This is a genomic window from Pedobacter heparinus, assembly GCF_032678725.1.
Lineage (GTDB): Bacteria > Bacteroidota > Bacteroidia > Sphingobacteriales > Sphingobacteriaceae > Pedobacter > Pedobacter heparinus_A.
Genome location: NZ_JAVTSC010000008.1, coordinates 57,672 through 115,342 on the forward strand (window position 1 = coordinate 57,672; position 57,671 = coordinate 115,342).

Annotated in this window: 58 protein-coding genes (2 of these 58 cut by a window edge); 39 read left to right on the top strand and 19 right to left on the bottom strand. The window is 41.4% G+C overall.

Annotation, left to right across the window (positions count from 1 at the left end):
• Together R2Q85_RS13380 and R2Q85_RS13385 are read left to right on the top strand one after the other, a co-directional pair.
• Positions 1 to 518 carry the final stretch of a glycoside hydrolase family 105 protein gene (locus R2Q85_RS13380; RefSeq protein ID WP_316812298.1) on the top strand. It extends 589 nt beyond the left edge of the window, so the window shows 518 of its 1,107 coding nt (coding positions 590–1,107); the start codon falls outside the window, past its left edge; it ends in the stop codon at positions 516 to 518.
• A gap of 131 nt (positions 519 to 649) precedes the next feature.
• Complete coding sequence (locus R2Q85_RS13385) at positions 650 to 1,504, top strand: SGNH/GDSL hydrolase family protein (RefSeq protein ID WP_316812299.1); 855 nt, start codon at positions 650 to 652, stop codon at positions 1,502 to 1,504.
• Between the two features lie 59 nt (positions 1,505 to 1,563).
• On the opposite strand, the gene R2Q85_RS13390 is transcribed toward R2Q85_RS13385, so the two are convergent.
• Positions 1,564 to 2,259, bottom strand: a complete 696-nt coding sequence (locus R2Q85_RS13390) for a DUF421 domain-containing protein (RefSeq protein ID WP_316812300.1) — start codon at positions 2,257 to 2,259, stop codon at positions 1,564 to 1,566.
• Positions 2,260 to 2,458: 199 nt separating this feature from the next.
• On the opposite strand from R2Q85_RS13390, the gene R2Q85_RS13395 reads away from it, so the two are divergent.
• The 13 genes from R2Q85_RS13395 to R2Q85_RS13455 all read left to right on the top strand — a co-directional run bounded on the left by R2Q85_RS13395 (position 2,459) and on the right by R2Q85_RS13455 (position 25,054).
• Positions 2,459 to 4,165 (top strand): PAS domain S-box protein, encoded by a 1,707-nt coding sequence (locus tag R2Q85_RS13395; RefSeq protein WP_316812301.1) that lies wholly within the window; start codon positions 2,459 to 2,461, stop codon positions 4,163 to 4,165.
• Positions 4,166 to 4,358: 193 nt separating this feature from the next.
• On the top strand, positions 4,359 to 5,342 hold the full coding sequence (locus R2Q85_RS13400) for a serine hydrolase domain-containing protein (RefSeq protein ID WP_316812302.1): 984 nt from the start codon (positions 4,359 to 4,361) through the stop codon (positions 5,340 to 5,342).
• Between the two features lie 196 nt (positions 5,343 to 5,538).
• Positions 5,539 to 6,129 (top strand): RNA polymerase sigma-70 factor, encoded by a 591-nt coding sequence (locus R2Q85_RS13405; RefSeq protein ID WP_316812303.1) that lies wholly within the window; start codon positions 5,539 to 5,541, stop codon positions 6,127 to 6,129.
• A gap of 123 nt (positions 6,130 to 6,252) precedes the next feature.
• Complete coding sequence (locus R2Q85_RS13410) at positions 6,253 to 7,419, top strand: FecR family protein (RefSeq protein ID WP_316812304.1); 1,167 nt, start codon at positions 6,253 to 6,255, stop codon at positions 7,417 to 7,419.
• Positions 7,420 to 7,620: 201 nt separating this feature from the next.
• A complete protein-coding gene (locus tag R2Q85_RS13415; RefSeq protein WP_316812305.1) occupies positions 7,621 to 11,139 on the top strand; it encodes a TonB-dependent receptor in 3,519 nt (1,172 codons plus the stop codon).
• 17 nt (positions 11,140 to 11,156) lie between these two features.
• Entirely contained in the window at positions 11,157 to 13,199 is a 2,043-nt protein-coding gene (locus R2Q85_RS13420; protein WP_316812306.1) for a RagB/SusD family nutrient uptake outer membrane protein, read from the top strand.
• 342 nt (positions 13,200 to 13,541) lie between these two features.
• Entirely contained in the window at positions 13,542 to 14,708 is a 1,167-nt protein-coding gene (locus R2Q85_RS13425) for a glycoside hydrolase family 88 protein (protein WP_316812307.1), read from the top strand.
• Between the two features lie 36 nt (positions 14,709 to 14,744).
• Positions 14,745 to 16,022 (top strand): polysaccharide pyruvyl transferase family protein, encoded by a 1,278-nt coding sequence (locus tag R2Q85_RS13430; RefSeq protein ID WP_316812308.1) that lies wholly within the window; start codon positions 14,745 to 14,747, stop codon positions 16,020 to 16,022.
• An 11-nt stretch (positions 16,023 to 16,033) separates the two neighbouring features.
• Positions 16,034 to 17,983 (top strand): heparinase II/III family protein, encoded by a 1,950-nt coding sequence (locus R2Q85_RS13435; protein WP_316812309.1) that lies wholly within the window; start codon positions 16,034 to 16,036, stop codon positions 17,981 to 17,983.
• A 114-nt stretch (positions 17,984 to 18,097) separates the two neighbouring features.
• A complete protein-coding gene (locus R2Q85_RS13440) occupies positions 18,098 to 19,939 on the top strand; it encodes a carbon starvation protein A (protein ID WP_316812310.1) in 1,842 nt (613 codons plus the stop codon).
• Between the two features lie 48 nt (positions 19,940 to 19,987).
• A complete protein-coding gene (locus R2Q85_RS13445) occupies positions 19,988 to 23,209 on the top strand; it encodes a gliding motility-associated C-terminal domain-containing protein (protein ID WP_316812311.1) in 3,222 nt (1,073 codons plus the stop codon).
• A gap of 7 nt (positions 23,210 to 23,216) precedes the next feature.
• Positions 23,217 to 24,113: a type IX secretion system membrane protein PorP/SprF gene (locus R2Q85_RS13450; protein WP_316812312.1), complete on the top strand. Its 897-nt coding sequence runs from the start codon at positions 23,217 to 23,219 to the stop codon at positions 24,111 to 24,113.
• Between the two features lie 365 nt (positions 24,114 to 24,478).
• Complete coding sequence (locus R2Q85_RS13455) at positions 24,479 to 25,054, top strand: hypothetical protein (protein WP_316812313.1); 576 nt, start codon at positions 24,479 to 24,481, stop codon at positions 25,052 to 25,054.
• Between the two features lie 156 nt (positions 25,055 to 25,210).
• On the opposite strand, the gene R2Q85_RS13460 is transcribed toward R2Q85_RS13455, so the two are convergent.
• Positions 25,211 to 25,627, bottom strand: a complete 417-nt coding sequence (locus tag R2Q85_RS13460) for a hypothetical protein (protein ID WP_316812314.1) — start codon at positions 25,625 to 25,627, stop codon at positions 25,211 to 25,213.
• Positions 25,628 to 26,216: 589 nt separating this feature from the next.
• On the opposite strand from R2Q85_RS13460, the gene R2Q85_RS13465 reads away from it, so the two are divergent.
• The 7 genes from R2Q85_RS13465 to R2Q85_RS13495 all read left to right on the top strand — a co-directional run bounded on the left by R2Q85_RS13465 (position 26,217) and on the right by R2Q85_RS13495 (position 31,999).
• Entirely contained in the window at positions 26,217 to 26,552 is a 336-nt protein-coding gene (locus tag R2Q85_RS13465) for a helix-turn-helix domain-containing protein (protein WP_316812315.1), read from the top strand.
• A 70-nt stretch (positions 26,553 to 26,622) separates the two neighbouring features.
• Positions 26,623 to 27,495, top strand: a complete 873-nt coding sequence (locus R2Q85_RS13470; protein ID WP_316812316.1) for an NAD(P)-dependent oxidoreductase — start codon at positions 26,623 to 26,625, stop codon at positions 27,493 to 27,495.
• Positions 27,496 to 27,766: 271 nt separating this feature from the next.
• A complete protein-coding gene (locus R2Q85_RS13475; protein ID WP_316812317.1) occupies positions 27,767 to 28,576 on the top strand; it encodes a Fic family protein in 810 nt (269 codons plus the stop codon).
• 89 nt (positions 28,577 to 28,665) lie between these two features.
• Entirely contained in the window at positions 28,666 to 30,636 is a 1,971-nt protein-coding gene (locus R2Q85_RS13480) for a sensor histidine kinase (RefSeq protein WP_316812318.1), read from the top strand.
• A gap of 78 nt (positions 30,637 to 30,714) precedes the next feature.
• On the top strand, positions 30,715 to 30,870 hold the full coding sequence (locus R2Q85_RS13485; protein ID WP_316812319.1) for a hypothetical protein: 156 nt from the start codon (positions 30,715 to 30,717) through the stop codon (positions 30,868 to 30,870).
• A 5-nt stretch (positions 30,871 to 30,875) separates the two neighbouring features.
• Positions 30,876 to 31,160: a hypothetical protein gene (locus tag R2Q85_RS13490; RefSeq protein ID WP_316812320.1), complete on the top strand. Its 285-nt coding sequence runs from the start codon at positions 30,876 to 30,878 to the stop codon at positions 31,158 to 31,160.
• Complete coding sequence (locus R2Q85_RS13495) at positions 31,157 to 31,999, top strand: hypothetical protein (protein ID WP_316812321.1); 843 nt, start codon at positions 31,157 to 31,159, stop codon at positions 31,997 to 31,999. The genes R2Q85_RS13490 and R2Q85_RS13495 overlap by 4 nt, the downstream gene beginning before the upstream one ends.
• Positions 32,000 to 32,379: 380 nt before the next feature.
• Here the strand turns inward: R2Q85_RS13495 and R2Q85_RS13500 are convergent, their stop codons facing one another.
• A complete protein-coding gene (locus R2Q85_RS13500; protein WP_316812322.1) occupies positions 32,380 to 32,589 on the bottom strand; it encodes a hypothetical protein in 210 nt (69 codons plus the stop codon).
• 581 nt (positions 32,590 to 33,170) lie between these two features.
• Here R2Q85_RS13500 and R2Q85_RS13505 point away from each other — a divergent pair.
• The 6 genes from R2Q85_RS13505 to R2Q85_RS13530 all read left to right on the top strand — a co-directional run bounded on the left by R2Q85_RS13505 (position 33,171) and on the right by R2Q85_RS13530 (position 37,618).
• A complete protein-coding gene (locus R2Q85_RS13505) occupies positions 33,171 to 33,950 on the top strand; it encodes an Fpg/Nei family DNA glycosylase (protein WP_316812323.1) in 780 nt (259 codons plus the stop codon).
• A gap of 16 nt (positions 33,951 to 33,966) precedes the next feature.
• Positions 33,967 to 34,224, top strand: a complete 258-nt coding sequence (locus tag R2Q85_RS13510) for a hypothetical protein (RefSeq protein ID WP_316812324.1) — start codon at positions 33,967 to 33,969, stop codon at positions 34,222 to 34,224.
• 328 nt (positions 34,225 to 34,552) lie between these two features.
• Entirely contained in the window at positions 34,553 to 34,885 is a 333-nt protein-coding gene (locus tag R2Q85_RS13515) for a hypothetical protein (RefSeq protein ID WP_316812325.1), read from the top strand.
• A gap of 39 nt (positions 34,886 to 34,924) precedes the next feature.
• Positions 34,925 to 35,098, top strand: coding sequence for a hypothetical protein (locus R2Q85_RS13520; RefSeq protein ID WP_316812326.1), 174 nt, complete (start codon positions 34,925 to 34,927; stop codon positions 35,096 to 35,098).
• 171 nt (positions 35,099 to 35,269) lie between these two features.
• The gene (locus R2Q85_RS13525) at positions 35,270 to 36,811 is read left to right on the top strand and encodes an FAD-dependent oxidoreductase (RefSeq protein ID WP_316812327.1); all 1,542 of its coding nucleotides are present in this window, start codon (positions 35,270 to 35,272) and stop codon (positions 36,809 to 36,811) included.
• A gap of 39 nt (positions 36,812 to 36,850) precedes the next feature.
• A complete protein-coding gene (locus R2Q85_RS13530) occupies positions 36,851 to 37,618 on the top strand; it encodes a DUF72 domain-containing protein (RefSeq protein ID WP_316812328.1) in 768 nt (255 codons plus the stop codon).
• A gap of 22 nt (positions 37,619 to 37,640) precedes the next feature.
• Here R2Q85_RS13530 and R2Q85_RS13535 read toward each other — a convergent pair whose 3' ends face one another.
• The 4 genes from R2Q85_RS13535 to R2Q85_RS13550 all read right to left on the bottom strand — a co-directional run bounded on the left by R2Q85_RS13535 (position 37,641) and on the right by R2Q85_RS13550 (position 39,253).
• Positions 37,641 to 38,141 (bottom strand): nicotinamide-nucleotide amidohydrolase family protein, encoded by a 501-nt coding sequence (locus tag R2Q85_RS13535; protein WP_316812329.1) that lies wholly within the window; start codon positions 38,139 to 38,141, stop codon positions 37,641 to 37,643.
• A 31-nt stretch (positions 38,142 to 38,172) separates the two neighbouring features.
• A complete protein-coding gene (locus R2Q85_RS13540) occupies positions 38,173 to 38,349 on the bottom strand; it encodes a DUF6766 family protein (protein WP_316812330.1) in 177 nt (58 codons plus the stop codon).
• A 38-nt stretch (positions 38,350 to 38,387) separates the two neighbouring features.
• The gene (locus tag R2Q85_RS13545) at positions 38,388 to 38,594 is read right to left on the bottom strand and encodes a SemiSWEET family sugar transporter (protein WP_316812331.1); all 207 of its coding nucleotides are present in this window, start codon (positions 38,592 to 38,594) and stop codon (positions 38,388 to 38,390) included.
• A 92-nt stretch (positions 38,595 to 38,686) separates the two neighbouring features.
• The gene (locus tag R2Q85_RS13550; protein ID WP_316812332.1) at positions 38,687 to 39,253 is read right to left on the bottom strand and encodes a ferritin-like domain-containing protein; all 567 of its coding nucleotides are present in this window, start codon (positions 39,251 to 39,253) and stop codon (positions 38,687 to 38,689) included.
• A gap of 290 nt (positions 39,254 to 39,543) precedes the next feature.
• Between R2Q85_RS13550 and R2Q85_RS13555 the strand changes: the two genes are divergently transcribed.
• The 5 genes from R2Q85_RS13555 to R2Q85_RS13575 all read left to right on the top strand — a co-directional run bounded on the left by R2Q85_RS13555 (position 39,544) and on the right by R2Q85_RS13575 (position 42,830).
• Entirely contained in the window at positions 39,544 to 40,152 is a 609-nt protein-coding gene (locus R2Q85_RS13555; RefSeq protein ID WP_316812333.1) for a DUF4142 domain-containing protein, read from the top strand.
• A gap of 1 nt (position 40,153) precedes the next feature.
• Positions 40,154 to 40,954, top strand: a complete 801-nt coding sequence (locus R2Q85_RS13560) for an inorganic diphosphatase (protein ID WP_316812334.1) — start codon at positions 40,154 to 40,156, stop codon at positions 40,952 to 40,954.
• Between the two features lie 136 nt (positions 40,955 to 41,090).
• A complete protein-coding gene (locus R2Q85_RS13565) occupies positions 41,091 to 42,248 on the top strand; it encodes a zinc-dependent alcohol dehydrogenase (protein ID WP_316812335.1) in 1,158 nt (385 codons plus the stop codon).
• A gap of 127 nt (positions 42,249 to 42,375) precedes the next feature.
• Entirely contained in the window at positions 42,376 to 42,570 is a 195-nt protein-coding gene (locus tag R2Q85_RS13570; RefSeq protein ID WP_316812336.1) for a hypothetical protein, read from the top strand.
• A gap of 2 nt (positions 42,571 to 42,572) precedes the next feature.
• Positions 42,573 to 42,830: a hypothetical protein gene (locus tag R2Q85_RS13575; protein WP_316812337.1), complete on the top strand. Its 258-nt coding sequence runs from the start codon at positions 42,573 to 42,575 to the stop codon at positions 42,828 to 42,830.
• Between the two features lie 183 nt (positions 42,831 to 43,013).
• Here R2Q85_RS13575 and R2Q85_RS13580 read toward each other — a convergent pair whose 3' ends face one another.
• The gene (locus R2Q85_RS13580; protein WP_316812338.1) at positions 43,014 to 43,373 is read right to left on the bottom strand and encodes a response regulator transcription factor; all 360 of its coding nucleotides are present in this window, start codon (positions 43,371 to 43,373) and stop codon (positions 43,014 to 43,016) included.
• A 178-nt stretch (positions 43,374 to 43,551) separates the two neighbouring features.
• On the opposite strand from R2Q85_RS13580, the gene R2Q85_RS13585 reads away from it, so the two are divergent.
• Entirely contained in the window at positions 43,552 to 44,133 is a 582-nt protein-coding gene (locus R2Q85_RS13585) for a pentapeptide repeat-containing protein (RefSeq protein WP_316812339.1), read from the top strand.
• Between the two features lie 112 nt (positions 44,134 to 44,245).
• Here R2Q85_RS13585 and R2Q85_RS13590 read toward each other — a convergent pair whose 3' ends face one another.
• Positions 44,246 to 44,479: a hypothetical protein gene (locus tag R2Q85_RS13590; protein WP_316812340.1), complete on the bottom strand. Its 234-nt coding sequence runs from the start codon at positions 44,477 to 44,479 to the stop codon at positions 44,246 to 44,248.
• Between the two features lie 509 nt (positions 44,480 to 44,988).
• Here R2Q85_RS13590 and R2Q85_RS13595 point away from each other — a divergent pair.
• On the top strand, positions 44,989 to 45,237 hold the full coding sequence (locus R2Q85_RS13595; protein ID WP_316812341.1) for a response regulator transcription factor: 249 nt from the start codon (positions 44,989 to 44,991) through the stop codon (positions 45,235 to 45,237).
• Between the two features lie 30 nt (positions 45,238 to 45,267).
• On the opposite strand, the gene R2Q85_RS13600 is transcribed toward R2Q85_RS13595, so the two are convergent.
• Together R2Q85_RS13600 and R2Q85_RS13605 are read right to left on the bottom strand one after the other, a co-directional pair.
• Complete coding sequence (locus R2Q85_RS13600; RefSeq protein ID WP_316812342.1) at positions 45,268 to 45,474, bottom strand: helix-turn-helix transcriptional regulator; 207 nt, start codon at positions 45,472 to 45,474, stop codon at positions 45,268 to 45,270.
• Between the two features lie 6 nt (positions 45,475 to 45,480).
• A complete protein-coding gene (locus R2Q85_RS13605; RefSeq protein WP_316812343.1) occupies positions 45,481 to 45,831 on the bottom strand; it encodes a hypothetical protein in 351 nt (116 codons plus the stop codon).
• Between the two features lie 110 nt (positions 45,832 to 45,941).
• Between R2Q85_RS13605 and R2Q85_RS13610 the strand changes: the two genes are divergently transcribed.
• Positions 45,942 to 46,064, top strand: a complete 123-nt coding sequence (locus tag R2Q85_RS13610; protein ID WP_316812344.1) for a hypothetical protein — start codon at positions 45,942 to 45,944, stop codon at positions 46,062 to 46,064.
• A 108-nt stretch (positions 46,065 to 46,172) separates the two neighbouring features.
• On the opposite strand, the gene R2Q85_RS13615 is transcribed toward R2Q85_RS13610, so the two are convergent.
• Both R2Q85_RS13615 and R2Q85_RS13620 read right to left on the bottom strand, forming a co-directional pair.
• Positions 46,173 to 47,300 (bottom strand): PAS domain-containing sensor histidine kinase, encoded by a 1,128-nt coding sequence (locus R2Q85_RS13615; protein ID WP_316812345.1) that lies wholly within the window; start codon positions 47,298 to 47,300, stop codon positions 46,173 to 46,175.
• On the bottom strand, positions 47,293 to 48,090 hold the full coding sequence (locus R2Q85_RS13620; RefSeq protein WP_316812346.1) for an alpha/beta hydrolase: 798 nt from the start codon (positions 48,088 to 48,090) through the stop codon (positions 47,293 to 47,295). The genes R2Q85_RS13615 and R2Q85_RS13620 overlap by 8 nt, the downstream gene beginning before the upstream one ends.
• A gap of 331 nt (positions 48,091 to 48,421) precedes the next feature.
• On the opposite strand from R2Q85_RS13620, the gene R2Q85_RS13625 reads away from it, so the two are divergent.
• The gene (locus R2Q85_RS13625; RefSeq protein ID WP_316812347.1) at positions 48,422 to 48,955 is read left to right on the top strand and encodes an RNA polymerase sigma factor; all 534 of its coding nucleotides are present in this window, start codon (positions 48,422 to 48,424) and stop codon (positions 48,953 to 48,955) included.
• A 374-nt stretch (positions 48,956 to 49,329) separates the two neighbouring features.
• A complete protein-coding gene (locus R2Q85_RS13630; RefSeq protein ID WP_316812348.1) occupies positions 49,330 to 49,788 on the top strand; it encodes a low affinity iron permease family protein in 459 nt (152 codons plus the stop codon).
• Positions 49,789 to 50,103: 315 nt separating this feature from the next.
• On the opposite strand, the gene R2Q85_RS13635 is transcribed toward R2Q85_RS13630, so the two are convergent.
• Positions 50,104 to 51,888 (bottom strand): S41 family peptidase, encoded by a 1,785-nt coding sequence (locus tag R2Q85_RS13635; protein ID WP_316812349.1) that lies wholly within the window; start codon positions 51,886 to 51,888, stop codon positions 50,104 to 50,106.
• Between the two features lie 152 nt (positions 51,889 to 52,040).
• On the opposite strand from R2Q85_RS13635, the gene R2Q85_RS13640 reads away from it, so the two are divergent.
• Positions 52,041 to 52,496, top strand: a complete 456-nt coding sequence (locus R2Q85_RS13640; protein WP_316812350.1) for a PA2169 family four-helix-bundle protein — start codon at positions 52,041 to 52,043, stop codon at positions 52,494 to 52,496.
• A gap of 354 nt (positions 52,497 to 52,850) precedes the next feature.
• Here the strand turns inward: R2Q85_RS13640 and R2Q85_RS13645 are convergent, their stop codons facing one another.
• The 5 genes from R2Q85_RS13645 to R2Q85_RS13665 all read right to left on the bottom strand — a co-directional run.
• On the bottom strand, positions 52,851 to 53,129 hold the full coding sequence (locus R2Q85_RS13645) for a hypothetical protein (protein WP_316812351.1): 279 nt from the start codon (positions 53,127 to 53,129) through the stop codon (positions 52,851 to 52,853).
• Between the two features lie 64 nt (positions 53,130 to 53,193).
• On the bottom strand, positions 53,194 to 53,802 hold the full coding sequence (locus tag R2Q85_RS13650) for an FMN-binding negative transcriptional regulator (protein ID WP_316812352.1): 609 nt from the start codon (positions 53,800 to 53,802) through the stop codon (positions 53,194 to 53,196).
• 153 nt (positions 53,803 to 53,955) lie between these two features.
• Positions 53,956 to 54,255 carry a JAB domain-containing protein gene (locus tag R2Q85_RS13655; protein ID WP_316812353.1) on the bottom strand — a complete coding sequence of 100 codons (300 nt, stop codon included), beginning with the start codon at positions 54,253 to 54,255 and terminating at the stop codon, positions 53,956 to 53,958.
• Positions 54,256 to 54,570: 315 nt separating this feature from the next.
• Entirely contained in the window at positions 54,571 to 55,062 is a 492-nt protein-coding gene (locus R2Q85_RS13660; RefSeq protein WP_316812354.1) for a putative immunity protein, read from the bottom strand.
• A 147-nt stretch (positions 55,063 to 55,209) separates the two neighbouring features.
• Positions 55,210 to 57,671: the 3' portion of an error-prone DNA polymerase gene (locus R2Q85_RS13665; protein WP_316812355.1), read on the bottom strand. 769 nt of this gene lie beyond the right edge of the window; the window shows 2,462 of its 3,231 coding nt (coding positions 770–3,231); its start codon lies beyond the right edge, outside the window; the stop codon is at positions 55,210 to 55,212.

Genomic DNA, 57,671 nt, shown 5'->3' on the forward strand with positions numbered 1-57,671 from the left:
TTTACCTGGATGAACTGCAACGCCCGAATGGTCTTTTCTACCATGCTCCGGATGTCCCCTATTATTGGGGAAGAGGAGATGGCTGGATGGCTGTGGGTATGCCCGACCTGTTGCGCCTGATGCCTAAAGACCACAAAGACCGTCCGCGGATTATGGAAGGATACCTGAAAATGATGAAGAGCCTGAAAGACTACCAAAGACCAGGTGGCATGTGGAACCAGCTCATTGACCAGCCTGATTTCTGGGCTGAAACATCAGGTACGGCGATGTTCAACTATGGGTTCATCGTGGGTGTAAAGGAAGGGTGGCTGGATGCCGCGACCTATACACCAGCAGTTAAAAAGGCCTGGTTAGCGATGGTTCCGTACATCGACTCGCGCAACAACGTAACAGAAGTGTGTATCGGTACAGGCAAAAAGAACGATAAGCAGCATTACCATGACCGTCCCCGCAATGCAGGAGACCTTCATGGCCAGGCACCTTATCTCTGGTGTGCGGCCGCGCTTTTAGGAAAATAATCGGATAGTTTTTATACCGCCTTTGGTGTCATCAGACGCTTCGCAGAGTCATGACACCAAAGGCTTAGCTTGACGACCTATCAACACAAGTAAAGACCTCATATAAAATTTCATTTTTTAAATAAATCGATATGAAAACGATATCCACGGTACTGTTTTTTTTATTTTTCCTGTTTTCAGCATGCTCAAATGTCCGGGGCGCAGATGAAGAGCAGAATAAAGAGGAAGTACCCCCTAAATCGGTATTTGAAGGCAAGAACCTGGCTACTTTTGGGAACAGTATAACAGCGGCAGAAAATAGCTGGGCTTATCAGCTTTCTGCAGCATTAAAATTCGGTAATTTATATAACGGCGCCGTAGGTGGCGCTATCTGGAGCAAGCGGGAAAGAACCACAGGAAGTGGTAAAAAAATAAGCACACAGAATTATAACGATGCTGATTTTGCTGGCATAAGCAACAGCAATGCAGCAAATCCGGATGACTTAGCATATCAAAAACGCATAAACAATTGTGCGATAGTGCACATACAGAAATATTTAGACCAGAAAGCAGTCCTTACCCCAGATTATATAATTCTTTCGTACGGAACGAACGACCTTAGCAGTGCAGCAGTATTGGGAGATGCTGAAGGAGCATTACAGGAAGGGAATCTGGATAATCTTGACCTGAATACCATAGCTGGGGCTGTGAAATGGTGTATTAAGGCACTTAAAACTAAGTTCCCTAATGCAAAATTATATCTCTCTCTTCCCTTACAAGCTGAAAGCGAGAATAGAAATAAGGACAATTTGAAAAAGATAGACACCATAAAGAAAATATGCGATGGAATGTCGGTGCCCTATTTTGATTGTTATGCAGAAAGTGGCATTACACAGGAGAATAGTAAACAATATTTACGTGACGGATTACATCCGAACGAGGACGGAAAAAAGATACATGGAGATTATATCATAAAGAAACTAAAAGAAGCAAATGACGAACATTGAGTACCTTATCTGTTCTTATCCACAGTAAAAGCATTACACTTTATAGTGGCAACAATGCCTCATTTGATTCTTAGTGTATTGATGGCTTTTACCCATTGCTCATGTCCGCATTTTTTGCACTGATACTGAAGGGCAGGCTGTAGCTGCTGTATGTTTCCGCAATAAGCGCAGGCATATTTTCCAGGCAGAACGATCTCTTTTATGCAATTGTCGAAAAGATCGGGCAATATGGGTAGGCCGTATTTAACTTCCTTATCCGGGTAGTAATAAACGCTGAGGTTACCGGAGGTTTCCAGTATGGCCGCCTCCACTTGCCCCAAATGAGAGATGCTCTGCTGGCGTAACTCTGAGAAAAATTCATCGTAGGCAAGGCCTTCTTTGCTGAAATCTTCTGTAGAGAATTCTCCCTGTTTGATCAAATAGGTACACGTACCTTCTACCAGATCATCAAATTTTTTGCTTTTGGCCATTAAATATGTGGTAAGGCGGTAGGCGGCAACGATGATGGCAAAAATAACAATGGGTACCATCAGGCCGATTTCTTTGTAGAACATGGGATCTCCTGCAGCCGAACCCAGACTGATAATGACAACCAGTTCGAATACCGACAATTGTTTGACGCCACGTTTGCCCAGCAGACGCAGACCGAGCAGGATGATGAAATACATGATTATGGTCCGCAGAGAAATTTCGGCCAGGAATTCCCAGTCTTCTTCTCCAACCAGGAACCTGGTCCAGTCAATTGATAACAGCATATACATCAGGTTTAATTGAATGGAGAACATCGGCGGAAGAGAAAAAGTTTTGTATTCGGCAATCGAAGCGGATGGAAAATCGGAAAGTGTTTATACGGGCTGGTTATTTTAATAAATTAATCAACATATAACGATATGAAATGTTAAATTAGTCAGAACGATAAACCAAATATAAAAACTAATAAAGTCATCCCTGACCATGAGTTTTGAACATGAACTGATAAAATACAAGCAAAAAATAGCCAACATCCTGGAGAGCTTCACAGATGCTTTTTTTGAGGTGGACCTTGATTGGAAAGTTACCTATTGGAACAAAGAATGTGAACGCCTTTTGGGTAAATCGAAGGCAGAAATTGTAGGAAAAAATCTCTGGGTAGAATTTAAAAGAGCTATCTCTTTAAAATTTTATACAGAATACCATAGGGCCATGCATGATAATGTAGCTGTAAGGTTTCAGGAATACTGGCCGCAAAAAAAGATGTGGGTTGAGGTAAGTGCATTTCCATCCGGCGAGGGATTGTCTGTATATTTTAAAGACATTACCGATTGGAAGCGGATCAACAAACAGCTGGCAAGAGAAAAAAAGAGGTACTATGACCTTTTTAATCATAGTCCGTTGCCGCAATGGGTATATGATTTTAAAACATTATCTATTTTACAGGTTAACGATGCAGCCATTAAACAATATGGCTATAGTAGAAAGGAATTCCTGAAAATGACATTGAAAGATATCCGCCCACCAGAAGATGTAAGTACATTAACACAAATTTTAGACAATAATATTTTAAAAGGTCGGTTCAACTCCTCTGTTGTACGTCACCGTAAAAAAAATGGCGAGATCATTTATGTTTCAGTTGATGGTAACTCCGTTTTCTTTGATAATAAAAACGCCCGCCTGGTGATGGCTGTAGATCAGACAGAACAGATTAAAGCTGAACTCGAACTGAGCAGGAGTGAGCAGCGGTTTAAGGCACTGGTACAGGATGGCTCAGACCTGATTGGGATATTAGACAGTCAGGGCAACTATAAGTATGTTAGCCCTACTACGAAACAGATACTCGGTGTTGAGGCCGCTCATTTTATTGGAAAAAATGCTTTTGATTTTATCCATCCAGAGGATAGATTTGCTGCATTGTTACAATTTGATAGGTTGGTAAATGAAAAGCAGGTTAAACTGGCCCCTTTCCGCTTCGCCGATGGTAGAGGAACTTACCGGTGGATTGAAACAGTAGTAACTAATCTGCATGATGACCCGGCTATCGAAGGAATAGTATCGAATTCCAGAGATATTACCGGCCGTGTGGAAAGTGAACTGAATACGGAGGAGCTCTTGAACCGGTATAATATCGTTTCTAAGGCTACAAGTGATGCCATATGGGATTGGGATATGGAATCAGGAAAAATACATTGGAATCAGGCAATAAAGGGTGTTTATGGATATCGAAATACTTGTTTCGATACCAATTGGTGGGCGCAGCAGATTCATCCAGATGATTTTCCGAAAGTAGAGGAGCAATTCAATCAATTGATCAGGAGCAAAAAATCAAGACTCCAGCTGGAATACCGCTTTCGATGTGCCGACGGAACTTATAAATGTGTATTGGACAGATCTTTTGTGCTGTTTGATCGGGAGGGTAAACCGACCAGAATGATTGGGTCTATGGAAGACATTACTGAAAGGATTGCTCATATTAAAGCAATCGAAGATCAAAATGCCCGGTTACATGAAATCGCATGGGCCCAGGCACATGATGTGCGTGCACCTCTGGCTAAAATAATCGGACTGGTAAACTTGCTTGAGAGTAATACCAGCGCGGACGCTTTGGCCAACATCATCAGCCATTTGAAGCGTTCTACCAACGATCTGGACAAGGTGATTAAGAGAATGATCAATAAACCTGATTAATTTGATTTTGCCAGGATAGCTATGTCATTCTTTATCAAATTGTTTTTAAGATGTGGTGCTGATCAGATAAATCATGCAGCTTGAAACTATTGTGGTAAACCAGTGTCTTATGGTTATGAAAAAGCTGATGGTATTACTTATGCTATTTGTTGTTTGTAAGCAGGTTAGGGCTCAGTTGCCCGGCACAAACCCATTGAAAACAAAATTGGATACTGTTGTTGATAAAGCCGCCAAAGCATATATGGCCAAAAGTGGGAGAGTAGGGCTTTCTATTGGTGTACTAGCTGGCGGAGGCATGCATCGTTACCATTATGGCAAAACTGTGCCGGGTGGGGCAAATTTGCCGGATAACCATTCCATTTATGAGATGGGTTCCATTACCAAAACATTTACAGGCTTGCTGGTGGCCAGGGCTATAGTTGAAGGTAAAATGGAACTCAATGCCGATATTCGTAAGTATCTTGGTGGTAATTTCCTTAACCTGCAATACCCCGGAGGCGAGCCGGTTAAACTTGGCTATATACTGGCACATACAGCACAGTTACCCAATAGTTTTCCGGCTGGTGATGAAACAGGTTTTCTACAACAGTTGCAGGCTGTAAAACTGGATTCGCTTAAATCTTCAAAATATGCCTACTCTAATGTGGGCTATAAATTGCTGGGATACGCCCTGGAACAAGTGTATCAAATGCCTTACCAGGAGTTACTGGTCAGGCATATTACCCATATGCTGGGTATGAAAGATACCCGGGTAGCTTATGCCCAAAAAGAAAGCCCTAAGTTATTGAAGGGCTTTGATAAAGATGGAAAAGAAGCGGCTGCCATACCAGCAGAAATGCCTGGAGCCGGGGCTATACATTCCAGCCTGGATGATATGCTTAAATATGTGGCTTACCAGCTTTCCGAGAACGATACAGCGGTAAAGCTAAGCCACAGGATTATATACGGGAATGTGGACCAGGAAGCCAGGGGATTTCAATGGGAGATAGGTAAAACCAGAAACTGGGATTATTATTTCCGTGCCGACGGGGGCACTGAAGGTTTCAGGACTTTTTGCGCATTGTACCCTAATGAGCGCATTGGCATCGTATTGCTCAGCAATCAGACAGATGATTCCGCCGGGGGTGGATTGTACAAGATTATTTTAGCCATTATAAATGAGTTGAAGAATAAATAAATCTACTTCACTTTGTGTAAAGATCTACAATAAACTTCTTCTCTTCCTCAAATCCCGGAATCCTGGTACTATCTTTTTCACCACTGAGAAATGGCTGCATGATTTTATCATAGCATAAAATTTGCAGATGCTTAAATTTACACTATACTTGCTCTTCAGATAACTAACATTAAGTTATCACCCAAGGGTACAACCGATGGAAAACAAGCAACTTAAGAATGAAGAAGAACTATTGGCCAGGATTGCCACGGGCAATCAGCGTGCTTTTACGGAAATCTTTGATTTTTATCAGCGGTATGTATATGACTATGGTCGAAAGCTGACTAAATCCGAAGATCAGGCCAGTGAAATCGTACAAGATGTATTCTTAAAAATATGGCTTAACAGAGAAAAACTCAATGAAGTGAAAAATTTCGGGGCATATCTAAACCGGGTAGTAAGAAACCATTCCATAAATGTGATACGCAAATTGGCACAAGATGCCAGATCGGCAACACAGCTTAAAATTAATACTCAGGAATCTGACAATTCTACAGATAAAATATTAGATTACAATGAAAGCAATAGGATCCTAACCCAGGCTATCGAAAACTTAAGCCCCCAGCAGCGGACAGCATACACCCTTTGTCATATAGAGGGATTGAAATATGAAGATGTCGCAAAAAAGATGAACGTTTCAAGCCGTACCGTACAGGCACATATGCATCAAGCCTTAAAACACATACGTGCGCACTTCAACAAACACGCACTTACCTATCCGGCATTATTTGCCGTACTATTCAAATAAATATCTCTGTAAATCAGCTTATTAAATATTTATCATTTATTTTTTGATAAACCACTAAGCATTTTTTTCGCGTCAGGTGTCAATGTAGTTAAAAGGTATAAAACTGCCTAAACCAAATAAACGATGCAAAATTCAAACGCGAGGCTTCAAGTCTTGCTACAGAACTATTTCAATAACCTGAATACCGAAACGGAAAATGAAGAGTTATGGTCGCATATCATTGCGTCTCACAACGATCAGGAATTGATGCAGCTTTTTCCCGACGCATTTAGTAACGAAATGGCCGTTCCCGAAGATGCATTGGATGCTACAAAAAAACAGACTATTTTAAACTACATCCACAATTACCAGTTATTACAAGCAAGCCATCACCCAAAAAAGGCGAGGTTGCTACCAAAATTGGTGGCCATAGCAGCAGCTGTAGCGCTGATTATCTCAGGCATTTGGTTTTATACCGGTAACCCAGTCGTAAATCGTAACTCAGAAACCGCGAATCAAAACGATATTAAACCCGGCAAAAACACAGCCACAATCACCTTACCTGATGGCAGCAGAATGCAGTTGAGCGAATCCAAGACTGGTGTTGTAATTGATGCAAATCAGATCAAATATATTGATGGTACACCATTCGAAACTGGAAGAGATGATGAGCAAACAGGCACCCAGCTCAGCGGATTGACGACCATAAGCACACCACGTGGCGGAACCTACCAGGTGGCGCTTCCAGATGGGACAAAGGTCTTTTTGAATGCGGATAGTAAATTAGAATTTGCTAACCAGACCTTCAATAAGGACCGTAGGGTCAAGCTGACCGGCGAGGCATATTTCATCGTGGTGCATCAATCGAAAAGACCATTTAGGGTAGAGAGTGCCGGACAGACTGTCGAAGATATTGGTACAGAATTCAACATCAATGCTTATCCAGATGAAAAAATTACGAAGACAACCCTGGTAGAAGGTAGTGCAAGTGTTAACAATGTCGTCCTCAAGCCCAACCAGCAATCTACACTCCGGGGGAAAACTTTGAAAGTAGAGGAGGTTGACGCAGAGCTCGCTATGGCCTGGAAAAACAATCAAATTATTTTTGAAAAGGAAGACATTCGTTACATCATGCGGATGATCTCCCGATGGTATAATGTTGAAATAGCTTACCATGGCGAATTGCCTTCAACCACATTCAGTGGTGGGGTATCCCGTTTTGCGAATGTATCTGAAGTGCTGCGGCCTATAGAATCAACTGGTGAAGTAAAATTTAAAATAGATGGAAGAAAAATTATAGTTAGTAAATAGTATGGGCATAAAAAAAACCAAATCCCTGTTACAGCAGGGAGATGGTTGATGTTTGGCCCTTATTTTTTTGATAAGTAAACCCGCAGTGGCCTGAAGATTGGAAACCAAGGCTCCTGCATAACCAAACGTAGACGAATGTATAAAAAAATTACCACAAACCGGGGTACAATACACTGTTGTGCCCGTAAATTTTGGCTTATTATGCGATTAACCACCGTATTATTAGTAGCTGCCCTGATGCAAGCAAGCGCTGCCAGTATTGCACAGAAAATAACATTGAACAAGGAGCATGCAGATCTGAGGTCTGTGTTCAAATCCTTACGTGCGCAAAGTGGTTATAACTTTGTGTATGCTGACCACGTGCTTGAATTAGCTAATCCTGTAAATATTTCTGTCAAAGCTGCGGACTTTGAGGATGTTCTGAAAAGTATTTTCTCCAATCAACCCCTGACGTATAAAATTGACAACAATGCTGTGATTGTACAAGCGCGTCCATACACCTATCCGCAACTGATTAAAAATAGGATCAAGATAACTGGTTTAATTACGGACGAAAAAGGCGATCCTTTGCCCGGAGCTGGCGTTAAACTGAAAGGCACTGAAAAAGCTGTAGTAGCGGATCAAAATGGTCGTTACGCTATTGAAGTTGGAGAAGGTGCGGTCTTGATTTTTACCTATTTGGGTTATGAAACTGCCCAAATTGTTGTAGGTGCCAGAACGAATATTGATGTAAAGTTAAAATCTTCTTCAAATGCTCTGGAAGAAACTGTAGTTATTGGATATTCCACGATTTCAAAAAAGGATTTGACGGGAGCGGTGACCACTCTTGATGCTGCAAAGAGTTTGAAAGATATACCTGCCAATTCTGCTGCAGAAGCTTTGACTGGTAGGTTAGCCGGAGTGCAAATAACAGGTTCTGAAGGATCGCTTGAAGCTGAGCACAGAATTGTAATAAGAGGAGGGACTTCAATTACTCAAGATAACTCACCTTTATATATTATTGATGGAATACAGGTAGAAGATGGCCTGACATCTGTTTCACCGCAGGATATAGAGCGAATAGATGTTTTAAAAGATGCGTCAGCTACTTCTATTTATGGTTCAAGAGGAGCTAATGGTGTTGTTTTAGTTACAACTAAGGGCGGTAAATCTGGAACAGCGGTGATTAGTTATAATGGCTTGTATGGTACCAGCACTCTACCAAAAACTCTTCCTGTAATGAGCCCATACGAGTTTGTTACCTATCAATATGATAGATTAAGAACAGTGACAGAGAGGCAAGGCTTTGCACGTAATTACAATACAGATGGTGCAGTTACTCTTACAGCCGATTGGGCAGATTTGGAGAGGTATCGTGACATGACTCCCGTGGATTGGCAACAGGAAGTAATGGGTAGAACGGGCCAGCTTCAAACTCATAATATAAGTGTTAGTGGAGGTACAACTGCTACTAAATACAATTTCAGTTTTACTAATACTAATCAGAGCGGTATTTTATTAAATACTGATATGAAGCGTAACTTGTTAAATGCTAAACTTGACCAAACTGTTAACGATAAGTTAAGCCTAACATTCACTCTTCGTTATACCGACACTAAAAATAGTGGAGCCAGTACTTCAGACGCTGGAAATGCTCAGGTAAATGGAATGAGAAATATTGTAAAATACAAACCATTTCTTAACGATGGTGTAGATGTTGATGACTTTGAAGAGGATTATTTTGACCTTACAAATACGGGAAACGGCTTGGGCCTTCTTAATCCTGTTGTCCGTCAGAATGGAATATATAGAAAAGTCAATTCAGCAGTTACCAATATTGGTGGAAGCATAAATTATAAATTTAATCAGGCATGGTCAATCAGGTCTATGGGGGGGATGAATATTGTGAATAAAGAAACTCGGGGTTTTAGGGAAGCTTTTAGGAAAATTGATTTTCCAAGCACATCATTTGCTAACAATAATGATAGAACCTTTAACCAATCTAACGTTTTAACATATACAAATTCTAAGTCTCCATCAAAATTTGCCAGGAAGCACCGAATTACAACCCTTTTGGGTCAAGAGGTATTTATTAGCCAGGGCGAAGATTTGAATAACTCATTATCGGATTATCCAAGAGGAATAACTCCGGAAGAAGCGCTTACTCAACTTACACAAGGTACAATAAGGGTTGGTTTTCCAAATAGGGAGTATAATAGAAATACTTTATTGTCATTTTTTGGCCGTGCAAATTATACGTTCGATAATAAGTATTTGGCAGCATTTACATTACGGGCCGATGGATCATCTAAGTTTGCTAAAGGTAAACGGTGGGGGTATTTTCCTTCCGCTTCATTCGCATGGCGTATTTCTGATGAGAATTTTATGGAGAACGTTAATTTAGTTAACGATGTTAAATTACGTTTAAGTTATGGTGTTAGTGGTAATAACCGTATACAGGATTATTCTTATATACCAAATTATGCTGCAAGCGATTTGTATCCACTTTCTTCTGCCCCAAATAATGGTCTAAATTCTTTTGGGTATCAAATGCAATATTTGCCTAATCCAGATTTAAAATGGGAAACAACCATTCAAAGTAATATCGGGTTAGATTTTTCATTTTTGAAGAAAAAAGTTCAGGCTAGTGTAGATTTATACAGCAACCGGAGTCGTGATGTATTAACTAACTCGGATATTACTCCAACAACTGGATATATAGTTCAGTTGCAAAACACTGCAGATACTTGGAACAGGGGATTGGAAGTGCAATTGTCAGGAACTGTACTTAAAAGAAAAAACTTTAGCTGGAATACTGATTTTAATATTTCTTTTAATAAGAATACTGTTGAAAAGTTGACTCAAGGACAAACTAGTCAAGAGTTCAGCTCAGGATGGGTAATAAATGGTCAAAATGATTTTCTGGTACAAGTTGGCGAATCTGTTGGTAATATATACGGATATGTAGTTGATGGATTTCATGGTGTGGATGATTTCGATTATAACACTACTACAAGGAGGTATACTTTAAAAGCAGGCTTGCCTGATCCAACATTTTTTACCTACCCAGCGCCGGGTACAATAAAAATTAAGGATCTTTCTGGAAATGGAGTAATTGGCTCGGAAGATAGACAGATCATTGGTAATGCAATTCCTTTATTTTTTGGGGGAATTAACCAACAATTTACATACAAGAATTTTGATGCAAGTTTATTTATGAACTTTTCAGTTGGTAATGACATTCTTAATGCGAATAAGCTTGAATTCTCAAATGGTTATCTTCATCACAATAACTTACTTCAGGTAATGGAAGGCCGTTGGAGAAATGTCGATCAAAATGGTAATTCTATATTGGAATCTGCAGGTTCTGCAGCAAATACCGTTATTACAGGTGCAGCACCAGATGTACTTCGTGAAGTTAATAAGGATGCAAATATCTGGTTTCCTATACGAAGCAACCCTGGTTATTACACAACGGATTGGGCGGTTGAAGATGGCACATTCCTACGCTTGAATAATATTACCCTTGGTTACACATTTAAGTCAGCCTTGCTTACCAGAATCAAAGTAAAACGTGCAAGGATTTATGCTACTGGAAGTAATTTAGGAGTATGGACCAATTATAGCGGCTATGACCCCGAAGTAAATACCAGAAGAAGAAACGGCTTAACACCAGGTGTGGATTATGCAGCTTATCCTCGTAGCAGAAACTTTACTTTTGGATTAAATCTTTCATTATAAATAAAAACAAGTATAAAATGAAACTAACATATATTAATAAATATTTGCTCCTTGCAACACTATGTGTATTTGGCATGAGCTCATGTAAGAAATTTTTAGATGAAAAGCCATTGGCTACCTCTTCTGAAGATGTGGTGTTTTTAAATCCAAATAGCGCAAAAATGGCGGTACTTGGTGTCTACAATCAATTGGCCGGTGATTTTGCTTATGGATGGAGGCTGAGTATGCAGTATCCGTATGATACGGATGAAGCTATAGGATACAGTTTAACTAATGATGTTCAGAGGGAGCTAAATAGCTATGGGGTTACATCAGGTAATTTGTTGCTTATTGAAACATTTAATCAGCTATACAGTGGCGTAGAGAGAGCGAATATATGTATTTATAATATACCAAAAATGCCAGCTTATACCAACGGTTCTGAGGCAGATATAGCCGAATTAAAACGTTTGCATGGTGAAGCACTTACTTTACGGGCTCAGTTTTACTTTGATTTGGTAAAATTGTGGGGTGATGTACCGGCACAATGGCTCCCTTCTAGTTTGTTATCAAAGGATCAATATATTATTCCTAAAACTGACCGGGACGTAATTTATGAGAAATTACTTGAGGATTTAAAAGTTGCATCAGAACTTGTGCCCTGGCGTGGTGAGAGTGCAGTTGCTCCTGATGAACGTATAACTAAAGGCGCTGTCAAGGCCCTGCGTGCCAGGATCGCTTTGTTTAGAGGGGGTTACTCTTTACGTAAAAACAGAGTAATGGAGCGTGGATCTGATTATCTTACTTATTATGCAATTGCAAGAGATGAATGTAATGACATTATACTAAGTGGGAAACATGACTTAAATGCAAGCTTTGAAAATGTTTGGCGTGATGGTTTATTATCTAATCATGTTGAGCCTAATGGGGAAGTGTTATTTGAAGTTGCCCATGGTGGAGAAAATCCTGATTCTGACAGTAGGCTTGGGGTTTCGAATAGTATTCAGATTATTGACCCTAATTCGGGAAGTAGTAGAAATGATATTACTCCGACCACCTTTTATGCTTTTCATCCTCTTGATAAACGTCGGGATGTTTCTTGCGCACCTATTGAGATTAGGTCACTTAATTATAACGGTTTATCATTAATACGTATAGATGAAGGAAAGTGGAGAAGAGATTGGGTTACTCCAACTATTGCTATTACTGATCCCCAGGGATATTATGGTATGAACTTTCCACTTATAAGATTCTCTGATGTGCTTTTAATGTACGCTGAAGCTGTGAATGAAATTTCCGGCCCTAATGGTGAAGGTGGTGCAGCAATTACTGCTGTAAACAGGGTTAGAAGAAGAAGCTGGACTACGGGTGGTGTTCAAAGAATAACTGTTACGAATCCTGGAATTAATTATACTTCTGCTCCAACTGTAGCTATTACAGGTGGTGGCGGTACAGGAGCGACTGCTGTAGCTATTGTAGCTGCTGGAAGTGTAACCGAAATACGAATCACAAGTGCTGGAGCTAATTATACATCAAATCCTACAGTTACTTTTACAGGCGGTGGTGGTACAACAGCAGCAGCTACTGCTGCTATTTCTACGGCAACCAGTGGCGACTTAACTGTAGCTGAAACAGCTCCTGGTGCATTCCTTACGGCAATTCAAAATGAGCGGCTTTTGGAATTTACCAGTGAAGCTATTCGTAAATATGATTTAATTCGTTGGAATTTATTAGGAACAAAAATAGCCGAGACAAAAGCAAATTTGGCTAAAATTATAGCAGGGACTTTCCCTTATAATGCACATACTCCAGCAATTCCTAACGTTATGTATTTTCGCAAAAATTCCAAGACAGGCATAGTTTGGGGTAATTCTTTTTATGCCCCCACCGCATTAGCTGCCTCTTTTCCAACCGCTACCTGGACTGGTGTAAACTGGCGAACTTCTTTGACAACAACGTCGTCCCTCATGACTCAATTTGCAGATGGTTTTACTCCTGGTAAAAGTGAATTGTTACCAATACCAATCCATGCCATTGAAGATTCTAATTATATAATTACACAGGATTATGGTTATTTTTAGCTAAAGCTCGCATTATAGCAGAGCTAAGTATTAGGATAATGTCATGAACTTTAAGTTTATGACATTATCCTAAATCTTCTTCCTGAAAAAAGAATCCAGATTGTTATCGAACGACATATGTTCGTCTTATGTTTATGAAACCATCATGAGCAAACAATCACAAACAGCAACGAATATTGCTCATGATAGCTTCATCACCATTAAAAAAGAAATGATATACTGATGAAAAACATGCTGCTTTATATTTGAAAACTCCGTTAAGTTTCACAGATGAAGAAGCGGTCAGGCAACTTAACATTACGGTAACCAACTGATTTATAAAACCAACTTAGCTTATATAGTATGACGAAGAAAACCATTATTATAGTGATGTATTGTGTATTCCTTTCAATGGGTTTACACGCCCAACCTAAAGTAGATGTTCAAAAAGAAATGGAATTTGCCAAAGCACAATATGAATTGATGCTGAAAGCGAATACAGACCTCACCAGATTCCCTCAATCTGTAAACAAAGAGGGTATCCTGGATACCCGAACATCAGATTGGTGGTGTAGTGGTTTCTTCGGCGGATCCTTGTGGTATATCTATGAATATACTAAGGACGATAAATGGAAAGTAGCTGCGGATAAATGGACCATGGCGGTAGAAAAAGAAAAGTACAATAAGACCACCCACGATTTAGGATTTATGCTGTATTGTCCTTTCGGAAATGGTTATCGTTTAACCAAAAATGAGAAATATAAGGACATTATGCTTGTTGGAGCAGAATCGCTGGCTACGCGTTTCAATCCTAAAATTGGGTTGATCAAGTCCTGGGAGGAGTTTAAGGGATTTGACTATCCTGTGATTATAGACAATATGATGAACCTCGAGTTCTTATTATGGGCAGCGAAAGCATCAGGGAACAGCAAATTTTATGAGTTAAGTATTACACATGCTGACAATACCCTTAAAAACCATTTCAGAAAAGATTATAGCAGCTATCATGTAGTTTGTTATGATACTACAGGAAAAGTACTTACCAGAAAAACCAATCAGGGAGCTGCGGATGAGTCTGCATGGGCCAGAGGGCAGGCATGGGCTGTTTACGGTTATACCATGATGTATAGAGAAACCGGAAATAAGAAATATCTTAACCAGGCTATAAATATTGCAAAGTTTATTGCCAATCATCCGAACCTTCCATCAGATAAAATTCCATATTGGGATTTTAATGCTCCTAATATACCGGATGAAGAAAGAGACGCATCAGCGGCGGCTATTACTGCTTCTGCTTTATTGGAATTGTATAGCTATACGAATGACAAGGCACACTATAGATTGGCAGAGGAAATGTTGGTAAGCCTTTCTAGCAAGGCATATACTGCAAATCTGGGCGAAAACAACAATTTCCTGCTCAAACATTCAGTAGGTTCAAAACCCTACAAATCAGAGGTAAATACGCCAATTATTTACGCAGATTACTATTACCTGGAGGCACTATTAAGGTATAGCCGGATTAAACTATAATTAGCGCAGGCTTTTCAATAAAAATAAGAATTTAATATGACACACATTTCTAGAAAGGATTTCCTTAAACATACCCTCCTGTTCGCAGGATATTTAGCCGCTGTTCCGGCATTGGCACAGACTGGCAAGACCAAAAAAAGCTTACTCTTACGTTCTTCCTGGCAAGTCGAGAATATTGGAGATATCGGTCATACACCAGGAGTTTTGGCCTTGATTGAAAAATACTTGCCGCATGTTGAAGTTCGCCTTTGGCCAGATTCTGTTAAATCAGGCGTCGAAGAAATGCTTATGGCCAGGTTTCCTAAATTGAAGATCTTAAAATCAGAGGAAGACAAACAAAAAGCCATATTGGACTGCGATTTTTTTCTTCACGGATCGGGACCTTCATTGGTAGGCAGAAATGAGATGCTCCGGTGGAAAAAAGAAACAGGTAAACCATACGGAATATACGGAATTACTTTCCCTGGCAATTATGGCTTTCAAGCACAAGATGAAAATTACAATCCCTTGGATGTTGAACTGTTCAATAGTGCTGCTTTTACCTGGTTCAGGGATTCTGTATCTGTTCAGTTCGCAAAAAAAATAGGCGTAAAGTGTCCCATTATGGGGTTTTGTCCGGACGGCGCCTTTGCGGTAGATGTAAGAAATGATAAAGCCGCTGATTTATTTCTGAAGGAACATGCACTGGAAACAGGAAAATTTGTTTGCGTAATTCCCCAGCTTAGGTTTTCCCCATGGTGGGAGATCCCATCAAAGCAATTGCCGGTAAACGAAAAGAAACATGCATGGAATGAAAAGATGAAGGAACATGATAACCTACCAATTCGAAATGCGATCATTGAAGTGCTGAGACAAACGGATCTTAAAGTGTTAATTGTTCCGGAAAATGAAACACAGATTCGTATAGGCAAGGAAATGCTGTATGATCCCCTGCCGGAGGACGTTAAACCCCGGGTGATCTGGCGTGACAAATACTGGCTTACAGATGAAGCAGTGAGTACGTACGCCCGTTCAGCGGGATTGTTTGGACTCGAAATGCATTCCCCTATTATGTGCATAGCTCTGGGCGTACCGGCTATCGTTTGTCGCTTTACAGAGCAAACCTCTAAAGGATTTATGTGGCAGGACATTGGGTTAAAAGAGTGGCTGTTCGATATGGATACCAAAACTGATGTCGATAGGATTGTCCCTGCTGTACTTGAAATGGTGAAAAATCCTACAGCCTCAAAAGAAAAAGTAAAGAAAGCCCAGAAACTGGTAGCTCAATACCAAAGGGATACCATGAGAATTTTAGGAGAATCTTTAAAGGGTTAACCGTAACAGAAATGAAAAAAACACATTTTAAACCAGCTTATTATACGCACATGTTGCTAACGGCTAAAATTATTGTTATTACCGGTCTTTTAATTTCCAGGATTCCGGTATCAATTGCTCAAACGGCTCCTTTTCCGCTCAGACCTGTTGATGAAAAACGCGTCCAGGAAATTGAAGCAATGCTGTCAGATAAACCATCAGGTTTCGGCGAGCCTTATAATAAACGTAAAGTTTGGGACCAGCTGCTTTTATCCGGGCAGTACAATTCCTTTTTAAGGTCGATGCACGGTTATAAAATGCCTGCATTTAGTAAGGAAGACTATTTCTCTCTGTCTAAAGGAACAGAATCCTCATCGGGCAAGGGCTTGGCGATGATGCGCAAAAGGGCAGAAGGTTTGTCCAAGTTGACCTGGGCAGAATGTCTTGAAAACAAAAATCAGTACACGAAGCGTATAGAAGAGGCCCTTCGGGATGTAATTCAGCAAAAATCATGGACTTCACCACGTAGTGACCATGGTTTTAAGAATTATAACGGCATTGCCTACTCAGTTGAACTGACTTCTTCTTTATATGCCCATACGATTGCACAAACTTTGTATTTGATGGGCGATAAGATTCCGGCTGATTTGAGGAAACTGGCATTGGATGCTTTATACATCAGGATCTTTAATCCGGTACTGGAAAAATTCAAATCAAATCATACAGAAAGTGAGAAAGGTTTTTTGACGGATATGAACAATTGGAACCACGTGTGTTTAGCCGGACTGGTTGGCGCTGCACTGACTACCATACAAAGTAAGGAAGAGCGGGCCAGATTTATTAGTATCGGTGAATACTATTCAAGAAATGGCTTGCAGGGTTTTGGTGACGACGGCTATTGTGGAGAAGGGGTTGTGTATTTCAGCTACGGATTTGGACATTACATTCTTTTGCGTGAGAGTATCTGGCAAGCTACAGGAGCTAAGGTAGATTTGTTTAATGATCCAAAAGTACAGAAAATCGCACGTTACCCGGTCAATATAGAAGTTATCAATGAGGTGTATCCGGCCATATCTGATTGTAAAGAAGGTGCCAAACCGGATGCGAATGTAATGGCTTATTTAAATAAGAGTTTCGGGCTTGGATTGGCAAAATACGACACGCTGGGGCAACAAGCGCGTACGGGCGATAATAGAATGAGTGTGATGATGGCTTTTCCAAATTCTTCCTCTAAATCGCAGCCTAAAAACAATATGGTGAAAGGTGAATCAGCTATCCGATCTTTTTTTGAGCAAACAGGGGTGTTGGTGTGCAGACCTTTACCAGGCTCTTCGGCTAAGATAGGGGTTGCATTTAAAGGCGGTAATAATGCAGAATCTCATAATCATAATGATATAGGATCGTTTACCATTGTGCAGGGAAACCAAATAATGGCTGGTGATCCGGGAGTAATTCCCTATACCGCCGATATTTTCAATCCGAAATATCGTTATACTTATAAAACAATAGGCTCATTTGGTCATCCGGTTCCGCTGGTTGCGGATAGTTGTCAACAGCCAGGTGCCCAGGCCAGGTCAAAAACTATCCATACGGACTTTACCCGCGAAAAAGACGACATCACGTTGGACATTGCTTCAGCATACCATGTGCCAGGGCTAAAGAAACTTAACCGTACCATGGTTTACGACAGATCAGGTGCCGGCAGAATTACATTTACAGATTCTTTTGAATATGCTAAACCTGAAGGGTTTGAAACGGCTATTTCCACTCGTTCCGAATGGAAGCAGATTTCGGGTAATACGTTGTTGCTGACAAGAGGAAATGAAAAAATGTTAGTTACATTCTCTTCTCCGGGCAATCAGCTATTGCTCAAATCCGAAAAAATATCAGAAGGCGGTACGCCTTATACACGTATTGGTATTGCTGTCTCTAAACCGGTAACCGAAGGTCAGATTATTATTACGTATAAACCGCAAAATTAACTTTATGAAGCTGTAATTAATTCAAGCCCTTCTGTAATACAGAATCCGGGATATTAATTATAATAAATACATCAGCGCGTTTAGCAGCAGATCAATTAAAAAAGAATTTAAGACATGGATTTTTTAAATGGGGTTAACGCCCTCACTTTAGTTTTTATCGCCTTATTGGTATTTGCTATTGCTTATAGATTTTACGGGATTTTCCTGGCCAATAAAGTATTAAAGCTCAATGCTGCAAACGTAACCCCTGCAATAGAATTTTCAGATGGAAAAGATTATGTGGCCACGAACAGGACCGTACTGTTTGGCCATCATTTTGCAGCCATAGCAGCCGCCGGACCTTTGGTAGGCCCGGTGCTGGCAGCCCAGTTTGGTTACCTGCCGGGAGCACTATGGATTTTGATAGGCTGCGTATTAGGAGGCGGGGTGCATGATATGGTGGTACTCTTTGCATCAGTAAGACACAAAGGAGAAAGCCTGGCTACCATAGCAAGAAAAGAGATCGGTACAGGTACCGGTTTAATCGCAGGAATAGCCATCCTTTTTATCCTTGTCCTTACCCTGGCGGGCCTTTCTTTAGCTTGTATCAGCGCTATGCATGAAGCTTCCTGGTCTTTGTTTACCGTAATTGCAACCATGCCCATTGCCGTGATCATGGGGTTAATCATGCGCTACCGGAAGGACAGCGTTACCCTGGCCAGTATTTTTGGAGGGATCATGCTGATCGCCGCTATAGTAGGAGGTCATGAGCTGATGCAGATCCCTGCCCTTAGCCATATTTTTCACTGGAAGATAGAAACCATATCTATAGCGATAACAGTATATGGCTTTTTAGCATCCGTATTGCCTGTTTGGTTATTGTTAGTTCCAAGAGATTACCTATCTACCTATTTAAAAATTGGAACTATCCTTATGCTCACAATAGGAGTGATATTTGTACATCCAACACTGCAAATGCCTGCACTTACCCAATTCGTGAGCGGTGGCGGTCCGGTTATTGGTGGTCCTGTATTGCCTTTTATTTTTATCGTAATTGCCTGCGGGGCGATCTCTGGTTTTCACGCCATTATTGCCACAGGAACCACTCCAAAAATGCTGACCAACGAAAAGGAAATCCTATTTGTAGGCTATGGAGCCATGCTGGTGGAAGGCTTTGTAGCATTGATGGCCTTGATAGCAGCCTGTACTTTAGTTCCTGGAGATTATTTCGCCATCAATACCCCAAAAGAGATGTACGAAAGCTTTATTGCGCAAAACCCAGGTTTAAAGGCAGTAGACCTAGCCCATTTTAGTGAAAAGATTGGGGTAGAGCTACAGGGAAGAACCGGCGGGGCAGTATCCCTTGCAGTAGGTATGGCGCATATATTCAATAAAATACCATATATGGATGATGTGATGGCTTACTGGTACAATTTTGCCATCATGTTTGAAGCGGTATTTATACTGACAGCAATTGATGCAGGCACGCGGGTAGGCAGGTTCTTCTTACAGGAGATGATCGGAAGGGTAATCCCCCGATTCAAAGATAAGAACTGGATACCGGGGATCATCATCAGCAGTTTGCTGTTCACCTTTTCCTGGGGTTATCTGGTGTATACAGGGAACGTGAGCAGTATCTGGCCATTGTTTGGGATCAGCAACCAATTGCTGGCAGCTTGTGGCCTTATTGTTTGTACCACCATGCTCATCCGCATGAACAGGAAGAAGTACGCACTTTGTGCTGCTATACCCGGGGTGTTCATGGCGCTCATCACCTTCTGGGCAGGTTACGAGCAGGTAGTGAATATGTACATGCCCAAAGGCCAATATTTACTGGCTTTCCTGGCCTGCATAGCCATGGTGCTGATGTTCGTTGTGTTTGTGAACACCTTTAAAAGATGGTATCAATTGTCGAAAATGAAAGCAGATAAGGTGGATTATTATGGAGATGCGGTAAAGGAGTTGGTGGAACGGTAAGTATATAACAGGATCTAAAGTAGACTATAAACCAAATATATAACCATTATGAGATTAACATTTACTAAGCAACTAAAAGTGCCTTTGTTGGCCTTTGTTTTTTTATTGATGGGCGTTTTACATGCTCAAGCGCAATTTGTACATCCGGGGATCCTGTTCAACACTGCCAGCCTGGACAGGTTAAAGACATATGCAAATACGGAACGGCAGCCATGGGCAGCGACATATGCTAAATTGCTTGCCTATAACGATCTAAGCTATGTGCAGGGAACTGTTTATGCCGTTGTTCGCAGACATCCAGGAGAGGACCCCAGTCCTGCGTCAAACGCAATGTCTGCCCAAAGTCAGAGAGCTTATAGGTGTGCAGTTTTGTGGGTAATTACAGGAAACATTACCTATGCAAATAAGGCTAAAACAATATTGAACTCCTGGTCAGCTACCTTGCAGTCTTTTGACGGGGACGCTGCCCAGTTAGCGGCAGCGTGGTTTGGTTTTGGTTTTGTTAATGCTGCGGAAATTCTGCGATATACAGACCCAAGCTGGAGCGCGGCAGATATACAGAGCGCGGAAAATATGTTCAGGAATATATTTCAGCCGGTACTTGCACCTTTCCAGCCTGGGATTTCGGGGAATTGGAGTGCGGCCATGTCCAGAACTATGATGGGAATAGGAGTTTTTTTAAGTGACCGAACTATTTACAACAGAGGGCTCAGTTTTTTGAAGGCAAAGCCAGGGGATGGCACTGATTATGATACTTATTCTGGAACACTGTACAATTACATTTCCGGTACTACCGGCCAGTGTTATGAAAGCGGTCGTGATCAGGAACATAGCCAAATGGGCATAGCGGCATTAGCGGAAGCTTGCGAAATAGGGTATAACCAAAAAGAAACGGAGAGTCTTTATGCTTTGTATTCAAACAGGTTATTATTAGGAACCGAATATACCGCTAAATATAATTTAGGTTATAGCGTACCCTATACATCAAATCCTCATGGAACTGTAATTTCTCCTGATTTAAGGGGAGTGTTTGAGCCATTTTATGAATTGGTTTACAATCATTATGTAAACAGAAAAGGGATGTCCGGAACTGCGGTTAAATATACCAAAATGGTTGTGGAGAAAATAAGGCAAGACTATGGAGGAGAAAGTGGTAATGCGATATTATTAGGCTACGGATCATTGTTGTTTAATCAATATGCATTTAAATATGTTCCTGTTGCGGGTGATTATCGGACAAAGGAATTGATTAGCAGTATGGGTACCCCAGCACATTTTGAAGTTTTTACAAACGGAAATTGGGTAACAGCAACAACTGCCCTTGGAGCATCAACTAATTTGTTAGTAAGAAATGGGCAAAGCGCAGTTGTAGCAGGTACTAGAAGTTTAAAGAATCTGATAGTTGGAGAGGGGAATGGAGCTGTTTTAAGGGCAAAGATCAATGGAGGTGCAGTATCAGCATTAACCATTGTAGAGCCAGGTAATTTAAGCAGTATTCCTGCGCTATCTTTTGTTAACGGTGGACAACTTACAGGCTCTGCCACTGCTGTTGCAACGATCACAAAAGTAAAAGTAACAGGTGCAGATATAAATAATGGGGGTTCTGGTTATACTTCTGCCCAAATTACTTTTAGCGGCGGTGGCGGAAGCGGAGCAACGGCTATACCAACATTGAGTGGTGGTAAAATTATAGGTATTACTATAACCGATGCAGGATCGAACTATACTTCCATACCAACTATGTCTGTTACAGGAAATGGTACAGGAGCAGCTGTTTCGGCAAAAGTTGGTATTACAACGGTAAACATTAGTAGCGGAGGGACCGGCTATACCCAAGCACCAACAGTTATAGCAGGGACCTTTCTGAAAGTGAGTGACGGAATTGCTTTAAGTGTATCAACTGATGTGTTTTTTCAAAGAGGATCATCTGTGTATTCCGAGGGAGTTTCTACAGGTATATTGAATATCAGGGGTAACCTGCTAGCAGAAGATACCATTAATTGTATCTCTGCAGCTCATGATAATACCATTTCATCACTTACAGTAAATTTTACAAAAGGCGCTGATAATATCGGTTTCATGGGCGGAAATGTTACTTTTAACGCACTGGGTGTTGAAGCTGGGAATACCCATAAACTGAAGCTGGGTGCTGTAATGAATATTGCAGGCGCTATTACGCTAAACAGTACCGGCATAATTGATGCAACTAATGGCACTATAGGTTTTGTAAGTGCCTCTCCTTCTACACAGACACTAAGAACCGTTGCAGCCAATACGTTTAAAGATGCAACGCTCAATAAAATGGTAATCAATTCAACCGCTGGAGTTACACTGAATCCGGTGCTGACGATAGGAACACTGGATATGCAGAAGGGATTGCTGAATATTCCGGAAACTTCAGCGCTTAATGTTTCACGTGTTTCAGGCGGAAGCAGCACTTCCTATATCAACACCAGGTCGTCAGTAACTACCGGTAACATTGCGGAAGTTAATGTAACCGGATTAGCTGCTCTGGCGGCAGATTTTCCTTTAGGAAACGGCGGAAATTATCTGCCTATACGCGTTACCCCACAGGTTACAAATCCAGCAACTGTATCAAGCTATACAATGAGTGTACTTACGGACCTTAAAGCTAATGGTTTGCCAAATGGCAGTGCAGTTGTAGACAAGAGCCAGTTTGTGGATGCGTCATACCATGTTGTCCGTACAAGCGGAACAGCAGATTATACGATTCGTGTTGGCTTTCCTGTAAGTCTGAGAGGTAGTGCTTTTACCGCGTCATCTCCTTTCGGTATTTCAAAATATAATGGAAATAGTTGGGGAGCAGTGGCAGGCAGTGGTGATTATGCACTAAATACCGCTACCGTTACCCTAAATACCGCTGGCTTACGCTACCGGGTACAGATAGGTGGGGCCCAGCCATTGAATTTAATAGCTACAAATGCCAGCGGCCTTACAGAAAGCAAGGCGATTAACTTAATCATGCCGGAAGATTTTGTGAAGATCAAGGCAACCAATATCCTATCTCCAAACGGTGATGGGCTGAATGACAAATGGGTGATCGATAATATTGACTTTTATCCGAATAACGAGGTGAAGGTCTTTAATCGTACAGGAAGATTAATGTATAGTAAAAAAGCTTATGACAACAGTTGGGAAGGTACCTTAAATGGTGCGCCACTGACTGAAGGAACTTATTACTATATCATAGATTTTGGAACGATCAGGCCAGGTCTCAGCGGTTTCATTACCATTACCAGGCCAGAGTAAAACAGAGATGAAAACGATAGGTAAAACCTTGGTACTGATTGCGCTAACCGCAATCAGTACCACCGTAAAGGGGCAGTTGAATCCTTTATCCTCCCAGTACTATACCAATCAATACCTGGTCAACCCGGCTTTTGCCGGGGCAGGTGAGGGTTTAAAGCTGAATGGTGCTTACCGCAAGCTCTGGAGCAATGTACTCGGATCACCTTTAACCCAAAACCTTACTGCGGATTATGGCTTTAACAAAGTTGGACTGGGTTTAACGGTGAACAACGAAAGTGCGGGTTTGCAAAGACAGACCAGGGTAGTGGGCAGTTATGCTTATCACCTGAAGCTGAATGAGAACAGCCATCAGCTGCATTTTGGGGTATCCCTGGGTTTTATGAGTCAGCGCTTAGAAAATACCGATATTTATGGCAATCCCAACGATCCGGCAGTAGGGCAGTACAATAACCGTAAAACTTACCTGGACGGAGATTTTGGCGTAGCTTATACTTCAGATAAGCTGAACATCCAGGCGGCCATCCCCAACCTGAAAAGTGTATTGAAAAAGGATGTGATCAAACTGGCCGATGTGGCTACCTTTTATACGGCAGTAAGTTACAAGATCGGGATCAGCGAAGGTGCCGAAGGTATGGAGGTAGAGCCAAAGGTAGCCTACAGGGGTGTGAAAGGTTTTGACAACATCTGGGATGCGGGTGCGCAGTTTGGTATGGCCAATAAGCAGGTGTTTTTGCTGGCCATGTACCATAGCACCAGGAATGCAACCTTTGGTTTAGGCATGGACTTTAGAAAGAAATACCTGATCAGCGGAACCTATACCACCCAGACTTCAGCTTTAAGCAGCTATACCAATGGCAGTTTTGAACTGAACCTGAGGCTGAATCTAAGTAAAATTGATAAATAACCGTTCTCCTCGAACACTGGCATATTTCTGATTTTTCTTTGTGAAAAATCAGAAAAACGCCTATGTGTTTTCGGAGAAGGTAATTTATCTGTTAATGCAGGGTGCTTAAAGAAGGTAATATTTTTCTTTGTGAAAAATCAGAAAAATGCCTATGTGTTTTCGGAGAAGGTAATTTATCTGTTAATGCAGGGTCCTTAAAGAAGGTAATATTTTTCTTTGTGAAAAATCAGAAAAATGCCTATGTGTTTTCGGAGAAGGTAATTTATCTGTTAATGCAGGGTGATTAAAGAAGGTAATGGTATCATTTTGAATAGCTTTTAGCAGGCTGATTGATTTTCGTTATTTTTGGCCATCAAATCCTTTCTATGAAAAAAATAACTGTTGTACTGTTTGCAGGTGTGCTTATGCTGCTTGCTTGTCAAAAAAATACGGGTTCGCCTGTGGAAAAGAAAATTGACTGGGATAAGGCTTCAATTGCAATTATGGATAGCATGCGGCCAAAGCTGCTGGCTAACTGGAAAATGAAATCTGTAAGTGTAAAGCCGTCTGCACCCAGTACCAGTGAGATTGGCATTTATAAGGATACGGTATTGTACAATTTTGCTGAACTTAACCTGACCCAGGTGAAGAATTCGGGATATTATGAAAAGGGGAATGACGTTACTGGTGTGATCACCTTCAGGTCTAAACGTTATCCGGTGGGGTTTAGGCTACATGCACACCCAGATCGGGTGGTGCATAAAAAAGGGCCGCAGGTGTTTGGTTTGGTAGAGTACCGGTTTCCGGTTGGGACACACCTCACTGAGCTTGAAGAGAGTTATTTAAGTAACCTGACGCTGATTGGTGATAATTTTGAAATTGAGATTAGTGCTGACGGAAGATCGATGACCTGGAAAGGGCTAAACAGGGCGATTAAAAATATATCTTTTGAGAAATATTAGTGATCCAGGATTATCATCAAGTCTTACCCTGGTCTTATAAGACTCAAATAAGGCTTTAATTTATCCGATTTTAGGAATGTACTTTTCAGGATGAAATTCTGCCCAAAAAAAAGGGGAAAGCATCCTTCCCCCTTTAATCCCAAAATATTAAATTAATTAAGCTCTGTTTTTTAGCAGGCTCAATATCCAGGTGATCACTGCTCCACCGATTGCCCCATTTACTGTCATGGCTACCAGATCAACCAACAGGCAGTTCATGGTTAGCATGGTAGTGGTTGCATACATGGTTAAATCCATAAATAAAGCTACCAGTAGCGCAATCAATGCACCGCGCATGGCACCCTGGGCAATACTTAAGCCTGTGCTCCATTTACCTAATATTGTGGCAAAGAGAAAGCCCCAGGCCAGGTTGGCTATTACAAGCGGAAGCATATCGGGCATCTTTTTTTGGAGTTCCACAGGCATTCCTGAATTGGCCATCATAAAATCCATCAGGATAATACCATAAACCAGCCAGCCGAGCAGGAAAAATACCACGCCGCCGGCTATGCCGGCAATTAAGATTTTGTTCATACGGTTTGTTTTAGTTTAAATGAATATTTGGTTAAGTTTATTGATACTAAGATACTTACATTATTTTTTATTAAAGTATGGTTAGGATATAAATCTTTTAGCGGAAACAGCAGATGAGTTTCAGTTACCTTATGGCAATAAGTTTGCGAGCCAAGCAAACAATCTCTTGAAAGAAAAGTCTACGAATGCATCAATGAAGGTTGTAGGCTTGGTCTTTCTTTTAGCTTTTCTCTTTTGTTTTGACTGTACTGCAGTGCTGGTTTGTTCTGGCATTTTTACCAGTTTAGGTTCAGCAAAGCTACAGTGGTTATAATTATGAAATCTAATTTCCTTGAAGATCAGCTCGAAACACTAAAGTTTTATGGATTTACGAAATTAAATTTGGAATGGGAGGTTTCGGATCTGTACTTTTCAGGATGAAATTCTGTTACTAATTCTAAAGTGCAAAGCCGATTGCAAAAATTGTGAAATTTAGAGTGACTGAAATAGAATGACAGTGTTACGGAAATAAATGGCCACTTTCTGAGCCTATGGGCCTAATGGTTATATTTGTTTCCAGAAGATAAAACTTTTAAAGCATTAAAGAACGATGGCAAAATACGAAAGAAAAATACCCGAAGACCTGGACTGCGGAATTACCATTTTTATGAAGGCTATGGGCGCGAAATGGAAGCCCTGCATCATAGATGCCATCAGGCAGGGTTTTACCAGACCCAGTGAAATCCACAAACAAATAGCTGCCACACCAAGGGTAATAGACATGCAGCTGAGTGAGCTGGAAGCCCAGGGTATGGTGGCTAAAAAATTGCATGACGGTTTTCCATTGCGGGTAAACTATTCCTTAACGGAAAGGGGAAAGCACTTACTGCCCATCATTGCGCTGATGGATGAGTGGGGATGCCTGCACCGAGAAATTTTTCAGTAACCGAATCTTTTTTCGCTTATTGTTTAAAGGTTTTGCCTGTTGCAACTTTGTCTGTATAAAATTTTAGAAAATGAAAACAACAGCAAAACGCATTACAGTAATCGGTTTAGGACAAATGGGCGTTAAAATTGCAGAACTGCTGCGCGACAATGGGAATGAGGTAACCGTATGGAACCGGACTGCTACCCGGGCCAGTGAAATTAAAGGTGTGAATTTCATGGAAAATATTGATGAGGCAATCGCGAAGAGCGAAGTCAGTATCCTCATCGTATTTGATTATGCAGCGATCAATGAAATATTTAGAAAAATTGTTGACATATCAGTTTTAAAAGGTAAAACGTTCATCAATCTTACTACCGGCAGTTTACAGGATGCCGAAAACCTGGAGCATTTTATCCGGCAGCATGGCGGGCAATATTTAGATGGGGCCATACAAGTAGCTCCCGAACAGATGGGAAAGCCAGATACTACGATTTTGCTATCCGGTGCAGGACCGGTTTTTGAAGAGCAGGAAAGCCTGATTAAGATTTTAGGTGAAAATATTAAATATCTTGGGGCTAAAATTTCGGCGGCTTCGGCTATGGACCTGGCTACCCTGGGCTGGCTGTACGGCTCGTATGCAGGCCTCATGCATGGCGCAGCTTTAATTGCCCGGACAGGGCTGGACCTGGGCAATTATCGAGATATTATTGCCGAAATTACACCGGGGTTTACGGAATTCTTTAAACATGAGCTTGATGTGATCCATAGTGGTGATTATACCATCAGTCAAAGCCCGTTATCCATAAGCGCAGCGGCAACGGCACGTATTTCGACCGCCATGAAAGACAGTGGGATAGACCATACCTTTCATGAAAATATAAGTCTTATGCTGAAAAAAGCAGTTCAGGCTGGTTATGAGAAGGAAGAGCTTGCCGCGCTGGTTAAAATTGTGCTTAAATAAAATCAAAAGCCGCAGAAGAGAAGGTGAATTTCTTTTACTACATTTAAATCTTAATAATCTTTCAAACGCCGGGTACCGGGCTAAAGGGTATTTCGCCGGGGAGTTTGGAAAACAAGTATAGACAGGTGGTGCAGAGTACGGCGAGGACAGTACGGGTATTATTGGTGCGGATGTTAAAGGTGTTGGATGAGGAGTTTGGGATGGGGTAAAATTGGCAGGTAGCAGGATAGTCAGCATTTTTCTCTAAATTTGTGTTCCGATAAAATTGAACATGAACTTAATCAAACTCATAGATAAATACCATAGCCTGGGCATAGACCAGGTGATTGATCATGAGAAATTTAACCACATTTCAATTGTACACCATTCTACACGTATCGAGGGATCAACGCTGACAGAAGTAGAAACCCAGGTTCTTATCAATGAAGGGCTTACACCTAAGGGAAAACCCTTGCAAGACAGTCTGATGGTAACAGACCATTTCACTGCCTTACAATTTACAATCGAAAAGGCCCGTACCCAAACGCCTGTTACTACCGCACTCATCCAGCAGATCAATTCACTGACCATCAGAAATACCGGAAGTGTTTACAATACCATATTCGGAACTATTGACGCCAGGACAGGTGCATTTAGAAAGGGCAATGTAACAGCGGGAGCTACTTATTTCCCGAACTTTGACAAAGTTGAAAAGCTGACCAATGCGCTTGTAGCGCAGATCAATGAACGTATGAAAGGTCGCCTTTCCGTTGAAGAGCAGGTCAGCCTTTCTTTTGATGCCCATTTTAACCTGGTGAGCATACATCCTTTTTACGACGGCAATGGACGCACATCCAGACTATTGATGAACTACATTCAAGCTTATTACGGTTTACCTTTTGCGATTGTTTTAAATGAATCAAAAGCAGAATACATCCAGGCCCTGAATGATACCCGCGAAAAAGATGACATCAACATCTTTCGTTCTTTCATGACCACGGAATACGAAAAACACCTTCAGGAAGAAATAGACAGGTTTATAACCCTCACTCAACCTCAAAAAGGAAAAAGCCCCGGCAAGGGCTTTAACCTGATGTTTTGATTTGTATTCAATTATTTGATAATAAGAAAGACACGCTGAAACAATAGTACCGCACTTTTGTTGCATTATTGTAGAAAAGCAATCATCCTATGCGATATTCCCTGTTGCTACTGTTCTGTATATGTTCATTTAAAATAAGTTTAGCCCAGAAAGTAATCGATCTTGAACGGCAGCCTTACGTTAATATTGGTAAACAAACCAGTGTTTTAGAGGACAGTGGAGGCGCTTTTTCAATTGATGATGTAAGGGCCCTGGATAGTTTAGGTAAATTTTCAGCTGTCCGTACCCAGATATTGAACCTTGGCAACAGTAAGTCTGTTTTCTGGATTAAGCTGACTTACCTGAATAAGAGCAGGCAGGCAGGCTTTCTGGTTGTAGATGTCCCAAATATAGAATATATAGATCTGTATACAACCGGTACCAATGGCAAGCCATATCATCTACGCTCAGGTAGTTTAAGACCCTTTACTCCAGAAGTAATTGCGGCAAATAATTTTGTTTTCCCTTTACCTGAGCCGGGATCGGGTTCAGGAGAAGAGGTTATCTACCTCAGGGTAAAAAGCCATAATGTGATGCTTGTTGCTTTAAAAATAGCATTAGCTAAAACACTTGTTGCGGGTATGAGCTTTAAAGCAAATATAGTGATGATGTATTCTGGAATACTGGGCATGCTGTTTCTGTTCACTATTTTTTTCTTTTTCATCTTAAAAAACAAAGTCTATCTTTATTACAGCATCTATGTAGCTGCTTTGTTTGTTTACCTGGTATTTTATATCAGGGGCTATGGTTTTGTTCTGGGCGATCATGGCCGTGAGTTTATTAATCTGTATCCCCATGTTTTTTTAAGTATCGCCAGTCTGGCTTCTATTTACTTCTCCTGGAAATTTCTTGAGCTGGATAAAAGACTTCCAGCGGCAGTAAAGATCTACAAGCTGATGATCCTGGTTTGGATCGCCATTTTTGTGGTTGCTGCTTTAGGTGGTAAACAATTCCTGGCAGCGCTGGTCAATTATATCACTTTGTTAAGTAGTCTGGTACTATTGGTAAGCGGATTTCTTGTGTATAAAAAAGGACATAAGGCAGCTTTTTATTATGTGCTGGCCTGGTTTTGTGTTTGCCTGACATTTATTATTGTTTCACTGGCCATCGTTAGGATTATTCCTTATTATGATATTTCTTATGAAGTTGGGCCTATTGGTTCTATTCTTGAATTGCTGTTCCTGGCGTTGGCGTTAGGGGAACAGTTGAATACAGTGCGTAAAGAAAAACTGCGGCTCCAGATAGAAAATCTGGAACTGGTTACTTCCCAGCATTCCAGGATGGAAGTAGTGGTACAGGAGCGTACCATGAGGTACGTAGGGGTTGTAAAAGAGTTGGAAGCATCGAACGCAGTAAAAGACAGGCTTTTTTCTATCATTGCACACGACCTTCGGAGCCCTTTCAACAGTCTGATCAGCATTTTCTCCTTAAAGGAAATGAACCTGCTTAATTTTGACGAATTGAAAATGTTGCTGACTGAAAGCCGGAAAAACATCGACCAGATACACCATACCTTAAACAACCTGTTGAGCTGGGCTAAAGGCCAGATGATGTTCCCTGGCACACAGTTCTCTAACTTTGATCTGGAGGCCTTAATTGAAGAACTTTTGCTTGTCTATCATCCGCTTTCGCACAGCAAATCCATTACTATTGATATGCAGGTTACAGGAAAAAGTGATATATGTGCTGATATCAACCAGGTACAGCTGATATTCCGTAACCTGATAGATAATGCTATAAAGTTTACTCCCCTGAGCGGTATCATCAGGATAAAACTGGAGGAAGATGAGAAAGTGGTTCTGGTTAGCGTGCGGAACCCTGTTGTGGATCCCGAACGGGTAAATATGGAAAACCTGCAGGAACCCGGTTCTTTTGTAAGTACCCCGGGAACTGATAATGAACAGGGAATTGGTCTGGGCCTATATCTTTGCAGAGAATATATTGCTGCCAACGGCAGCGAATTAAAAGTTTTCCTGGATAATGATGAACTGGTGTTTAGTTTTTCCTTAAAAAAAATGTGATGTTTATGAACTACTTACTTCCGTTCAGTTCTTCATTTTTGCAAGCTTTTCCAGATCCAGCACAGTAATGTTTATGCCATGAACCAATTACGCAAGGAAGGATATGTAGAAGATTTTAACTTGCTGAAAAATTGCCTGGAATGCCGCAACGGACAATTTAAAGTATTTGCAAATGAATTTAAAGTAGATAAAATAAACGATTTAAATCCATACTTTAGAAAATATACAATCTAGTTCCAATGAAATTAATAAGAACCATATTTGTAGCGGTAACACTACTGGTCACACAAGGTACTGCTAGCCAACTTCTCGCCAATGTAAGAATGCCCAAGCCGTTTGGAAATGGCATGGTGCTTCAGCGAAATAAACCCATTACCGTTTGGGGATGGGCTGACGCCAATGAGAAATTAACGGTTAGTTTTGCAGGTAAAAAGTATAGTATTCAGGTGGGTGCCGACCAGAAGTGGACACTCAGCACTGATAGTTTCGCTGCCGTTGGACCCTATGAAATGGTAAACAAATGAAAAAACAAATCACTCTTTTAGCCATCGCTCTTTTATTTATGGCTAATCTAATGGGCCAGTCGCCCGCCAATGCGCCAATAAAATTGAGAGTAGCCTCTTACAATGTCGGACACTTCAACCAAGGAATGAAAGGCGGATTAGAAGTAAGGGGAAAAAGCTTCTATCCTAAAAATAAAACTGTAACCGGAAGTTTCATCAAACAGGAATTGTATGCATGGAGAAAATGGATAGGCGAGCAGAGCCTGGATATCTTTGGTATACAGGAGTGGAACAAGAATTTTGATCAGGACAGCACATATGTCGCGGAAACCGAACTGCTGAAGCCCTACTATAACCATGTCTATTTTGGAGATGAGCATACCTGGATCTATAACGGTATTGCAACAAACTATCAGCTAACCAATCTTCGTAAGAAACATATTTCTGGCGACTATTACGCCTTGATAGGAGATTTGAAGATTGGAAACAAAACTATCCAAATCATTTCCATGCATATCCCATGGACCAAAGAGGAGCATGCCCCCGCATTGGATTTGCTGATGTCGGAGTTGAAAAAGTATAAATATTTCATTTGCTTTGGTGATACCAATGCTAAGGATGCCGAGATTTTGCGTTTCCAGGAGGCAGGTTTCAACATTGCCAATGGCGGTAACCAGGGATGGTTTGCGACTGCTGCAAACGGCCTTAACCAAAGCCTGATGAAAGATAGTCCAGATAAACATATAGATAACATCATTACCAGTAAAAACATTAAAATCATGAAAGTTTCGGCACCGCTTACCGGGCTAAATGATTTGGATCACCTGCCGGTTATTGCAGATGTTATCATAACTGAATAATAAATGGATTAAAAAAGGCCTTTTTCCGGAAGGCATATAGCTTACCAGGTTGCCTAGCTTGCCTTTAAATTCTCCGAACGCTCCGTTTGATGTTGCCATAGTTCATTATGATGCTGGTTAGTTATTAAACATCAATAACCCCGGCTGTTGTGGATTTGTTTGGTATGCCGGGCATATCCTAAGCAAGTATTGCACATGCCTTGATTAAGCCTGAGGGTATAGCAAGGGTTAACCAACCCTTGTTCAATGGATACTCAAGGCATATTCAAAATTGACGGGAGTTCCATTACAGAGACGTTGAGCATATCTATAATTAGTTATTTGTTTAGATAGATTAAAGGCCCTGAAAAAACCCAGGGCCTAAAATTTTCATATAAAATTTATAGCTTTTCTATTTCTTCGACGGAAAGGCCTGTTGCTTCAGCTATCATTTCAACAGCTATACCCTTGCTTTTCAGATTTTGTGCAATTTCAACAGCCTTATTGTGTTCTGCCTTTTTTTCTGCGTAACGAATACCGGCATTCCAGTCAGATTTTGCTTTCACATCTGAGTGGTACAATTCACGTTCTTCTTTAGTCATTTTACTCACCTCCGCAATTTTAAAGATTTTTAATCATTGATTGTTTTATTTTTCTTGCCGTCATCTCGACGATAGGAGAGACCTCTTGTTTGAGCGTGCTTTAACGTGGATTTGCATAGTTCAAGGGGTTTAATTCGAAGCATTTATTGTTTTTTTGTCTCATTGAGCCCTTCGGGGTTCTCGTCGCTTCGCTTCCCTCGAAATGACGTGAAATGATTATAGGTTGTAAGCGGATCAATGTAACGGCTGTTTTTCTCTGTCATAAATTTTAAGTTAGTTAGGTGAATCTAGACAGATTTGAATTTAGTAACCACAGAAAAAGCAACATTTATTTTTTTAAGTATTTGATTTATAGCAATGTATTGTATGATAAATTGCCAGAGCCACGTTTTTACCTCAATCAAATCATATTGTGTGCGTAATAATCCTGAGGTCATAAGATATCGTATTAAAGGCTTAACAAGATACAGACTTTTTGGCTTTGAGCTAAAAATAAAGGAGGTGAGCATCCATTGTAAGGGGTTCACAATCTCTTAAACTTTATCTTTTCAATATTGTTTTGATTAGGTTGTTAATTTATACGTTTACATATGCCGGAATTACCTGATCTTGAAGTTTTCGCTGCTAACCTGGAAAAACGGTTTAAGCATAAAACCCTGGAGCGCCTGGATGTGCAGGTGGGTAGAAAGCTGAATGTGCCGGAAAAGAAGTTAAAGGAAACTTTAGAAGGGTGTCAGCTGACTGCGGTAAAACGCGAAGGGAAAACCATTCAGCTGCATTTTGGGGCTCAAAGAGTGTTGGGCTTACATCTGATGCTGCATGGAGAACTAAAGCTGATTGAAGCCGAGGAGAAACTAAAATATCCCATTGTCTCATTTTATTTTAAAGCAGGGGATGGCTTTGCATTGTCAGACTTTCAAAAAGCTGCAACTCCTACCTTAAATCCTGCTGTCTCGGAAGTGCCGGATGCACTTTCCAAAGAAATGAGTGTGGCCTATCTGGAAGAGGTTTTGGCGAAAAAGAAAGCACCGATAAAAACGGTATTGATGGATCAGCACATCATCCGGGGTATCGGCAATACTTATGCGGATGAAATTTTATGGGAAGCACGAATTTCTCCGTTCTCAGTCTCTAAAGCGATTCCAAAAGCTAAAGTAAAGGAATTGCACCAGGTGATCGGAAAGTTGTTGCGTAAGGAAATTGAGCAGATCAGCAAGATGTTACCTGATGAGCTCGGTGGGGAGATTAAGGATTTTTTAAAAATCCACGGCGCCGGAATTAAAGAGAGTCCGACCGGTAAAAAGATCTTGGTAGACGAGATTGGAGGACGTAAGTCTTATTATACCCAGGAGCAGCAATTGTACCAGTAATTTAAACCTGAAGCTGATGTTAAAAGAAACCATTTTAAAAGTACTCGGTAAACAGTATGCAGCAGATTCCATGGTTGAACTCAGATCCGGCAGGTATGATCTGGCATTTAAAACAGATGACCAGGGTCGGCCCATTTTGTTATTTATGGGGCAAAAGGATGCCAATGGTAAAATTAAGGGTGATCGTTACGCAAGATGCTTGCTGACAGACGCTGAAGGTAAGGTGATCAAAGACCATTGGGATCATAAGGGTAAAGCTACCGCACAATTGTAAATAAAAGCCAGCGATTTGATTGATGCGTGATAGTTATCTGGTTAATATACAGATTTTTAAATATTTCTTAGAACAATCTTGCAGCGGGAATTGTAATACAGGTAATTAAGAAAGGAGCTTGCACCATGAAAGAGAAACCCCTCAGCCCGGTTAAGCAGCAGAAGCCGCATGGGCAAAAACTGAAAAGACTGTATCAGCGGATAATGAAGGCTCAAAAAAGTATGATCCTTCCGATATGGAGTGTACAGTTTAGAGAATTAAAGTTTAAACAATAGCGTTCAACCTTAAATGATCAAAGTAAAAGTAAGAAATAGTTAAACGGCGGAATATGAACGAAGAAAACGAAAACACAGGTTCCTTGCTTTCGGGCCAGGAGCCTCATCAGAAAGAAGATTTTGATCAGGCCGAAAGAGCAAGCGCTGCTTCTTTTGAACTTGAGCCAGATAAAGGGATTACTCCTGACCCAGAGGAATATAATCAGGGAGATGAACAGGCTAACATCAAGCAGATGCCTAAGGAAGATGGCACCGGTCCAGGCGGATTTGATGCGGTGAATGAGAACCTGGATTTTGATGCCGGAGCGTTTGACGTAACCAGTGAAGATCTGAAGAGTCTGGAAGCACTTGATACAGATGACCCCGATAGTGATGACCTTTCTTAATCTACTGTAAATACATAAATTAAGTCCTTTTATAACGATATGGAACCTTATCAGATCAATGTATCGGGAATGCCACTGGTGGTATTCCCTATGAATGATGGTACATACCGGGTAAGTGATGGAAAGCAAAGCCTTGCGAATCTGTACGCGGAGATTACCGGATTGATATTCCGGGACCAGGTAGCCAAACCGGCGGCGGTTACGACTGGGTAACTATCGAGGAGATACGCTGGACAATATCCGCAATACTTTTGTGGGCTGGGGCGCTAAGGTTGGCTTCTCTTATTCGCAGTGGAAAGCTTTGGTTAAGGGGCTGCTGAATCATGATAACCCTTACCAGTCTGTTTAATTTACATTGATAACTGATATTCTAAACTGATAATAATGGAAAGAGACAGTATAAGTAAAAGCCCCTGGCAAGAGGCCGCGGACTTTACCGGTGATAAATTAAGTGCTGGTATAATTGAGACCACCAGGATATACGATTGCTTGATCATAGGGGCTGGTATTACCGGGATTACTACAGCGTTGCTATTGCAACGTGCCGGGCTTTCCTGTGTGATTGCAGAAGCGAGACAACCTGGCTTTGGGACAACCGGAGGTACTTCTGCGCATTTGAATACTTTTTTTGATGCGACCTATCCGGAGGTGGAAAGTGATTTCGGGGAGCAGGCGGCTAAATTACTGGCTAAGGGCGGCAAAGAGGCGATGGGTATGATTGAAGGTTTTGTAAAAGAGCTGAATATCGATTGCGATTTTGAGTCTAAGTCGGCCTGGCTGTATGCGGAGAACGAGAAAGAAAGCAAGCAGTTGCAGAAAATCCTGGAAGCTTCTAAACGGGCAGGGATTTCGGTAGAGGTTACAGAGGAAAACCTGGTGCCTGTGCCTTTTGATTCTGTGATCCGTTTTGAGGGGCAAGGGCAATTTCATCCTTTAAAATACATTAACGGATTACTGGCGGAGTTCATTAAGCTTGGTGGTGTATTGCTAGAAAACACGAGGATCCGGGAAAGCAGTTTTAAAGACGGCATCTATACAGCAAAATCTGATTCCGGCATGATCCGCGCGGAAAAATTATGCTATGCGACACATATTCCGCCAGGGATAAACCTGATGAGTTTAAGGAATGCACCTTACCGGAGTTATGTACTAGGCTTGAAACTAAAGGACGGTAATTATCCTGACGGCCTGGCTTATGACATGCAGGAACCTTATCATTATTTCCGTACGCATGTAATTGAAGGACAGTCCTATTTACTTGTAGGTGGTGAAGATCATAAAACCGGTCACGATGATCCGGAAGCTGCATTTCAAGGTTTGAAGGATTATGCTGATCAATACTATGCAGTGGAATCTGTAGCTTCCCAGTGGTCGGCCCAGTACTACGTTCCGGTGGATGGGCTGCCTTATATCGGGCAATTGCCGGGTGCTGCTGAAGGGACTTATGTTGCTACTGGTTTTAATGGCAACGGTATGATTTTCGGAACACTCTCGGCAAAGATCATTTCAGATCTGGTTTTGGTCAAGGAAAATGAATATGCCAGTTTGTTCAGTCCTTCGCGGATGAAACCGGTAGCAGGTTTCACGGAGTTTGTGAGGGAAAATGCGGACGTTGCCTGGCATTTTATTGTCGATCGGTTTTCTTCTTCGCATTTGCAGGCGCTTACCGAGCTCAAATCAGGGGAAGGAAAACTGGTGAATTTTGAAGGGAAAAAGCTGGCGATCTATAAGGATGATACTGGAAAGGTAACTGCACTAAACCCAACCTGTACGCATGCAGGTTGTACCGTTCAGTTTAACGCAGCTGAACAAAGCTGGGATTGTCCGTGTCATGGTGGAAGGTTTGATGTTTCAGGGAAAGTGCTGACCGGGCCTCCGACAATAGATCTGGAAACTGTGATTATCAGCTATGACAAGCAACTCTAAATAATTTACTCATTAAATTAAAGAGTATAGCATATTTTTATGAAAAAAGCGGTTGTTGCAAGTTATTACTCAGGTACCAGCGGTTTGTTGCTTCCCGTACCTAATAAACTATTTTATCCCGTAAAGTTCAAAGACAAAAGCCGGCTTTGCTTTTACGGTTCGTTGATGAATAGTATTGAGGTCAACAGTTCTTTTTATAAATTGCCGGCAGCTGGTACGGTGCTCAAATGGGCAAATGACGTTCCGGCGGATTTCAAATTTACTTTCAAACTTTCTAAAGAAATCACCCACAATAAAGGGTTGGCATTTGATCCGGATGCAGTAAAACGTTTCATGCAGGTGATCAATATGACAGGAGAGAAAAAGGGATGCCTGCTGGTGCAGTTTCCACCCAGCGTACGGATTGGACAGCTTAGACAATTGACTTTATTGATGGCTGTTTTACGTGAGTCTGATCCTGATAACCATTGGAATATCGCGCTGGAATTTCGGCATGTCTCGCTTTATCACTGTGATGTATATCGGATATTGACCGGGTACGGCATGGGAATGGTCATTCAGGACAAGCCTCCTGCTGCTACACCGTTGATGGATACAGTAGTCCCTTTTATTTACCTGCGCTTCCATGGTCCGGGAGGAAGTTATCGGGGTAGTTATGAAGATGATTTTCTTTATGAATATGCGGGCTATGTTAAAGACTGGATGGCAGAAGGCAAAGTGGTATATAGCTATTTTAATAACACCATGGGGAATGCCGTAGCTAATCTATTCACGCTTAGAGACATGGTACTGGTGGGGGGATTTTAGATTTCTGATCATCTGCTGTTATTTATTTTAGGTCTTTCAAGTATTGATGCAGCTGACTGGCGAGAAAGATGATGGTCTGTGATACAATTTCTTCAGGATTGCCCTGGAAGACGATCCTTTCGTCAAGAATTTGCTGTTGCCCTTGAATTCCATGAAAGAACATGGTACCTACGGGTTTCCATAGGGTTTCACTTCCCCCTGGTGCGGTGAGCCCGGTGCAGCCGATGTGAATGTCCGCTGGGATGAGTTGTTGGAGGCCTTCGGTGATTCCTCGGGTGACAGTTTCGGATTCAGGGGTAAATTCTTTGAGCTGTTTTTTAGGGACATTAAGCAGACTGCATTTTAAATCCGCATCGTAACAGACGATGCCGCCTTTTAGAAATTTACCGGCATCAGGTACCATGGCGAATGCAGCGCAGATGCGGCCGGCGGTCGCGCTTTCGGCAAAGGTGATGGTCAGCTGATGCTGGATCAGTAATTTACCGCATCTTTTTAAATCTGTGTCATCTATATCTTTTTTCATGGTTTTTTTTTTGTTAAATTAATGGATGTGGCTACTTCCCGGTTTCCAGATCCGGGGCATCCACGGGTTTGGATTCGGAAGATCCTTTTTGTCTCAGGCAGATGGTCAGGAACACAAGTGATTCTGCCAGCTGCATGGCCCAGCTCGCCAGAAACAGGATCGCGAATCTGGCTTTTAGTGGTTCTTTATTTCCTTTGAGTGATACCATAAACTCCGGGATTTTCTTTTTTGCTGTTTTTACCAGCATCATCCGGCAGCTGATCCGATGATGGATATATCCGATTTGGAACAGCCATAATAGATCCACAGGGAATTTCCAACGATCAAAACAATGAACATGATCCAGGATACATCGGATGCTTTTTTCTCCTGTTTGGTTTTAACCAGTTGTGGTATCACCGAGGATGAGGTACAAATGCCCGCTGCAAGTCCCAGTATTTGAATGGATTCCATAGGCATGGGCTATTTTGGTTGATCTATACAGGACTTTCTGTTGTTGAACACCCCTTAGCGCCAGGCTAAGGGGTAGGGAAGTTTATCCTTGTTTATTCAGCTGCTGCCTGATCGTTGATGGAGTTGACCGCAATTTCAGTAAGGGCAACGTCTGTTGCTTTTTCGTTGTCAAGGGTAAATTGCAAAAGTTCAGCCACATCGGTATGTCCCATGTTTTGGGCAAAAACTACTAATGTGCCGTAGGTCGCTATTTCGTAATGTTCAACTTTTTGGGCAGCGAGGATAAGTCCTGCATCACGGATCATGGTATCGGCATCTGTATCTTCGATTACACCTTCAGCTTCTTTTACCAATCCTTCCATGGCATCGCATTTTTTGCCCTGGGCTTTCTCATCCAATAGCTGGAAAACCTGCTCCAGGGTTGCAATGTGATTATTGGTCTCTTCTGTATGTTTTTCAAATGCGGCTGCCAGTTCTGGACTGGTTGCTGCTTTTTTCATTTTAGGGAGGGCTTTTGAAAGGTGTTTTTCTGCCCAGTAGATGTCTTTCAGTTCGTCCACGAAGAATTCATGGAATTCCGAATTTTCCATTTTCCCTGTTTTTGATTTTGTGCTTGATTTTGTGGCGGTTTTTGCGCCGGTTTTTGTTGTAGTTGCCATAATTTTAGTTTTTCATAAGTAAATAGTTCTTTATTGCTCTAGATGTCAGTGCTGCATTACAATCAACTGCGGGGAAATAACCAGCGGTCTTAAAAATTTGTTTGAACTTTTTTAAAAAGGATAATTTTCGCTGAGAACTATAGCTGAAATGTCTTGCTGCTGTATGTGTTTAACATTGGCGGCATGGCATTGTTTTGTTTTTGTTTGTTACTTTTTAGGCCGGGACTTAAAACTTTTTGCTACTACAGCGGTTAATGCTTTTGTCTATTATATATCTAATCCTCAAGACTATGAAAACTAAAAGTATGTTAAAATTTTCTGCTGCCCTGGTGATTCTTGTAGGGCTTGCGGCCTGTCAGAATACGGACAGAAGTGGCAATGCACAATTGGACAGTGCTCCTGTTGGTAGCGATTCTTTGCCCAGGGCAGACAGTTCAGATGCACCCAATGATGTGACCCATATGAGTAAGGTGGATGGTGACGGTGCGGCTTTTATGGATACCGCTGCAGTTGGCGGGATGATGGAGGTCGATCTGGGTAAACTGGCACTTGAAAAGTCTTCTAATGCAGAGGTTAAGAAATTTGCTGCGCAAATGGTTGCCGATCATACTAAAGCTAATACGGATTTGAAAGCGGTTGCGGCGAAGCTGGAACATTTGTTGCCTACGACCTATCCGGCGGATGTAAAAACGCATATGGATGAGATGAAGAAACTAAGTGGCAAAGCGTTCGATAAGCATTATATGGATATGATGGTGAATGACCATGTTAAAACCCTTGATTTGTTTAGATCTGCGAGCAGTTTAAGAGGGGACATTAAGGATTTTGCTGCCCGTACGCTTCCGGCTTTGGAAAAACACCACCAGATGGCAACCCAGATCAATGCCTCGCTAAAATAGTATGGAGTCAGTCACCGTAATCGTTGAAACGCCCAAGGGAAGTGGTCAGAAGTATGATTATGATCCGCAAACGGGAAAGATGAAGCTGAAAAAGGTGATGCCGCTGGGTTTGGTATTTCCTTTCGATTTCGGCTTTATTCCAGGAACGGTTGGAGGTGATAGTGATCCGCTGGATGTCTTGATAGTCTCCGAAGTTTCAGCTTTCTCGGGTTGCGTGATGGATTGCAGGATTATTGGTGCGTTTAAGGTTGTTCAGCAAGAATGTAATGGTGAGCACATGCGGAACGACAGGCTGATTGCCGTTCCTGAAGTTTCCCAGCGTTATGCAAACGTGACTTCCCTACGCGATCTTTCCAAAACGATCGTGGAACAGGCCATCGCTTTTTTTACCAGTTACAACCAGCAGGCGGGCAAGAAATTCAGTGTTCTGGAAAAGTTAAGCGCGGCTAAAGCTTTCCAGCTGATTGAAAAAAGTCGCCTGGATTTGCCCATGAAAAGGCTGGTGGAAATTTTTCTGCCTTTGCGTAATGCCAGGGGCGAGGTGTTTCCTGAAAAAATATATGCTGAACTTCGAAAAGAGCTAACGACTAAGTTTGGAGGCTTAACTGAATATTCCAGGAACCCGGTGAAGGGTTTCTGGAAACCCGGCAAAGGTAATATAGAGCATGATGAGCTTTTGGTGATTGAAGTAATGTGCGCTGAAATTGATCCTGAATTCTGGGATAAGTTGAAGTTACGGTTATTGAAGATCTTTAAACAGGATTCGATTGTTATCAGGTGTTCTCAAATAGAACTGCGGTAGTTACTTTGGTTTGTTCCGTCACAGGGGTTATAACAGGCGCGTTTGAGGTTTTGTTTAATAAAAGATTAAAATAATTTTTATTAAACAATCTGTATTTCAGGGTGTTGAATTTAAGCGAATTTAAAAAACATCTACTATGAAAGCAGCATTATTTCACAAACCGGGAGACATCAGTTACACCACCGTCGCCGATCCGAGGATCGAGCTGGCCACCGACATTATTTTAAAGGTAACCAGCACAGCGATATGCGGTTCTGACCTGCATATTTTAAGCGGGGCGGTTCCGCAAACTACAGATATGGTGATGGGGCATGAATTTATGGGGATCGTTGAAGAAGTGGGTGCAGAAGTTCGGAATCTGAAAAAGGGAGACCGTGTAATTGTTCCTTTTCCTATTGCCTGTGGCCAATGTTTCTTTTGTAACCATGGTGCTTCGCCAGCCTGCGAAAATTCCAATTACAAACATTATGGACCCAATGGGGATATGATGGATCAGAAGGGAGCTGCTTTGTTTGGTTATACAGATCTATATGGAGGATATTCAGGCGGACAGGCGGAATATGTCAGGGTTCCCTACGCGGATGTAAGCCCGAGGATCATCCCGGATAACCTAACTGATGAGCAGGCACTTTTTCTCACCGATATTTTCCCTACGGGATGGTCAGGCATAGATTGGGCACAACTTAAAGGGGGAGAAGTCATAGCGATTTTTGGATCTGGCCCTGTCGGACTGATGGCACAAAAAGCGGCATGGTTAAATGGAGCGGGCCGTGTGATTGCCATTGATCCATTAGATTATCGCCTGGAAAAGGCTAAAGCAGTGAATAAAGTAGATACGCTTAACCCGCATAAAGTCGATGTCGTGGAAGCCATTCGCGAAATGACCCAGGGAAGAGGTGCTGATGTTTGCATTGACGCTGTGGGATTTGAACCGGAACGGAGTTTTATGGATAAAGTAAAAGCAACTATCAATTTTGAAAAAGGCAGCATGAAGGTATTGGAAATGTGTTTCGAAGCGGTTCGCCGTAGCGGAACGGTATCCATCCTGGGTGTCTATGGAAGTCCTTACGATAATTTCCCGCTGTTCAGAATCTTTGATAAAGGGATCACCATTAAACAGGGACAAGCTCCGGTATTGAATTATATCGATCATTTGATCATGCTGGTCAGAGAAGAAAAGGTGGTGCTGGATGACATTATTACCCATAGCATGCCGCTGAGTGAGGTAGCGCAGGGCTATAAGCTTTTTGATGAGAAAGCAGATGATTGTGTAAAAGTTGTTTTAAAACCTTAATCGATTTGTGATGAATATTTTAAGTAAATACGCACTGATTACCGGTGCAACCAGCGGGATTGGTTATGAACTGGCGAAGATTTTTCGCAGCCAATGGGTATAACGAAGAAAATAAAAAATGAATGTCATGGCTAAGAAACCGATCACACCATCCACTCCGGTCAGTCCCAGGGATGGTTTAGACAATACAGGAACCCAAGGGTATGATTCGCTGACTGATGATGCATTTACAGGTTCTTCGGAGAAACCAAAGGAGAATCCTGGTGATGATCAGAGTCACACCGGAAGTTCTTCAGAAGATTTTGATGATAAAGAGGATTGATTATGGAAAATATAGCAGAGGACTGGGAGCCTTTTGAAATTCAGGTTACCATTGAGGGCGAGGTAAAACCTTTACTGGTCATTCCTGACCGGGAGGAACCTAAATATGCCATTTTTGATCAACATACCTCCCTGGGCACGGTTTGGCAGGAATCAGGAAAAACTGGTAAGGTTTGGTGTGCTGAAGGGATGGCTGTCAAAGCTTTGTTAACGCAACTGGGCGAGCAGATGGAAGATTATTTTAATAATAAACCTGTATAAATTATTGATAACGATATTTGTGTACATGAGTTTGCTCATACTTTAATGAATTTTGGTCTTGATAGTGTGCTGTACCGTGTACTGAGGAAATATATTCCTGCAAAGGGGGATAATTAAGTATCACTTTTCGTGGACTGCATAATTATGGCTAGTGCAGGGGTTTGGACCAAGATAAAAGGTTATCTAATGATATATCTGGTTCTTCACTTTATCAATCAGGTTTTGTATATCAAAAGGTTTGGCCAGATAGTCGTCAGGTTTACAGGATGCCGCCAGCATAGATTTAAGGTCGTGAGTTGCTGAAATTATAATTACAGGAATGTATTTTTGAATGGTAGCTTTCAGGGCATTGCAAAGGATTCTTCCGTCAAATTTGCCCAGCATCACATCCAGCAAAATTAGGTCTGGTTTAAACAGGATCATCTTTGCCGCAAAAGTTCCGCCATCTGCCAGGGTTTCGATCTGGTATCCTTCCAGATCCAGTATTGTCTCCATTATTGCCAGCAAGTCTTTATCATCATCAACAATCAATATTTTTTTCATGGCAGGCATTTTAGGTATGCCTATTAACAACCTGATTGAATGTCAATTGTTTTATTTATAGCAGGCAGTTAATAACTGATCAGACATTTTCTTAAAATGAGTAGTTTTTTTGATCATTAAAAACCAGTGCTCACAGTTGATCAATTTCGTAGCTTTGCCGGTCATACAGGAAAAACCTATGATAAAAAGAAAAAAAACGCCCGAGGCAAAAGCCTATGAACATCTTATCGAGGGAGTTGATTTTACAGTTGAAAGGATTGATGCTGCATATGAATCTACGGAGTTCCGGTCCTGCAGCTTTAGCAACCTCTCCGGCATAGCCTTTACAGACTGTCTGTTTGTTACCTGCAATCTAAGTAATGCCCAGGTAGGTAAATCTAAAGCACAGGACCTGACATTTCGGGATTGTAAATTAATCGGCATCAATTTTTATCAAATGCTCGATTTTGGTTTTTCGCTGCACTTTGAGAACTGCCTGCTCGACTACGCAAGTTTCGACCATAAGAAAATGAATAACAGTAGTTTTAGGAATTGCAGACTTCATGGTGCGAATTTTAGTAACGCTGATCTGTCTAAGGCTAATATGACAGAATGTAACCTGGCCGATGCAGTTTTCTCAAAAACAAATCTTTCTGGCATGGATTTTACGAGCAACCAGAATTTCAGTATTGATCCTGAGCTTAATCTGATAAAAAAAACTAAGTTTTCGGCCAATTCGCTGGCAGGTCTTTTAACTAAGTTCGACATTATAATTGAGTAGTTTAGCTATACCATAACTATTGCCTGGATTTTCTTGGATAAATTAAAACCAAAAAATTTAGATAGTTTAAAAGCCCTGGAGAAACCCAAGGCCTTAAATTTTCATATAAAATTTATAGCTTTTCTATTTCTTCGATCGCAAGGCCTGTTGCTTCAGCTATCATTTCAACAGCTATGTCTTTGCTTTTTAGATTTTGTGCAATTTCAACAGCCTTAATGCGTTCACCTTCTTCAATCCCCTCTTCCTTAGCTTTTTTTTCTGCGTAACGAATACCCGCATTCCAGTCAGATTTTGCTTTCACATCTGAGTGGTACAATTCACGTTCTTCTTTGGTCATTTTACTCATGTCCGCAATTTTAAATATTTTTAATCATTGATTGTTTATTTTTCTTGCCGTCATCTCGACGATAGGAGAGATCTCTTGTTTGAGCGTGCTTTAACGTGGATTTGCATCCGCTTTCTTTTTTTAGTTCTCCATATAGGTAGCAGGCTGTTATCACGGTAACTATAATACCCTTCCGGGTAGGTTAAAATGTGCCAGGCTGGGTTATATTGCCCGGAAAGGTGTGGATCTGTATAATTTTAGATGACTCACAGTTTTACTAAACTTAATAAGGTTAATGTTTATAAATAGATCCGGCTTCGGACGGAGCTATCGCCGCTGTTTAATGAGACAGGCAATGTGAAACCAATCCATGTTTAGAACTCTTTATCGCCGAATTCACTGTTTGGAAGTTTAGCTTTGCCGGTAAGTTTATTCAGATTGAAGCTGAAATTCACTAAAAAGACATCCGTTTCGTATATGTAATTTGTTGTGGTATAAAAATCTGTACCCATTGTTGTTATTCTCTGACGATGATAGATCAGTGCAGGCCACATGTGGTGATGCTGGACTACCGTTTAAATGGCGAGGATGCCAAACAGATCTGCTACCGGATCAAATCACGTTATCCGCACCTGCCAGTTATCGCCTTGAGCTGTAATTATAACATTGACAGACTTTATGGAGAGGGTGGATTTGACGATTATATCAGGAAGCCTTTTGATCTGGATTTATTGTACCGGGTGCTTCGGAAATATATTCCTGAAAAGGGGGATAATTAAACATGACTCTTCGTGGGCTTTATAGTATATTTATTTCCAGTCTTTTTCTTCGAGTGTAAATATCTCTTCTACAGTGGTATTGAATATCATTGCAATTTTGAGTACCAATATACTTGAAGGAACAAATTTTCCGATTTCAATTGAATTGATGGTTTGCCTGGAAACATTTACTTTATCTGCCAGGGCAGCCTGGGTAAGGTTGTGCCTGGCACGTTCTACTTTTATTGTATTCTTCATATGTGTTTATGCCATAAAGACATACAACCTCGAATAGCGAATGATGTTTGCCAGCACGAATACCATAATCAGAAAGTAATTGATAGAAATCAGATCGAAGGAAATCATCTGGTGCTGGTAAAGGTTGGAAATAACCAGCTTAATTGTATATCCAATGATTAATGCAAAAAGAGCGGCAGATGACCTAATGGCGGCTGATCTTTCGTCTTCCCTGGTCTGATTAGTGATAAATAAGATGAATAGGCCCGAGAGCAAGGGAAGTTCAGGATTATTGGACCTGGAAGTTAACAGAATTGGAATTCCAACAAGGATAAGGAATAAGCCAATGAACTTAGAATATTTAGATAAGTGTTTCATAGTTTAAAGATTAGTTTGCTTATCCAAATGTATAGTTTATTTATTTAAAAGACAAGTTTATTTGTCTTTTGTTGGTTGGCAATTGATACCCTCATCTACGAACTGTCGATATGGGTGGCCATACCCGGGTTTCGCTATCTCAGGACAATAATGTTGATGAAAAAGCGAAGCAGCATTCGCTAAAAATGTGGGAAGCCATGCTGGAGGAATTAAAAAAGGTATTGGAAAAATAAGGACAGGATAATGCATGTTATAACATTTAATTGAAATATATTGTATCCTATCAATCTGAAAAACTACATTATATTCATATAACCTTAAAGATGGAGTGAATGAGCTGATTAACTCACCGCGTTAATTACCTGGAAAGTAAAATTGGTTTCATTTTCATCAGAATTGACTTTTAACGTTCCGTGATGGGCTTTTGCAATTTCTGATGCGATGTAAAGGCCAAGCCCTAAACCATTCTGACTGGCATGGCTTTCTGCTCTGTGAAAAGGATGGAACAGGTTGCCGATGGTATGTTGCGGAATGGGCTTGCCCTGATTGGTTATAGAAATGCACCAAAAATTTTCATTGGATGCTGCGCTGATCTGCACAGGTGTATCTGCTGATCCATGTGTGATGGCATTTGCAAGGAGATTGGAGCTAAGTTGAGCAATACGGCCCGGATCGCATACCACCGGCTGACTGATGCTGAAATCTGTTTCGATTTTACTTTCCGGCCAAGCTATCTTGAGTTCATCAGTAACTTGGTTCAGCAGATCTTGCAGGTTAACTGTAACAGGGCTGATGGGAATGCCACCACCCAAACGGCCACGGGCAAGGTCCATAATGTTATCTATCATTTCATGCATCCGTTTTGAGCTGCTGAGTAATATTCTGGTAAGCCGCTCTTCATTTTTGCCCAAGTCTGTTCTTGCCAGCATCTGGGCTGCGCTCATGATGCCGCCCAGCGGGTTGCGCAAGTCATGCCCAAGAACCGCAATAAACTGTTCCCGGATCACAGCATTTTGCTGCTCAGCAGATAAATTGTCCTCTGCCAGCTTTTTTGAAGACTGCAGGTTTTGTTCGTATAACCGGCGGTCTGTACCGCGAAACAAGGTAAACCGTGTAAAAAGGAGCTGTTCGTTTTCATCCTTTCTTTCGTAGCCATTGATAAACACCGGCATTTTTCCGTTGCCAGTCTCCATTAATTCCACCGCCACTTCCTCAAAATAGCCCTGCATGCGTAGCAGCGGCCATAAATGGGTTTCAAAATAAATCCTTCCGCCAATGGCCAGCAGGTCTGAGAAGCGTTTTCCTTTAAATTGATCAGCGGCACTGTTAAGCCATCCGGCCAACCTTTGGTTGATACGGATAATCTTCCCTTCTCTGTCGGTAATTACAAAACCACATAATGCAGTGTCAAAGAAATCATCGAAATCTTCGGCAGCAGGTGTTAAATGAGAAAATTGATCGTCAGACACTTTGTAAATAAGATTTGATGATGGCAATTGTTTCTTCAGGAGCACTTAGGTTTGGACAATGCCCAGTGGCATTTAGCTCTACAAGGGTACTTGCGGGCATGCGCTTATGCATATATCTTCCAACTTCAACAGGTGCAATAACATCATTGCTGCATTGCATAATCAATGCAGGTATTTTGCTGCCGGCCAGTATATTCCGCTTATCCGTAAGAAATGTAGTGCGGGCAAAATGTTTGGCTATTTCCGGATCCGTTTTACAGAAGCTGTTGGCCAGTTCTGTTCCCAGTTCTGCTCTGTCAGAGTTGCCCATGATCACCGGCGCCATGGTTATTGACCAGCCCAAATGGTTGTTGTTTAAAGATTCCAGTAGTTCTTCGATTTCAGAACTGCTGAAGCCGCCAACATAATCATCCTGATTGATATAAGAAGGCGAGGGGCCAACCAGGATAAGGCATTTAAAAAGTTCGGGCGCCATCTCTGCAGCAATAAGGCCCATCATTGCACTAACGGAATGGCCAACAAAGATGATGTCCTTCAGGTTTAATTCAGTAGCAATTTCTATAATGTCTGCGGCATATCCTTCCAAGCTGTCGTATTTTTTATAGGAATAAGCCGAAAGGTCGGAATTTCCGCCGCCCACATGGTCAAAGAGAACAATTTTATAGTCGTCCTGAAAAGCCGGGCTTACATATCGCCACATGTTCTGGTCACAACCGAAGCCATGGGCAAACATCATTGTTTTGCTGCCACTTCCTTTCACAACCACATTGTTTCTCTTCGTTACGCTCATAGTGCAGATCTGTATTTTATAAAGATAGCTTTTATCTACTGAATAAGTAAACGTGGCTAACCCGGTTTAGGCCGGGCTCCCGTTTTAATGTATAAATTGACTACAATCGCAGCCTGAGCAGCAATGATGCCAATTTTGGGTTTTACGATTATTTTTTATGTTTTTTTTTGCAAACTGTAAAGTATGTTGTGAAAAAACTGAGAAAATCCTGTAAAATTCTTTTAATTAACAAATTGATAACCTTTTACGATGGTTTTGAGCTGGATTTTGGTATGCAATTTGATTTATGGGTATTACCTAATTAAAAACAGTTTAAACATTTCATCTACTTATGGAAAACATTTCTTTGAACCACCAGATTTGTAACCATCGCTCTTGCTTGGAAAGCTTTGCGATGAAATTTACCAATGATCTTGAAGATGCCAATGACCTGGTGCAGGATACCTTGATTAAAGCGATCCGCTATCATCAAATGTATAAGCCTGGTACCAACCTTAGGGGCTGGCTGTATACCATTATGAAAAATACTTTTATCAACGAATATAGAAGGGGAGCCAGAAGAAATGCTGTGATCCAGACTACAGAAGAATTTACTGGTGCACAGCTCAGCATGGGCGCGACCAGCAACCGTGGGGAAAATACTTTTGTGATGAAAGACATCCAAACTGCATTGGGCAGGTTACAGCCTGAATATTCTGTTCCATTTCTGCGTTATTTTGAGGGTTATAAATATCATGAAATTGCTGATGAACTGAATATTCCGATTGGAACGGTTAAAACCCGTATCCATATGGCCAGACAGGTATTGAAAAGACACCTGAAAATGTATGGAGATAGTTTAAACACTGGTGCGAGGGCGGATTAGCAGCTATTTTTGCAATTTTATTGGATAAATTAAAAATCTAAAAACAAAGCCAACTTATAGCTGTTTTTGGTATTGAGAAAGCGTTAATAATAGGGAGTTTGATCGAAAGGTCTGCTCCCTTTTTATTTTGCTCCTTTTGTTTTGAGGGGTGTGACAAGTACGAGGAGGTGCAGCATAGATACTTTCAAAAAAAGATAACGCTCGCTGCCCGTACCCGGTTTTTTTGTATGGCTTTTTCAGCCTTACAAAAAGGAGGGAAAAATTTAAAATGTAAGCAATCAATAAAATTAAGAATCGTAAACCATTTTATATCTCGGGTGTTAGTGTTTACATCGAAAACGATGAGTAATAAACATGTATAATACCCTTGCTTGATGAAAACTAAAACGGAAAACAAATTTGAACAGATTGCCACCCGGATCACATGCTGGACGGGCAGCTCACTTGCATTTGGAATTGCCCTTGGTGTGGTACTTACCTGGGTAATTTCTGGTCCTGTATTTAATTATTCAGATACCTGGCAGCTGGTGATCAATACAGGGACAACAATAATCACTTTTCTGATGGTATTTCTGATTCAGAAATCACAGAATAAGGATGGAAAGGCAATACAGCTTAAGTTAAATGAACTCATTGCTGCGAGCAGGCATGCCAGTAACAGAATGGTAGACATTGAAGATCTAACCGAGGTTGAACTGGACGTATTGCATAAGTATTATGCAAAGCTATCTGAAAAAGCTGAGGCTGATGATGATATTCACAGATCACATTCCATCGACAAAGCCAATGAGCAGGCGAGCAAACAAAGGGTAGCACAAAGAAAGGACTTGTGACAATCGGTACGATTAAAACGCGCATTCATCTGCCACGTAAGGAATTGAAAAATTACCTTATTTAAACAAAGCAAAAAAGCAAAGCGAATTCTAGAAAACAGGTATATGTATACTAAAGAACAGGCAACGAATAGATATGAAACAAGAAATGAGTATTAAGTAAGCTGGGTGTAATTCTATACCTCTCCGGCTTTGCCACATCCGTGCTTAGGAGGGTAGTTTGCGGCCGTTGAGCCCGCGGCTATATAGAAATAATTATTGTTTATCCGAAGGTTAGGCACGCTGCGTTCCTAATTATTTCTTCTCAGGGGCATTTCAGTTAGCTTCAGTCTGAAACAGGTTTTTAACTACAAATTCTAGCACCGCATCTCTATTTTCCAGCATGTCTTGGACAGAATTTGATACCTGATAATCTGGGATGGCCCCTCGCTTTTGTATCGTTTCGTTTACTGAATAAATGCCATGTACCAGAGGTATTGATATCGCGGTTTCGGTATGATCTCCCCTTACGGATCGCTTTTCTACCCCATTGGAAATCCCAGCATAGCCGCCTGTTTCACTTCCGACTAAGATCGCAGGCGTATGTTGCTTAAATAGTCCTGCCGCAACAGCACCAGCCGAGACCGTTCCACCATTGATCAGAACCACTAGTTTGCCACGAAAGTAATTTTCCTCGATTGGATTGAAAGTCATTAATTCAGGTAACGCATCACTATTGGTTAATTTAAATGTCCCATCCTTTTGTATAACCGGGTTATACCGGTCATCTAACTCTACTTTGGACCCTGTAGCCTTAAAAAAAGACTCATCGTTTACCAGTGTAGTTTTTTCTTTAGCCGGAACTATGGACTTATCAATAAAGTATTGAAGCAAATAAGATGCATTTCCTATTTTACCACCACTATTATCTCTTAAGTCGATGATTATGTTTTTAATTTTGTTTGCGGAAATCTCTTTAAAACATTTTTTATAAAAATCGGGAAAGGTGTTTTCGGCTTCACTGAAGGTGTCCTTAAAAAATCGATCGATCTTGAGAACAGCATAATCGCCTTGCTTATTCACTTCAAAATTGAAGGCATCAGTTGATGGAATTGAAGAGGGATATCTTTTAGCTTTGACCGCCAGATAGTTTTGCTTAGAGATTGGTTCTACCTGTACGTTTAAAATCTGTTTAGTTTTATAATCCCGGTAGGAAAGATTGTAGGATAATTTTTCTCTAAAGAGCTGTGGATATATTTTGCCAAATAATGTGAAGTAAGAAGTTCCCAAAGAATGTAACGTAGGAGAGCTACTGATACCATCGAAAGAAAAATGTGATGAAATTTCTGCTAAAATTTGATTGCTTAAATGGTCATCTATTGCCAGGATTTCGGAACCTTCAGGAATTTGAAGGGTACTTAAGTTGTTTACGATGAAAATCCGCTCATCTTTAGCTAAAATTTGAAAGGGAAGCCATTTTTGATTGCCTATGATACTGCCGAGTTCGTTAAAAGCCTGTGCGCTTGTATGACCGTCATGAACATTGGCAATCATTTTAAGTACAACTTTATAGAAGGCCGTTGCCTCGAGAGGTTTCGCAGTTTCTATCATTAACGAATTCATCAAATTTTCAAATTCTTCATGAATTTGATTGGTATAAAGCCCAGGATGCGTTTTGATCAATGCATTTTTAAATTTTGCAAGATCCGCCTGCATGGTTTCAGGCTGATAAATAATAGGTTGTTGTTCAAGTACCATATCATGTGTTAAATTATCTTTGGTAAACCAAAACGTTTCGCCGCCCTGGTTCAGCGTCATTTTACTTCTGGACGTATTAAACAACAACTTGATATCGGCCTTATGAAATACGAATCCATCCCTAGCGAAGGCTTCTAGCTGAAATGGGTTCTGCCCGGTTGCTTGAGCCATTAATGTCGTATTTTTTTTACTGATGGTTATTTTGAGCGATGTTTGTGTACTGCTATAAACACCTAGGTATTTATCCAGCTCACTTTTTGACACGACTAGCAGACTGTCCTTTTTCGGTTTGTTGATGGTTTGTGCCGGTAAATTGCACCCAAATGCGACAAAGATTGATAGAAAGATTAGTTTAATTTTCATATTGGGGACTATGTTATAGAGGAAATATACAGAAATCGTTTTTATTGTAAGTATAATAGAACTTAACCCACTCGCTACTATAAACAAATAAAGTTTTAGTTTGCTAAACAGAATATCATTGCAGTTGTTGTGTATCCACAATACTTATATCTATGGAAACAAATCAAGAGATCATCAGCGACCTGAAAGGGTTAGTTAACATTGTCAACGACGGAAAAGAGGGTTATGCCTCTGCCAGTGAAGCCACAGACAGCGGTGAGCTAAAAGCTGTTTTTTTGAAGTATTCGGCGCAGCGTGCAGATTATGCGGATGAGCTAAAAGCACACATCGCACAACATGGCGGGGATTCTGATAATGAAGAAGGTGGAATTTTAGGAGTGCTGCACCGCACCTGGATCGATATTAAGCATGCTTTAAGTAGTAAGGAAGATGCAGCTATCTTGTCTGCGATTGAAACAGGGGAAAAAGCAGCGATTGAAAAATATGATAAAGTGCTTGATGATTATGCCTCACACCTGGACCATCTCGCTTTGCTGCAGCGTCAGCGTACAGGCATTCTGGAAGCGCTTAAAGAAATCGAGACCTATCGTCTGCGTTTAGTGCGATAACCAGCTATTCAAAATTAAAGTTCACGTAAAATTACACAGTATTCACGTAATAAAATTGGGCATTTACCACAGTATAGATACGTTTGCTTAGGAGTTTGCCCAATTCCCATTGACAAAATAAAGTTTGGTTGTGCCCCGCCACTGCGGGGCACTTTTTTTTTCTAATACATAATGAAAAGCATACAGAATATAGAACAAAAAAAGTGACAGATTTCTGTTGCCTTCCCCAAAAACACTTGTTGATTACTAAAATTCAGCTGGAAGCTGAACAGGAGGGTGCATTTTGTTTGCGCATGCGTCAGGCACCTTAATAGACGTAAAATAAATAAATACCCTACAACCCTCCTTGTCAACCTACAACGCTGGCTTTGTATAATAACCACCATCCTGTATTTCGCCGTTTTCATCCAACCATATATTCACAAAGGTATCACCTTCAATACAGGTAGCAAACGGGTTGTCCTTTGTAGCTTGTTTTTCTTTTAACAGGGGGATAAGCTGCTTGCTGGTTTGTTGTTGCCTGGCGTTGGCTTCAGCAGCCTCACTGGTTGTTAACGTACTTTTCATGAGTTCTGCTAAACGATACCAATCGCAGGTGATTTCATTTAGTTGCCGTTCTTCTATATTGATCATAGCTTACATTTTGTTTTTAGGATTAACAGTTGCTCTGGCAATTTTGTGTGAACAGCTTTAAGTTTTATTGCTCCTTTGCCATATACCTGCCAATTTCCTGATCTGTTTGATGGGGGCTATCGGTTAACGCATTAATGATCCGCTGTTTTTCTGCTTCATTTTTGTTTTGGCTCAACTTTTTACTAGCCTGAAAAGAATCAACCTCGATTTCAAATGCGACAATGCCTTTTATCATTTTGGTTTTATAATCTTCAGGTAATCGCTGCCATTGTGCCATATATTCGGCCTCATAATTATTAATGGTACTTTCCAGAACCTCAACTGCAGCTGTGGATTCTTCAATAAGCCTTGCCTTTCCGTAAGCGTGCACCGCAATGTAATTCCAGGTAGGCACACTTTGTTCTTTATCGTAGTGTTTTGGAGAAATATAGGCATGTGGCTCCGTAAAAATAACCAGAACATCCCGTCCGATCAATTCTTTCCATTGTGTATTGGCTTTTGCAAAGTGGGAAGTGAGTATAGTTTTTCCATCTCTTTGCGATACTACAAATGGTAAATGGCTTGCGTTAGCTACATTATTTACCGCAGTTACAATGGTGCCAAAACTGTATCTTTTAATGAAATCGACGATCTCTTTCTGATCTGTAACAAGGTTTAATTTAGAAATATACATAACAGGCTTTGCGATTAAAATAAAAAAACCGGGAATGGAGGCTTTGATGGTAATATACGAAAATGAAATATTCTGGGCATAGCAATTTGTTTTTATTGATCACCATAACCCTGATGTAAAGCCAATTCAGGATTACGAAAATCTAAGAAAAACCTAATTGTCCATATAAGTGAGCAGGCCATTATCCCGGTAGCTGTAATATCCTTCCGGATAGGTTACGATATGGTCTAATAAACAAATACTGATGTTATTGGCTGCTGCTATCAGATTAAGGTTATAGATCAGGTCTGTTCTGCTGGCGGTGTAGGGTGTTAGGGAATGGCTTACCAGTACCATTGATAAACACTGGTGTTGTAAAGACAGCTGCAGTACATTTCTTGGATCACCAAACCCGGTAGTGGCAGTACCTAGCTTTTGCTTGTGCTTTAGCATGCTAGTATTGTCAAATAACAATATCCAACTTTTGATGGCCGATAGCTTCTTTAATTATCCGATAAGTATGGTGGCTGTTGCCCGGTATATACTTTTTATTTGATGGGTTGTTCCGGAAATAAATATTGCGGGGTTCGTTTAATTGTACTATTGGAAATACGGTTACGTTGTACATGTGCTTTGAGTTTTGATACTGTAAATATCGGCACATTTGAGCCCAATAGCCGGAAGTTAAACGGATATAAACGGTTAGTTCGGGATGATAAATATAACACTCGCTACCCGTACCCGTTATTTTTGTATGGCTTTTCAGCCTTACAAAAAGTAGGATAAAAATTAAATGAGAAATAAATCTTTGAAACCTTTAATTTTTATACCTATGGTTTCTAGGACAAGCGTTGCAATTTCAACCGGCAGCTCATTTAATTGGTCTTTCTGCCACGCCAGTTCTTCTTTAACAGATTTGTCTGCATGTTTAAATGCTTGCAATGCATATAAAGCTGCACCTACCGAATGGTCAGCCATGTGAGCTGTTGAAACACACTGACTGATTGATCTGGCAACAGATTTTAAAACTGGATCTGTTTCTTCCCGCGCTGCTGTGTGAGCAAGATACGCAGCCTGCATTGCAACTCCGGTTTTGGCCTTACCGTTTTTCCATTCCTCAGCTATTTTAAGCGCATGTGTTAACCTGTCATCTATTTTTTTACCCCTTGCTAGCAGTAGGGCATGTTCGCTACAAGATATGGCCCATGCCATTAAACTATGATGATTTTTTAATAGGAGGGTGCCACCGCGGTGTTCGGCTATAAATCTTTTATCTCTCATATCTATTTTTTAGCGTTTCAATGCTGCCAGGCAATGGGTATACACACATACGAGTGTAACTTTAATCCATGGAGTCTGTTGGCTAAATCATCAACTTGTTCTAATGTCATGAGGCAAAGTTAGTGAAGAATTTTGCGCTTTTGACGCTTATTTAAAATTTCTGCCGCCGTGAAATGCCTCTTTTGGCACTTCTTCCCGAACCTGCGACCGTTTATCCTGTGCCGGATAAGGTGCGGTTTTTTCATCACCCCGGGCTAAGGTCAATACCGGCAAATCATCCGCTTCCCGCTGCACCAGCTTGCCCAGCATTTTGGTAAAATCAAAGCACTTGCTCACAATCACATGCACCACCAGGCCTTCCCGTTGTAAACGGCCTTCTACCATCAATAACCTGGAGTGCAGGATTTCTTTCCGGTAGGTTTCAAATAATTTCTCAAACACAACCAGGTTAGAATAACCGGTCTCATCTTCAATCGTAATAAAACATACCCCTCCGGCAGTTCCGGGCCGCTGGCGGACCAGCACCAGACCGGCTACTTTGACCAGTTGCCCATTGGTTGATTCGTTGTTAATCGTATGGCAGGATTTGATGTTCAGCATATCCAGCTGGGGCCGCACAAAACTTACCGGGTGCGCTTTGAGTGAAAGACCCACCGTTGCATAATCCTGCACTACATGTTCACCGGTACTCATCAGTGGCAATTCTACCTGGGTTTCCAGCATGCTTTCAGATATCTGGCCTTTGAACAATTGTACCGGCATATCCTGTAAAGCAGATACCTCCCATAATGCCTTGCGCCGGTCTATTCCCATTGACCGAAACGCATCTGCATCTGCCAGCCGTTCTAAGGCTGCAAGGGAGACCCCGGCATCCCGCAAAGCAGTAACCGTCTGGTAACCATCAGCCCTAGCCGCTACCAAAATATCCATTTCTTCCTCACGAATTCCTTTAACCTCCCGGAAACCCAATCGCAGTGCATAATATTTACCTGATTTTTCTTCCAGCAAATTATCCCAGGTTGAAAAATTAACATCCACCGGGCGAACCTCCACGCCATGCTTTTGCGCGTCAATCACAATCTGCGCGGGCTGATAAAAGCCCATCGGCATGCTGTTGAGTAAGCCTGCCGCAAACACATCCGGGTAATAATGCTTGAGCCAGCAGGATATATAAACCAGCAGCGCAAAACTGGCCGCGTGGCTTTCCGGAAAACCATAACTCCCAAAGCCTTCCAGCTGCCTAAAAATTCGTCTGGCAAACTCCTCGGTATAACCTTTGTTCATCATCCCTTCAATGAGTTTCTGTTCGTACTGGTTCACCATGCCTTTGAACTTAAAAGTAGCCATACTGCGCCGCAGGCTATCCGCCTCCGCTGGGGTAAAGCCAGCTGCAACAATCGCAATCTTCATCGCCTGTTCCTGGAATAAAGGTACCCCATAAGTCCTGCCTAAAATTTCTTCCAGTTCCGGAGATGGGTAATCAACAGGCTCCTCTTTATTACGCCGTCGCAGATAAGGATGCACCATATCCCCCTGGATCGGCCCAGGCCTGACAATAGCCACTTCAATCACCAAATCATAAAACTCCCGCGGTTTTAAACGGGGCAGCATAGACATCTGCGCACGGCTTTCAATTTGAAAGACACCCAGCGTATCCGCCAGGCAGATCATATCATACACCGCCGGATCATCCTGCGGAACATTGGCCAGGGTAAGATCCAGGCCATAATGCTTTTTACAGAGATCAAAATTTTTACGGATGCAGGTCAGCATCCCCAGTGCAAGCACATCTACTTTTAAAAAACCAAGCGCATCAATATCATCCTTGTTCCATTCAATATTAGTCCGGTTTTCCATCCGGGCATTCAGTATCGGGCACAAATCAGTCAGCTTACCATTGGTCACCACAAATCCACCCGTATGCTGACCGAGCTGCCGGGGAAAGCCCATCATCTGCGCAGTCAGTTCCAGTGTTTTCCTGAGCTGCGGATCATTGGGGTTCAGTCCGGATTCTGTGATCCGCTTACCTTCAAACCATTCGTCAGTATACTCCCATAAAGAACCGGAAAGCCGGTTGATGGTATCTACAGATAGGCCCATTGCTTTTCCGACATCGCGGATTGCCCCCTTTTGATGTTGCTGGGTGACAGTAGCCACAATTGCTGCCCGGTCACGCCCATATTTATCATAGATATACTGAATGATCTCTTCCCTTCTTTCGTGTTCGAAATCCACATCAATATCCGGTGGTTCATTTCTTTCTGAAGAAATGAACCGCTCAAACAACAGGTCAAAATTCATCGGATTGACCGAAGTAATGCCCAGGCAGAAACAAACTGCTGAATTTGCTGCAGATCCCCGGCCCTGGCACAAAATGCCACGGTTGCGTGCTTCACGAACGATATCCTCCACAAAAAGAAAGTAATTGGCATAATCCATTTTTTTAACGAACTCCATTTCATGCGCAATCATGTTCACCACTTTTTCAGGAACAGTTTCTCCGTAAATTTCATGCGCTCCTTTCCAGCACAGGTATTCCAATTCCTCCTGCGGGGAACGCCCGCTTTTGTTGATCTCCTCGGGATAGACATATTTCAATTCATTTAAGG

Excerpts from the sequence above, each read along its gene's own strand:
- R2Q85_RS13650 (WP_316812352.1), bottom strand. The coding sequence starts at position 53,802 with ATGTATATTTCTAAATTAAACCTTGTTACAGATCAGAAAGAGATCGTC.
- R2Q85_RS13520 (WP_316812326.1), top strand. The coding sequence starts at position 34,925 with ATGGAACCTTATCAGATCAATGTATCGGGAATGCCACTGGTGGTATTC.
- R2Q85_RS13560 (WP_316812334.1), top strand. The coding sequence starts at position 40,154 with ATGGAGTCAGTCACCGTAATCGTTGAAACGCCCAAGGGAAGTGGTCAG.
- R2Q85_RS13465 (WP_316812315.1), top strand. The coding sequence starts at position 26,217 with ATGGCAAAATACGAAAGAAAAATACCCGAAGACCTGGACTGCGGAATT.
- R2Q85_RS13430 (WP_316812308.1), top strand. The coding sequence starts at position 14,745 with ATGACACACATTTCTAGAAAGGATTTCCTTAAACATACCCTCCTGTTC.
- R2Q85_RS13515 (WP_316812325.1), top strand. The coding sequence starts at position 34,553 with ATGAACGAAGAAAACGAAAACACAGGTTCCTTGCTTTCGGGCCAGGAG.
- R2Q85_RS13485 (WP_316812319.1), top strand. The coding sequence starts at position 30,715 with ATGAACCAATTACGCAAGGAAGGATATGTAGAAGATTTTAACTTGCTG.
- R2Q85_RS13540 (WP_316812330.1), bottom strand. The coding sequence starts at position 38,349 with ATGGTATCACTCAAAGGAAATAAAGAACCACTAAAAGCCAGATTCGCG.
- R2Q85_RS13545 (WP_316812331.1), bottom strand. The coding sequence starts at position 38,594 with ATGGAATCCATTCAAATACTGGGACTTGCAGCGGGCATTTGTACCTCA.
- R2Q85_RS13450 (WP_316812312.1), top strand. The coding sequence starts at position 23,217 with ATGAAAACGATAGGTAAAACCTTGGTACTGATTGCGCTAACCGCAATC.
- R2Q85_RS13470 (WP_316812316.1), top strand. The coding sequence starts at position 26,623 with ATGAAAACAACAGCAAAACGCATTACAGTAATCGGTTTAGGACAAATG.
- R2Q85_RS13570 (WP_316812336.1), top strand. The coding sequence starts at position 42,376 with ATGGCTAAGAAACCGATCACACCATCCACTCCGGTCAGTCCCAGGGAT.
- R2Q85_RS13565 (WP_316812335.1), top strand. The coding sequence starts at position 41,091 with ATGAAAGCAGCATTATTTCACAAACCGGGAGACATCAGTTACACCACC.
- R2Q85_RS13385 (WP_316812299.1), top strand. The coding sequence starts at position 650 with ATGAAAACGATATCCACGGTACTGTTTTTTTTATTTTTCCTGTTTTCA.
- R2Q85_RS13405 (WP_316812303.1), top strand. The coding sequence starts at position 5,539 with ATGGAAAACAAGCAACTTAAGAATGAAGAAGAACTATTGGCCAGGATT.
- R2Q85_RS13635 (WP_316812349.1), bottom strand. The coding sequence starts at position 51,888 with ATGAAAATTAAACTAATCTTTCTATCAATCTTTGTCGCATTTGGGTGC.
- R2Q85_RS13550 (WP_316812332.1), bottom strand. The coding sequence starts at position 39,253 with ATGGCAACTACAACAAAAACCGGCGCAAAAACCGCCACAAAATCAAGC.
- R2Q85_RS13535 (WP_316812329.1), bottom strand. The coding sequence starts at position 38,141 with ATGAAAAAAGATATAGATGACACAGATTTAAAAAGATGCGGTAAATTA.
- R2Q85_RS13440 (WP_316812310.1), top strand. The coding sequence starts at position 18,098 with ATGGATTTTTTAAATGGGGTTAACGCCCTCACTTTAGTTTTTATCGCC.
- R2Q85_RS13595 (WP_316812341.1), top strand. The coding sequence starts at position 44,989 with ATGATAGATCAGTGCAGGCCACATGTGGTGATGCTGGACTACCGTTTA.
- R2Q85_RS13590 (WP_316812340.1), bottom strand. The coding sequence starts at position 44,479 with ATGAGTAAAATGACCAAAGAAGAACGTGAATTGTACCACTCAGATGTG.
- R2Q85_RS13410 (WP_316812304.1), top strand. The coding sequence starts at position 6,253 with ATGCAAAATTCAAACGCGAGGCTTCAAGTCTTGCTACAGAACTATTTC.
- R2Q85_RS13575 (WP_316812337.1), top strand. The coding sequence starts at position 42,573 with ATGGAAAATATAGCAGAGGACTGGGAGCCTTTTGAAATTCAGGTTACC.
- R2Q85_RS13600 (WP_316812342.1), bottom strand. The coding sequence starts at position 45,474 with ATGAAGAATACAATAAAAGTAGAACGTGCCAGGCACAACCTTACCCAG.
- R2Q85_RS13625 (WP_316812347.1), top strand. The coding sequence starts at position 48,422 with ATGGAAAACATTTCTTTGAACCACCAGATTTGTAACCATCGCTCTTGC.
- R2Q85_RS13480 (WP_316812318.1), top strand. The coding sequence starts at position 28,666 with ATGCGATATTCCCTGTTGCTACTGTTCTGTATATGTTCATTTAAAATA.
- R2Q85_RS13645 (WP_316812351.1), bottom strand. The coding sequence starts at position 53,129 with ATGATCAATATAGAAGAACGGCAACTAAATGAAATCACCTGCGATTGG.
- R2Q85_RS13510 (WP_316812324.1), top strand. The coding sequence starts at position 33,967 with ATGTTAAAAGAAACCATTTTAAAAGTACTCGGTAAACAGTATGCAGCA.
- R2Q85_RS13640 (WP_316812350.1), top strand. The coding sequence starts at position 52,041 with ATGGAAACAAATCAAGAGATCATCAGCGACCTGAAAGGGTTAGTTAAC.
- R2Q85_RS13455 (WP_316812313.1), top strand. The coding sequence starts at position 24,479 with ATGAAAAAAATAACTGTTGTACTGTTTGCAGGTGTGCTTATGCTGCTT.
- R2Q85_RS13425 (WP_316812307.1), top strand. The coding sequence starts at position 13,542 with ATGACGAAGAAAACCATTATTATAGTGATGTATTGTGTATTCCTTTCA.
- R2Q85_RS13580 (WP_316812338.1), bottom strand. The coding sequence starts at position 43,373 with ATGAAAAAAATATTGATTGTTGATGATGATAAAGACTTGCTGGCAATA.
- R2Q85_RS13445 (WP_316812311.1), top strand. The coding sequence starts at position 19,988 with ATGAGATTAACATTTACTAAGCAACTAAAAGTGCCTTTGTTGGCCTTT.
- R2Q85_RS13585 (WP_316812339.1), top strand. The coding sequence starts at position 43,552 with ATGATAAAAAGAAAAAAAACGCCCGAGGCAAAAGCCTATGAACATCTT.
- R2Q85_RS13530 (WP_316812328.1), top strand. The coding sequence starts at position 36,851 with ATGAAAAAAGCGGTTGTTGCAAGTTATTACTCAGGTACCAGCGGTTTG.
- R2Q85_RS13390 (WP_316812300.1), bottom strand. The coding sequence starts at position 2,259 with ATGCTGTTATCAATTGACTGGACCAGGTTCCTGGTTGGAGAAGAAGAC.
- R2Q85_RS13420 (WP_316812306.1), top strand. The coding sequence starts at position 11,157 with ATGAAACTAACATATATTAATAAATATTTGCTCCTTGCAACACTATGT.
- R2Q85_RS13525 (WP_316812327.1), top strand. The coding sequence starts at position 35,270 with ATGGAAAGAGACAGTATAAGTAAAAGCCCCTGGCAAGAGGCCGCGGAC.
- R2Q85_RS13555 (WP_316812333.1), top strand. The coding sequence starts at position 39,544 with ATGAAAACTAAAAGTATGTTAAAATTTTCTGCTGCCCTGGTGATTCTT.
- R2Q85_RS13620 (WP_316812346.1), bottom strand. The coding sequence starts at position 48,090 with ATGAGCGTAACGAAGAGAAACAATGTGGTTGTGAAAGGAAGTGGCAGC.
- R2Q85_RS13415 (WP_316812305.1), top strand. The coding sequence starts at position 7,621 with ATGCGATTAACCACCGTATTATTAGTAGCTGCCCTGATGCAAGCAAGC.
- R2Q85_RS13395 (WP_316812301.1), top strand. The coding sequence starts at position 2,459 with ATGAGTTTTGAACATGAACTGATAAAATACAAGCAAAAAATAGCCAAC.
- R2Q85_RS13475 (WP_316812317.1), top strand. The coding sequence starts at position 27,767 with ATGAACTTAATCAAACTCATAGATAAATACCATAGCCTGGGCATAGAC.
- R2Q85_RS13505 (WP_316812323.1), top strand. The coding sequence starts at position 33,171 with ATGCCGGAATTACCTGATCTTGAAGTTTTCGCTGCTAACCTGGAAAAA.
- R2Q85_RS13495 (WP_316812321.1), top strand. The coding sequence starts at position 31,157 with ATGAAAAAACAAATCACTCTTTTAGCCATCGCTCTTTTATTTATGGCT.
- R2Q85_RS13435 (WP_316812309.1), top strand. The coding sequence starts at position 16,034 with ATGAAAAAAACACATTTTAAACCAGCTTATTATACGCACATGTTGCTA.
- R2Q85_RS13460 (WP_316812314.1), bottom strand. The coding sequence starts at position 25,627 with ATGAACAAAATCTTAATTGCCGGCATAGCCGGCGGCGTGGTATTTTTC.
- R2Q85_RS13610 (WP_316812344.1), top strand. The coding sequence starts at position 45,942 with ATGGGTGGCCATACCCGGGTTTCGCTATCTCAGGACAATAATGTTGAT.
- R2Q85_RS13605 (WP_316812343.1), bottom strand. The coding sequence starts at position 45,831 with ATGAAACACTTATCTAAATATTCTAAGTTCATTGGCTTATTCCTTATC.
- R2Q85_RS13630 (WP_316812348.1), top strand. The coding sequence starts at position 49,330 with ATGAAAACTAAAACGGAAAACAAATTTGAACAGATTGCCACCCGGATC.
- R2Q85_RS13660 (WP_316812354.1), bottom strand. The coding sequence starts at position 55,062 with ATGAGAGATAAAAGATTTATAGCCGAACACCGCGGTGGCACCCTCCTA.
- R2Q85_RS13490 (WP_316812320.1), top strand. The coding sequence starts at position 30,876 with ATGAAATTAATAAGAACCATATTTGTAGCGGTAACACTACTGGTCACA.